At 62.8% G+C, this 57,311-nt stretch carries 46 protein-coding genes, 1 tRNA gene, 1 other RNA gene and 2 pseudogenes (1 of these 50 running past the window's edge); 37 read left to right on the top strand and 13 right to left on the bottom strand.

Translation table 11 applies throughout. The annotated features are described in order from the left end of the window. The 11 genes from nrdR to ACP7D4_RS23475 form a co-directional block, all read left to right on the top strand. On the top strand, nucleotides 1–154 hold the 3' end of the coding sequence (gene nrdR, locus ACP7D4_RS23525) for a transcriptional regulator NrdR (RefSeq protein ID WP_426107896.1). 314 nt of this gene lie to the left of the window's left edge; 154 of the gene's 468 nt are visible here — the last part of the coding sequence; the start codon falls outside the window, past its left edge; its stop codon occupies nucleotides 152–154. Nucleotides 155–314: 160 nt separating this feature from the next. Continuing rightward, complete coding sequence (gene pilV, locus ACP7D4_RS23520) at nucleotides 315–893, top strand: type IV pilus modification protein PilV (protein WP_426211624.1); 579 nt, start codon at nucleotides 315–317, stop codon at nucleotides 891–893. Beyond that, nucleotides 890–1,807 carry a PilW family protein gene (locus ACP7D4_RS23515; protein ID WP_426107898.1) on the top strand — a complete coding sequence of 306 codons (918 nt, stop codon included), beginning with the start codon at nucleotides 890–892 and terminating at the stop codon, nucleotides 1,805–1,807. The genes pilV and ACP7D4_RS23515 overlap by 4 nt, the downstream gene beginning before the upstream one ends. Nucleotides 1,808–1,814: 7 nt before the next feature. Then, the gene (locus tag ACP7D4_RS23510) at nucleotides 1,815–2,465 is read left to right on the top strand and encodes a pilus assembly PilX family protein (RefSeq protein WP_426107899.1); all 651 of its coding nucleotides are present in this window, start codon (nucleotides 1,815–1,817) and stop codon (nucleotides 2,463–2,465) included. Continuing rightward, entirely contained in the window at nucleotides 2,462–4,510 is a 2,049-nt protein-coding gene (locus ACP7D4_RS23505; RefSeq protein ID WP_426107900.1) for a pilus assembly protein, read from the top strand. The genes ACP7D4_RS23510 and ACP7D4_RS23505 overlap by 4 nt, the downstream gene beginning before the upstream one ends. Before the next feature lie 15 nt (nucleotides 4,511–4,525). After that, on the top strand, nucleotides 4,526–4,975 hold the full coding sequence (locus ACP7D4_RS23500) for a type IV pilin protein (protein ID WP_426107901.1): 450 nt from the start codon (nucleotides 4,526–4,528) through the stop codon (nucleotides 4,973–4,975). Beyond that, nucleotides 4,972–5,520 carry a GspH/FimT family pseudopilin gene (locus ACP7D4_RS23495; RefSeq protein WP_426211639.1) on the top strand — a complete coding sequence of 183 codons (549 nt, stop codon included), beginning with the start codon at nucleotides 4,972–4,974 and terminating at the stop codon, nucleotides 5,518–5,520. The genes ACP7D4_RS23500 and ACP7D4_RS23495 overlap by 4 nt, the downstream gene beginning before the upstream one ends. A gap of 124 nt (nucleotides 5,521–5,644) precedes the next feature. Continuing rightward, nucleotides 5,645–6,748, top strand: a complete 1,104-nt coding sequence (ribD, locus tag ACP7D4_RS23490) for a bifunctional diaminohydroxyphosphoribosylaminopyrimidine deaminase/5-amino-6-(5-phosphoribosylamino)uracil reductase RibD (RefSeq protein WP_426211623.1) — start codon at nucleotides 5,645–5,647, stop codon at nucleotides 6,746–6,748. Nucleotides 6,749–6,754: 6 nt separating this feature from the next. Then, a complete protein-coding gene (locus tag ACP7D4_RS23485; protein ID WP_426107904.1) occupies nucleotides 6,755–7,396 on the top strand; it encodes a riboflavin synthase in 642 nt (213 codons plus the stop codon). 172 nt (nucleotides 7,397–7,568) lie between these two features. Further along, nucleotides 7,569–8,228, top strand: coding sequence for a hypothetical protein (locus ACP7D4_RS23480; RefSeq protein ID WP_426107313.1), 660 nt, complete (start codon nucleotides 7,569–7,571; stop codon nucleotides 8,226–8,228). Between the two features lie 1,038 nt (nucleotides 8,229–9,266). Next, nucleotides 9,267–9,950 (top strand): hypothetical protein, encoded by a 684-nt coding sequence (locus ACP7D4_RS23475; RefSeq protein ID WP_426211622.1) that lies wholly within the window; start codon nucleotides 9,267–9,269, stop codon nucleotides 9,948–9,950. Between the two features lie 56 nt (nucleotides 9,951–10,006). Here the strand turns inward: ACP7D4_RS23475 and ACP7D4_RS23470 are convergent, their stop codons facing one another. Both ACP7D4_RS23470 and ACP7D4_RS23465 read right to left on the bottom strand, forming a co-directional pair. After that, nucleotides 10,007–12,829 carry a M16 family metallopeptidase gene (locus tag ACP7D4_RS23470; RefSeq protein ID WP_426211620.1) on the bottom strand — a complete coding sequence of 941 codons (2,823 nt, stop codon included), beginning with the start codon at nucleotides 12,827–12,829 and terminating at the stop codon, nucleotides 10,007–10,009. A 50-nt stretch (nucleotides 12,830–12,879) separates the two neighbouring features. After that, nucleotides 12,880–15,345, bottom strand: coding sequence for a bifunctional diguanylate cyclase/phosphodiesterase (locus ACP7D4_RS23465; RefSeq protein WP_426211618.1), 2,466 nt, complete (start codon nucleotides 15,343–15,345; stop codon nucleotides 12,880–12,882). Between the two features lie 349 nt (nucleotides 15,346–15,694). On the opposite strand from ACP7D4_RS23465, the gene ribBA reads away from it, so the two are divergent. From ribBA to nusB, 3 genes are read left to right on the top strand one after another with little or no spacing between them, the layout of a single operon-like run. Further along, a complete protein-coding gene (gene ribBA, locus ACP7D4_RS23460; protein WP_426107317.1) occupies nucleotides 15,695–16,807 on the top strand; it encodes a bifunctional 3,4-dihydroxy-2-butanone-4-phosphate synthase/GTP cyclohydrolase II in 1,113 nt (370 codons plus the stop codon). Between the two features lie 37 nt (nucleotides 16,808–16,844). Further along, entirely contained in the window at nucleotides 16,845–17,324 is a 480-nt protein-coding gene (ribH, locus tag ACP7D4_RS23455; protein ID WP_426107319.1) for a 6,7-dimethyl-8-ribityllumazine synthase, read from the top strand. Nucleotides 17,325–17,356: 32 nt separating this feature from the next. Further along, entirely contained in the window at nucleotides 17,357–17,827 is a 471-nt protein-coding gene (nusB, locus tag ACP7D4_RS23450) for a transcription antitermination factor NusB (protein WP_426107321.1), read from the top strand. A gap of 193 nt (nucleotides 17,828–18,020) precedes the next feature. On the opposite strand, the gene ACP7D4_RS23445 is transcribed toward nusB, so the two are convergent. After that, on the bottom strand, nucleotides 18,021–18,848 hold the full coding sequence (locus ACP7D4_RS23445; protein ID WP_426211616.1) for a transglycosylase SLT domain-containing protein: 828 nt from the start codon (nucleotides 18,846–18,848) through the stop codon (nucleotides 18,021–18,023). A 576-nt stretch (nucleotides 18,849–19,424) separates the two neighbouring features. Here ACP7D4_RS23445 and ubiD point away from each other — a divergent pair. From ubiD to ACP7D4_RS23400, 9 genes are all read left to right on the top strand, one after another. After that, on the top strand, nucleotides 19,425–20,909 hold the full coding sequence (gene ubiD, locus ACP7D4_RS23440; protein ID WP_426107325.1) for a 4-hydroxy-3-polyprenylbenzoate decarboxylase: 1,485 nt from the start codon (nucleotides 19,425–19,427) through the stop codon (nucleotides 20,907–20,909). A gap of 103 nt (nucleotides 20,910–21,012) precedes the next feature. Then, nucleotides 21,013–21,111: signal recognition particle sRNA small type (ffs, locus tag ACP7D4_RS23435), an RNA gene on the top strand. Between the two features lie 144 nt (nucleotides 21,112–21,255). Further along, nucleotides 21,256–23,463, top strand: coding sequence for a DNA polymerase III subunit gamma/tau (locus ACP7D4_RS23430; RefSeq protein ID WP_426211614.1), 2,208 nt, complete (start codon nucleotides 21,256–21,258; stop codon nucleotides 23,461–23,463). 37 nt (nucleotides 23,464–23,500) lie between these two features. Further along, nucleotides 23,501–23,827, top strand: coding sequence for a YbaB/EbfC family nucleoid-associated protein (locus ACP7D4_RS23425; protein WP_426107328.1), 327 nt, complete (start codon nucleotides 23,501–23,503; stop codon nucleotides 23,825–23,827). A gap of 9 nt (nucleotides 23,828–23,836) precedes the next feature. Beyond that, nucleotides 23,837–24,427 (top strand): recombination mediator RecR, encoded by a 591-nt coding sequence (recR, locus tag ACP7D4_RS23420; protein WP_426107329.1) that lies wholly within the window; start codon nucleotides 23,837–23,839, stop codon nucleotides 24,425–24,427. Further along, complete coding sequence (locus tag ACP7D4_RS23415; protein WP_426107330.1) at nucleotides 24,427–25,644, top strand: CaiB/BaiF CoA transferase family protein; 1,218 nt, start codon at nucleotides 24,427–24,429, stop codon at nucleotides 25,642–25,644. The genes recR and ACP7D4_RS23415 overlap by 1 nt, the downstream gene beginning before the upstream one ends. Nucleotides 25,645–25,758: 114 nt before the next feature. Next, nucleotides 25,759–26,898, top strand: coding sequence for a glycosyltransferase (locus ACP7D4_RS23410; protein WP_426107332.1), 1,140 nt, complete (start codon nucleotides 25,759–25,761; stop codon nucleotides 26,896–26,898). Then, complete coding sequence (locus ACP7D4_RS23405) at nucleotides 26,885–27,889, top strand: DUF2334 domain-containing protein (protein WP_426211612.1); 1,005 nt, start codon at nucleotides 26,885–26,887, stop codon at nucleotides 27,887–27,889. Before ACP7D4_RS23410 ends, ACP7D4_RS23405 begins: the two co-directional genes overlap by 14 nt. Nucleotides 27,890–28,222: 333 nt before the next feature. Further along, nucleotides 28,223–30,625 (top strand): penicillin acylase family protein, encoded by a 2,403-nt coding sequence (locus ACP7D4_RS23400; protein ID WP_426211611.1) that lies wholly within the window; start codon nucleotides 28,223–28,225, stop codon nucleotides 30,623–30,625. Nucleotides 30,626–30,993: 368 nt separating this feature from the next. Here the strand turns inward: ACP7D4_RS23400 and ACP7D4_RS23395 are convergent, their stop codons facing one another. Both ACP7D4_RS23395 and ACP7D4_RS23390 read right to left on the bottom strand, forming a co-directional pair. Continuing rightward, nucleotides 30,994–33,102: a putative bifunctional diguanylate cyclase/phosphodiesterase gene (locus tag ACP7D4_RS23395; protein ID WP_426107338.1), complete on the bottom strand. Its 2,109-nt coding sequence runs from the start codon at nucleotides 33,100–33,102 to the stop codon at nucleotides 30,994–30,996. Between the two features lies 1 nt (nucleotide 33,103). Next, nucleotides 33,104–35,944, bottom strand: coding sequence for a response regulator (locus tag ACP7D4_RS23390; protein ID WP_426211637.1), 2,841 nt, complete (start codon nucleotides 35,942–35,944; stop codon nucleotides 33,104–33,106). A 264-nt stretch (nucleotides 35,945–36,208) separates the two neighbouring features. Between ACP7D4_RS23390 and ACP7D4_RS23385 the strand changes: the two genes are divergently transcribed. Next, nucleotides 36,209–36,778 (top strand): DUF805 domain-containing protein, encoded by a 570-nt coding sequence (locus tag ACP7D4_RS23385; protein ID WP_426211609.1) that lies wholly within the window; start codon nucleotides 36,209–36,211, stop codon nucleotides 36,776–36,778. Between the two features lie 89 nt (nucleotides 36,779–36,867). Next, nucleotides 36,868–37,395, top strand: coding sequence for a DUF805 domain-containing protein (locus tag ACP7D4_RS23380; protein WP_426211608.1), 528 nt, complete (start codon nucleotides 36,868–36,870; stop codon nucleotides 37,393–37,395). A 50-nt stretch (nucleotides 37,396–37,445) separates the two neighbouring features. Here the strand turns inward: ACP7D4_RS23380 and ACP7D4_RS23375 are convergent, their stop codons facing one another. Continuing rightward, nucleotides 37,446–37,646: a YbdD/YjiX family protein gene (locus ACP7D4_RS23375; RefSeq protein WP_426211606.1), complete on the bottom strand. Its 201-nt coding sequence runs from the start codon at nucleotides 37,644–37,646 to the stop codon at nucleotides 37,446–37,448. 2 nt (nucleotides 37,647–37,648) lie between these two features. Then, the gene (locus ACP7D4_RS23370) at nucleotides 37,649–39,712 is read right to left on the bottom strand and encodes a carbon starvation CstA family protein (RefSeq protein WP_426107347.1); all 2,064 of its coding nucleotides are present in this window, start codon (nucleotides 39,710–39,712) and stop codon (nucleotides 37,649–37,651) included. A 266-nt stretch (nucleotides 39,713–39,978) separates the two neighbouring features. On the opposite strand from ACP7D4_RS23370, the gene ACP7D4_RS23365 reads away from it, so the two are divergent. The 6 genes from ACP7D4_RS23365 (at nucleotide 39,979) to ACP7D4_RS23340 (ending at nucleotide 46,631) form a co-directional block, all read left to right on the top strand. Next, nucleotides 39,979–41,154 carry an EAL and HDOD domain-containing protein gene (locus ACP7D4_RS23365; protein ID WP_426211604.1) on the top strand — a complete coding sequence of 392 codons (1,176 nt, stop codon included), beginning with the start codon at nucleotides 39,979–39,981 and terminating at the stop codon, nucleotides 41,152–41,154. 1 nt (nucleotide 41,155) lies between these two features. Further along, a complete protein-coding gene (locus ACP7D4_RS23360; RefSeq protein WP_426107351.1) occupies nucleotides 41,156–43,210 on the top strand; it encodes a putative bifunctional diguanylate cyclase/phosphodiesterase in 2,055 nt (684 codons plus the stop codon). A gap of 200 nt (nucleotides 43,211–43,410) precedes the next feature. Then, a tRNA-Ser gene (locus ACP7D4_RS23355) sits at nucleotides 43,411–43,500 on the top strand. A 195-nt stretch (nucleotides 43,501–43,695) separates the two neighbouring features. Further along, complete coding sequence (locus ACP7D4_RS23350; protein WP_426211602.1) at nucleotides 43,696–44,673, top strand: tyrosine-type recombinase/integrase; 978 nt, start codon at nucleotides 43,696–43,698, stop codon at nucleotides 44,671–44,673. A 282-nt stretch (nucleotides 44,674–44,955) separates the two neighbouring features. Then, entirely contained in the window at nucleotides 44,956–46,122 is a 1,167-nt protein-coding gene (locus ACP7D4_RS23345) for a hypothetical protein (protein ID WP_426211601.1), read from the top strand. 5 nt (nucleotides 46,123–46,127) lie between these two features. Then, nucleotides 46,128–46,631 carry a hypothetical protein gene (locus ACP7D4_RS23340; protein ID WP_426211600.1) on the top strand — a complete coding sequence of 168 codons (504 nt, stop codon included), beginning with the start codon at nucleotides 46,128–46,130 and terminating at the stop codon, nucleotides 46,629–46,631. A gap of 114 nt (nucleotides 46,632–46,745) precedes the next feature. Here ACP7D4_RS23340 and tnpB read toward each other — a convergent pair whose 3' ends face one another. Next, complete coding sequence (gene tnpB / locus ACP7D4_RS23335) at nucleotides 46,746–47,297, bottom strand: IS66 family insertion sequence element accessory protein TnpB (protein ID WP_426211599.1); 552 nt, start codon at nucleotides 47,295–47,297, stop codon at nucleotides 46,746–46,748. Beyond that, a pseudogene (gene tnpA / locus ACP7D4_RS23330) lies at nucleotides 47,297–47,659 on the bottom strand (IS66 family insertion sequence element accessory protein TnpA); the annotation flags it as partial. The gene tnpB and the pseudogene tnpA, both read right to left, overlap by 1 nt. A gap of 226 nt (nucleotides 47,660–47,885) precedes the next feature. Here tnpA and ACP7D4_RS23325 point away from each other — a divergent pair. From ACP7D4_RS23325 to ACP7D4_RS23315, 3 genes are all read left to right on the top strand, one after another. Further along, entirely contained in the window at nucleotides 47,886–48,422 is a 537-nt protein-coding gene (locus ACP7D4_RS23325) for a hypothetical protein (RefSeq protein ID WP_426211597.1), read from the top strand. Then, the gene (locus tag ACP7D4_RS23320) at nucleotides 48,307–49,968 is read left to right on the top strand and encodes a hypothetical protein (protein ID WP_426211595.1); all 1,662 of its coding nucleotides are present in this window, start codon (nucleotides 48,307–48,309) and stop codon (nucleotides 49,966–49,968) included. Before ACP7D4_RS23325 ends, ACP7D4_RS23320 begins: the two co-directional genes overlap by 116 nt. Nucleotides 49,969–50,306: 338 nt before the next feature. Next, nucleotides 50,307–51,734: an alpha/beta fold hydrolase gene (locus tag ACP7D4_RS23315; protein ID WP_426211593.1), complete on the top strand. Its 1,428-nt coding sequence runs from the start codon at nucleotides 50,307–50,309 to the stop codon at nucleotides 51,732–51,734. A gap of 180 nt (nucleotides 51,735–51,914) precedes the next feature. Here the strand turns inward: ACP7D4_RS23315 and ACP7D4_RS23310 are convergent, their stop codons facing one another. From ACP7D4_RS23310 to ACP7D4_RS23300, 3 genes are all read right to left on the bottom strand, one after another. Further along, on the bottom strand, nucleotides 51,915–53,657 hold the full coding sequence (locus tag ACP7D4_RS23310) for a methyltransferase domain-containing protein (RefSeq protein ID WP_426211591.1): 1,743 nt from the start codon (nucleotides 53,655–53,657) through the stop codon (nucleotides 51,915–51,917). 179 nt (nucleotides 53,658–53,836) lie between these two features. Beyond that, nucleotides 53,837–54,037: a hypothetical protein gene (locus tag ACP7D4_RS23305; protein WP_426211589.1), complete on the bottom strand. Its 201-nt coding sequence runs from the start codon at nucleotides 54,035–54,037 to the stop codon at nucleotides 53,837–53,839. A 60-nt stretch (nucleotides 54,038–54,097) separates the two neighbouring features. Continuing rightward, the gene (locus ACP7D4_RS23300) at nucleotides 54,098–54,232 is read right to left on the bottom strand and encodes a hypothetical protein (protein ID WP_426107364.1); all 135 of its coding nucleotides are present in this window, start codon (nucleotides 54,230–54,232) and stop codon (nucleotides 54,098–54,100) included. A 201-nt stretch (nucleotides 54,233–54,433) separates the two neighbouring features. Between ACP7D4_RS23300 and ACP7D4_RS23295 the strand changes: the two genes are divergently transcribed. Beyond that, nucleotides 54,434–54,679, top strand: a complete 246-nt coding sequence (locus tag ACP7D4_RS23295) for a type II toxin-antitoxin system ParD family antitoxin (RefSeq protein WP_426107366.1) — start codon at nucleotides 54,434–54,436, stop codon at nucleotides 54,677–54,679. Next, nucleotides 54,672–54,962: a type II toxin-antitoxin system RelE/ParE family toxin gene (locus ACP7D4_RS23290; RefSeq protein ID WP_426107368.1), complete on the top strand. Its 291-nt coding sequence runs from the start codon at nucleotides 54,672–54,674 to the stop codon at nucleotides 54,960–54,962. The genes ACP7D4_RS23295 and ACP7D4_RS23290 overlap by 8 nt, the downstream gene beginning before the upstream one ends. A 286-nt stretch (nucleotides 54,963–55,248) precedes the next feature. On the opposite strand, the gene ACP7D4_RS23285 is transcribed toward ACP7D4_RS23290, so the two are convergent. After that, nucleotides 55,249–55,695 (bottom strand): hypothetical protein, encoded by a 447-nt coding sequence (locus ACP7D4_RS23285; RefSeq protein WP_426211588.1) that lies wholly within the window; start codon nucleotides 55,693–55,695, stop codon nucleotides 55,249–55,251. A gap of 1,207 nt (nucleotides 55,696–56,902) precedes the next feature. Between ACP7D4_RS23285 and ACP7D4_RS23280 the strand changes: the two are divergent. Continuing rightward, nucleotides 56,903–57,311 (top strand): annotated as a pseudogene (locus ACP7D4_RS23280) (IS3-like element ISAfe17 family transposase); the annotation flags it as partial.

The raw sequence follows: 57,311 nt of genomic DNA, 5'->3' as shown, positions 1-57,311 counted from the left end.
CAATTACGTGGGCGAACTGGTCATGGCCGAACTCAAACGGCTCGATAAGATTGCCTACATCCGTTTTGCCTCCGTCTACAAGAACTTCGAGGACCTGGCCGAATTCCAGGATGCCATTGCCGAAGTCGGGCAAGAGCGCAAACCCCGCAAATAAGTCCCTTCGCACTATTGAGCCATCTCATCGGCGGCTTTGTCACGCCTGATAACTTGGTGCCCAAGCGACCCAGATCAATGCAAGGTAGCGAACTCTGCAGTGTAAATGCAGGGGCCGCACCGTGCTTGGCTGCCGCGCGTTCAACGTTGCGGAGGCTCTGGTGCAAGCAAAACAGGTTGGCGGCTTTACCCTCATCGAAGTGCTGGTGTCCATCCTGGTGCTGGCCATCGGCGTGCTGGGCGCCGCCGGTGCGCAACTCGCCGCGCTGCAAACGCGCCAGGCCACCGCGCTCACGTCGGCAGCGGTGCAACTGGCAGGCTCGCTGGCCGACCGTATGCAGGCCAACGCGCAACAGTCGCGCGGTGGCGACGCGCTCAATGCCTACCTGCAGCTCCATTACGACGCGCTGACCGACGGCGCGCCCGCGCCCCCTGCTGCGCCTTGCTATGCGGGCGCCGACTGCAACAGCGCGCAAATGGCTGCCTTTGACCTGTACGAAATTTCGCAGGCGCTGCACGCCGGCTTTCCCGGCGCTCGCGTCACCGTTTGCCGCGACGCCGCCATCGTGGCCCAAGGGGCCAAAGGGGCCAAAGGGGCCAATACGCTGGCCTGGCCGTGCGCGGGCGGGCTCAATGCGCCCATCGTCATCAAGCTGGGCTGGCGCACGCGCAGTACGGACGCCGGCGCCGAGGCGCAGTTCGCGCCAATGGTGGCCATCGTCGCGGGAGCATCCTCATGAAGCGCGAGCGCGGTTTTACCATCAGCGAGCTGCTGGTGGCCGTGGCCGTCGGCGCCTTCGTCATCCTGATCGCCGCTATGACGCTGGTGTCTGCCAGCGCCAGTTATGTGGCCCAGACCGAGGCCGCCATGGTCGACGACGCCGGGCGCTTTGCGCTGGCCGCCATCGAGCGGGCGGCGCGCCAGGCCGGCTTTGCCGACCTTGACCGCGACGACGCCGCCGGCGAGCCCGACCCAGCCGCACCGCCCTTCATCATGGGGCTGGACGCCGCATCGCTTTCGTCTGACAGCGATGCGCTGACCAATCCGCGGCCGGCCGCCATCAATGGCAGCGACGTGCTGGCGCTGCGCTTTGCCGGTTCGGGCAAGGCCGGCGGCGACGGCAGCGCGCTCACGTGCGCCGGCTTCACGGTCGGCGCCGGGCAGGAGGGCTGGAGCATCTTTTATGTCGGCAGCAGCGCCAAGGGCGAACCTGAATTGCGCTGCAAATACCGCGGCGCGAACAACTGGAGCGCCGAGGCGGTGGTTGGTGGTGTGGATTCGTTCCAGGTCCTGTACGGGGTTGACACCGATGCCGTCGCGGACGGGCAAGCCAACCGCTTCGTTAGCGCCACCGACATTACGGCGCACGATGCCAACCTGGCGCCAGAGGCCGACAGCATGGGAACGATCGTGCCCGACACATGGTGGAAGCGCGTGGCGAGCATCAAGGTGGCGCTGGTGCTGCATGGCGCGCGGCGCAGCAAGGGCGTGGGCAGTGCTGCGGTGTTCGACCTGTTTGGCGCGGCCTACAGCGCTGCCGCCCCCGGCGACCTGGGCGTGCACGTCGAAAAGGCAAACATGGCGCTGCCGCTGCGTGATCGCGAGCGGCGCACATTCTCGTCCACTATCCAATTGCGCAATGTGGCGCACTGAGGGCAGGATGCGTTCTCATCGCCTCCGCACCCATCGTTCACCAGCCGCCGCGCAACAAGGCGCTGCGCTGTTTGTCACGCTGTGCATCGTGGTGGTGCTGATGCTGCTTGCCGCTTCCATGGTGCGCACCGCGCTCAATGCGGAACGCTCGGCGCGCGGCGAGCGTGATCGGCAAATCGCACTGCAAGGGGCCGAGGCGGCATTGCAAGACGCTGAACACGATATCGAAGGCGGCGCCGATCCCGCGTCCAAGCGGGCGGCCATGTTCGCGGACGGCAGCGCCGAAGGGTTCGTTCAGGGCTGCGGGGCGGGGCAGGACAATCCCGAGCTCGGGCTTTGCCTGCGTTCGCTTGAACCTGCGCCGGCGGCGTGGCAGAGCGTGGCGTTGGCGGGCGGAGCCGAAGGGGAAGGCTCGGGCAGCATCAGGACGGTGGAATACGGGCGCTTTACCGGAGCGGCCATGCCGTATGGCCGGGGCGCACTGCCGGCGCGGCTGCCACGCTACATCATCGAACTGATGCCGTATGCGCGCGCGGGCCACGATGCGGGCAGGCGCACCCAAAATTTTTATCGCATCACCGCCATTGGCTTTGGCGCCACTGAATCGACCCGCGTCGTGCTGCAGGCGTTTTACCTAAAGGCGGGGGCGAACGCATGATCGCCGCGCGCGCATGGGCCGTGGCTTGGGCCATCGTTTGCCTGCTCCTCGTTGCCATCGGCGCAGGCGCGGCGCCCCAACTGCTGGTGCCGCCCGGGCGGCTGGGGCAAGCCGACACGGCCGGGCCCTTGGCCGCCTGGCATGGCGAGGACGGCGTGTCATTCCTGATCCAGGCCGGCGGCGATATCGCCTCTGCGTCGGGCACGCTGCAAAGGCGCTCGTTCACCGTCAACGGTGACGGCACGATTCACTATGCGGCCGAGCCGGCGTGGGATGCGGCGGCGCTGCTTTCAAGCGGTGCAGTCAGGGATATTTTTACGGGCGATCCGTCCGGCGCGACGGTCCCCTTCACCTGGGACAAGCTGGCCGCATCCACGCGCCTGCTGCTGGACCGGCCACAACCTGGCGCCGCTGCCGACGGCCTGGGCGAACTGCGCACCGCCTTTGTGCGCGGCGAGCGTGCGCGTGAACTGGGGCAACCGCAAGGCCAGTTCCGCAAGCGCACCGGCGTGCTGGGCGACATCGTCAACAGCATCCCGCTGATCGTCGGCTCGCCACCGGCGGACACGCCCGACAACGCGCATGCAGCGTTTCGCGCGCAGTTCAGGGAGCGCGAGCTGGCGGTGTATGTGGGCGCCAACGACGGCATGCTGCATGCGTTTTCCGCCGTTACCGGGGCCGAGCTGTTCGCCTATGTGCCGGGGGCGCTGGCTTCCCGTCTGGCGGCCTTGAGCAGCCCGGCCTACCAGGGCCGCCCCTACGTGGACGGCAGTCCGGGCGTTGGCGACGCGCGCGTGGGTGGCTCCTGGCGTACGGTGCTCGCTTCTGGCATGGGCATGGGCGCGCGCGGCCTGTTCGCGCTCGACGTCACCGACCCGGCCCGATTCGCCCAGGGCTTGCGCGGCATATGGGAGTTCACCGACGCGGATGATCCGGCGATGGGCCACGTCAGGCAGGCGCCCTTGATCGCGAAAATCAATACCGGCAAGAGCGTGAGCGACGCTTCGCTCCGCTACTACGCGCTTGTCTCCAGTGGCTTGAACAACCTCGCCGCTGACGGCGCCGGCGCCTTGTTCCTGCTGTCGCTGGACAAGCCTGCGTCGCAACCATGGCAGCGAGCCGTCAATTATTTCAGCATCGCCACGGCGGGTGCTGGCGGCGCTCTGCCCAATGCCTTGTCGGCGCCGGCACTGGTGCTGGCCGGCGACGGCAGCGCCAGCCGTGCTTACGCCGGCGACCTGCACGGCAACCTGTGGCGCTTCGACTTCAATGCCATGGCCGCGCATCGCTTGTTTACCGCGCGCGACGACAGTGGCGCGCCGCAGCCGATCGCCCATGCACCCAAGGTGGTGTTCGCCCCCGGCGGTGGCTACCTGATTTTATTCGCCACCGGAAAACTGATCGAGGCGAGCGACTTGCTGCCGCCTTCATTTACGCAGCAGTCCGTGTATGCCATTCTGGACGCTCCGGGGGCGCGCGACGGCGCCGTGGTCCGTTCGCAGCTTGCCCCCCGCACGCTGTCCGCCACTTCCACCGGCTATGCAGTCAAAGGTGGGCGCTTCACCTACTTTGGACCGGATGCCAAAAAAGGCTGGTGCTTCGATTTCCCCAATGCCCGCGCCGAAGGCGAGCGCGCCGCTGGCGCGCCCGTTTCCATCGACGGCGCCATCGTCGTCGCCAGTTCGGCTGCCGCAGCACAAGAAGACGCGGCACCGGTCAGTCGCCTGTACGTGCTCGATGCGCTGACCGGCTTTGCCTATGACGCTGCGAGCGGCGCCCGGCCCGATGCCGCGACCGGCATGCCAGCCCCGTTTGACCCTTCGCTGCCATTGCTCTTCATCAGTTCCGTCTTGTCCAAGGGCGAACGCGCCCCGACCGGCGGCGCCACCGCCACGCACCGCGTCACGCTGGTCGCGCCGCAAGCGGGGACGCGCGCGGCGCCGGTGCCAGCCATCGAGGTGCGCCGGCGGGCAGGGCGCCTGGGCTGGCGCGAAGTGAGCAACTGGCAGGAACTGCATCAAGCGGCAACCGGAAAACAGCGATAACCCAACGAGGACCTGATGAAACAACGCAGCGGCTTTACCTTGATCGAACTCATGATCGTGCTGGCGATCGCGGGCCTGCTGGCAGCGGTCGCCTATCCCAGCTATGCCAGCTACATGACAGGCGCGCGCCGCATGGAAGGGCAGACCGCGCTGCTCGCGGCCTTGCAAAAGCAGGAGCGCTACTATGCCCAGCAAAATACCTATGTCGCTTTTTCGTCGGAGGAAAGCGGACCGGGCGCCGCGCATTTTCACTGGTGGTCGGGCGCGAGCGCTGCACAAAGCGCGTATGAACTGAGCGCCCGCGCATGCCCCGGCGTGCCGCTGCAGCGCTGCGTCGAACTGCGCGCCGTTCCCGGCACGCCCAAGGTCGACCAGAATTTCCGCGACGCCGACTGCCAGACCTTGACCCTGAACAGCGTCGGCCAGACCGGCGCCACCGGCCCCAAGAAGCGGTGCTGGCCATGAGGCATGGCGGCGCCACGCTGGTTGAACTGGTCGTCGTACTGGCGATTATGGCGGTGCTCGCGTCGCTTGCCTTGCCAAGCATGCGCGACATGCTCGATGCGCGCCGGCTCGACACCGCTGCCGTTGACCTGTACGGCGCGATCGACCTGGCGCGCTCGCAGGCGGTGGCGCGCGGCGACCGGGTGCAGCTCGTGCCCCTTGAGCCGAAGGGCGCCAACTGGGCCGAAGGCTGGGTGGTGTTCGTCGACCGCGACGGCGACCGCCGACCGGGGCCGGACGAAGAGATCATTTCCAGCCATGGACCGCTGGCCGGCGGCATCGTGGTCAGCTTTAATTTCACCAGCAACAAGCTGCCTTACTATATTGCGTACAGCGCGTCCGGACGCAGCTGCCGCGACACCAGCAGCCTGGCGGCGCGCTGGGGCACCATTTCGCTGCACCAGGAGGGGCGAATCCGGCGCATCAAGATCAACATGCTGGGACGCGCGCGCATGTGCCGCCCGGAGCAGGACGAGACGTGCGACGGCAAGCAGCCCGGTGGCTGAACGGCGACGGCAAATGCAGCATGGGCGGAGAGTACAGGCGACAGCACAAGCGATCGCACAAGCGACAGCGCAAGCGGCGGCATTGGCGTAAAATTCAGGCCAGTCATCAACGTCCTGGACCTTTGTGCACATACATAACGACTCGGAAGGCATGCAGCTTGCGCTCGAATGGGCAGCCAAGGGCATGTACACGACCGCGCCCAATCCACGCATCGGCTGCGTGATCGTCAGGGATGGCGTCGTCATTGGCGCCGGCCACACTCAACCAGCCGGGCAGGCGCATGCCGAGATCGCGGCCCTGCGCGACGCCGAGTCGCACGGCATGGACGTGCGCGGCGCGACCGCCTACGTCACGCTCGAGCCGTGCAATCATTTCGGGCGCACGCCGCCGTGTTCGGACGCGTTGGTGCACGCGGGCCTGGCTCGCGTGGTTGCGGCCATGGTCGACCCGAATCCGTTGGTGGCCGGGCAGGGACTGGCCAAGCTGAAGGCAGCCGGCATCGACGCCAGCGCCGGCCTGATGGCCGAACAGGCCTATGAACTCAACATCGGATTTTTTTCGCGCATGCGGCGCGGTCGCCCGTGGGTGCGCCTGAAAGCTGCCGCCAGCCTGGATGGCATGACGGCGCTGCACGGCGGCGAAAGCCAGTGGATCACGGGCGCACCGGCGCGTGACGATGGCCATGCCTGGCGCGCGCGCGCCTGCGCGATCCTGACCGGCATCGGCACCGTCAAGGCGGACGACCCGCAACTGAACGTGCGCGCGGTGCAAACGCCGCGCCAGCCGCGCCGCATCGTCGTCGACAGCAAGCTTGACATCTCGCTGGACGCGCGCGTGCTGGCCGGGGGCGGGACCTGGATCGTGGCGGCCGTGCCTGACCTTGAAAAGCAGGCGGCACTTTGCGCGGCGGGGCACGAGGTGATCTTGCTGCCGAACGCCGCCGGCAAGGTCGACCTGCCCGCGCTGATGCGCGAACTGGGCCGGCGCGAGATTAATGAACTGCATGTGGAAGCCGGCGCCAAGCTGAACGGATCGCTGGTGCGCGAAGGGGGCGTTGACGAATTGCTGCTGTACCTCGCGCCATGCCTGATCGGCGACGCGCAGGGCATGTTCGCGCTGCCCGCCTTGCAGCAGCTCGATCACCAATATCGATTGCGTTTTCACGACATCAAACAAATCGGCGAGGACATCCGCGTCCTGGCCCGCTTCACCCAACCCGAGGAATAGAGCAGCATGTTTACTGGAATCGTCGCCGCTGTCGGCAAAATCAGCTCCGTCACACCGCTCGTGGGCGGCACCTTCGCCGGCGTGCGCCTTGAGGTCGATGCCGGCCCCCTGTCGCTGCAGGACGTGGCGCTGGGCGACTCGATCGCCATCAACGGCGCCTGCATGACCGTCATCGAGAAGACGGCAACCGCATTTTGCGTTGACGTTTCGCGCGAAAGTCTCAATTGCACGGCGGGTCTGGACGCGCCCGGTGAAGTCAATCTCGAAAAGGCGCTGACGCTGGCCGAGCGCCTGGGCGGGCACCTGGTGTCGGGTCACGTGGACGGACTGGGGCAAGTGCACAGTTTTGCCGCGATCGGCGAATCGTGGGAGCTGGTCATCGATGCGCCGGGCGCGCTGGCCAAGTTCCTCGCCTTCAAGGGGTCGGTGGTCATCAACGGTGTATCGCTGACGGTCAACCGGGTTGAAGACCTGGACGAGGGCGCCGGTAAGGTGTGCCGTTTTTCCATCAACCTGATTCCGCACACGATCTCGGTCACCACACTCAAGCATTTGAAAGCAGGCAGCAAGGTCAACCTGGAAATTGACTTGATCGCGCGCTATGTCGAGCGTATGTTATCGCTGTCCAATGTTGTTGGGCAATCTTAAAAATATGTAAAAATCAAAGAGTAAGAGCAATGATGCTCCAGCGCAGCGCACCCCATTAGTGGTCAGACAGCGCTCTCTTTAACCGGCAAACAATTGCTTGGGAATGTGCGCCGCCTGCCACGCAGCCACAGGCAGGTAGACCATTGCAATCAACTTTTACGGGACTCATAGGATGGAATACGCTGATGCAATACGCGCGGTTTTTACCGCCAAGGACGATCCCGCTATCACCGGCGACCACGTCAAACTGATTCGCGCCTTTCGGGCAACCTGGGTACCAATCGAAAATGGTGGTCCCGGGATCGATTGCGGATTTCCGTTTGGCCAGGACGTCAATGTGATCGAGCGTGCGCTTGAACTCCTCGGTACGACCGACAGATACCTTGCGGCGCAAACCATTGCCGAAGCCGGTCGTATTCTTCCATCCTACATGGAGCTCTGTGCCAAACTTGCGCCTGGAAGCTATCCAGTGCCGAGCGAGATGGCCGAATGGCGCGGTGTTGCAAGCGACGGCAGGTTCACATTGCGTCCCGAACATGTAACCCTGCTAAAAGGCGCGGCCTGGACTGCCGTCGACGCTGACAACATAGATGCTGTGCTAGAGATGGATACAATCTGGCCGATGCCGTACATCGACGGGAAATACCCGTATGGAGGCTGCAGTTACTTTCAAATCGACATGGCAAATCTGCTCGGCGATCCGTACCAAATCGGCCCGGATCAGTATGCGATTGAAGACGACGAAAAGGATGCCCGGCTCGCGCAACTACACGAGGAAATGCTGCCCGCCTTACAGGTCTACCTGACAAATGCGTCGGCCACGCTGGCGTGAAATGCCGTTCGCTGAGGCATTAAAGTGCCGAATGCCCTGGAAAATCGGCCGAGTAACCGATGAACAGCGGTTTGGCAAATCGCGGGCAAGGCGTGGGTAACCACTTCGGCAAGGTCTGTGATGGCTGGGCGGAAGCGTCGGCGGGTACCCGAAGTTCGGTCAACCTGTGGAAGGCCCTGTCGATCGACGCAAGGAAGAAGACCGTCTCGAAGTCACGGTAGCACCGGCAGCGCAGTAAGGACAGTCCGGGGAGCGCCAAGCTGCGCGAGCCAACATGCAAGACGCTGGGGTGCCTCCCTCCGTGGTTAGGCGCATTCTGTCCGGCACCCGCGCAAAGACGAAGGTGTTGGCCCACCAGAATGACACGGGCCGCCTATGCCAGCCCTACGTTCGCGGCGGCAGGGATTGATTACTTGGTGCGATAGATCCGTTTGAATATTACTCGGTCTGCAAACACCCGGCTGACTCCGTAGCTCCCTGCGATAAACCCTCCTACGCCGACGATCCAGGCAATAAATCCCACACTGTCTGGAAGCCATCTTCCCACTTGATACCCGAGAAATGCGCAAACAACGGCCACGACCAGATAAGCCATTGGCGGTGGCCCATACTCGATTTCTGCGTGGCAGCCTCGGCAAACCGTTGCTCCATGGGGAACGTTCCTACGGCAGTGTGGGCAGATAAGGTCGCTCATGATTTCCTAAAATAATTAGTGTTGACGTGAAGGATCGGTGATTGCCAATCCCTACCTGGGAAAATTAATCATAGTTTAAGATTGCCTTGAATGCAACGTCCCGAGTCGATGTTTTACCGTTTGAATTTGTGGGCGTAATTCAAAGTACCGCCAGCACCTATAAGGGTTGTGATGCGATTCAACATAATCGTGCGCTATGTCGAGCGGATGCTGTCGCGCACGGGGACGCTGGCGCAGAGGTGGTTGCCCGTGGTGGCGCACTGTGCGCGGCTTCTGATAGAATTGATAGTAAGATAACAATTCAATCGGGTTGCAATTCAGCACGCCCGTTTTTTAGCGACCTCATGAATAAAAATACGATCTGTTTGACCGCCAGTCTGTTGGTGCTGTCCCTGCTGCAAGCTTGTTCCGACAAGACGATCAACGCCTCCGCGCCGGCGGCTGTGCAGGCAGCGGCCGACACGGCCGCAGCGGCCGGGCCCGCCATCCCGACGGCGGCTGCGGCCGTCGCCATTGCCGAGAAAACCGCGCCGGGCAAGAAACTCAAGCCGATTCCGAAAGCAGCCACCATGGAATGCGGCGAGCGCAAGATCGTGCTCGAAGCGAGTTGCCTGGACCTGGCCGGCCCGCAACTGCTCCACTGCACCAAACAAAGCCTCGTCATTTCCGAGACGGTCTCGGGCAAAGTGCTGAGCACGCGCAATTACGCGCCAGTCAAGGGCGACGGCGCCGCGCCCGACATCATCGACGAAAAAGTCGCCGAGATGACCTGCGTAAAGACCAAGAGCGGTGGCCAATATATCGTCACCAATATGTTCAACGGTGGCAATTGCCCCACGTGCGAGTGGAATGAAGTCTACGGCTGGGATGGCGTGTTTATCGGCTCCGACCGCGACAAGCAGAAAAAAGTGCCTGCCGTCGACGACGCCGTGGCAGCCATCACCGAAAAAGACGTGGACCGCGTCACGGGCGTGAACGACATGGCGGGCTACTATTCAGAGCCGGTCGCGAAGGAGGCCACAAAATAAGCACACCGGGCGCCCGAACATGATTCATTCCGGGCGCCATTGCTTTAAAAGCCGTATCACTTCTTTTCAGGGTACTGCACCAGCTGCACGTAGTTCTGCAGATTGAAGTAGCGCCGCGCCGCCTGTTTCAGGTCTTCCGGCGTGAGCGCCTGGACCTGCGCTTCGTAGGCCAGCAGCGTGGCCGGGTCGCTCCCTTGCAGCAGTGACGTTTGCAGCCGTCCCAGCCAGTAGCCGTTTTCGCGCAGCGCCTTGCGGTGATCCTGCAGCCAGCCTTGCTTGACCTTGTTCAAGTCCGAGGTCGACGGTCCCTGGGTTTTCATGCGCTCGATTTCAGTAAACGCGGCGGCGATGACTTTCTCGACCTTGTCCGGCCCCGTGGGCAGGTTGACCGCGATGCGGTAGTGCGGCTTGGGCACCTTGCCGATCGCGCCGCTCATGCCGCCACCATAAATGAGTGCCATTTTCTCGCGCAGCACTTCGATGATCCGGATGTTCATCACTTCGAGCAGGGCCGACAGGCGCATCTGCTCTTCTTCCGAATACTGTGCCGCTCCGGTGAAATTGATCGACACCGTGCTTTTCGCTTCGCTGCCGACCCGCACTTCCTTTTTGAGCACGCCGCGCACCGGTTCAATCCCCATGTCGCGATAGAGCGCGACAATCGGGCTCGTTGGCAGGCTGGCGAGGTAGGTTGCGATCAAGGGGCGCAGTTGGGCGATGTCGACACTGCCGACGATCACGAACGTCATGTCGCGCGCGCTGGCAAAGCGCTGCTGGTAAATGGCCAGCGCGCGGTCAAGGTCGATCCTGGCGAAGTCCTCGGGGCGCGGCACGCGCGGCACGCGGGGGTGGTTGTTGTAGAGCGTGGCGGCCAGCGTGTCTTCGAACACTGCCTCGGGCTGGGCCATGGCGTTGCGCGCCGACTCGAGCTGCTTGCCCATTAGCGAGGCAAACAGCGCCGGGTCGCGCCGCACCGGGCCAAATTTCAGGTACACCAGCTGCAGCATGGTCTCGACATCGTTGCCGCCGCTCGCGCCGCGCACACTGTCGGTGTAGCTGCCAAGCGAGGCGCTCGCGTTTGCGCTCTTGCCGGCCAGGATATTGGACAGCTCCAGCGGCGTATGAGCGCCCGCGCCCATGCTCGCGGCGATCGTGCTCGCATAGCGCGCGTTGAGCACATCGGGTTCGCCAAATAGAGATTCGCCGCCAAACCGGGTGGCCGACAGTACCACCTGGTCGTTGCGAAAATCGGTAGGCTTCACAATGACTTTGACGCCGTTCGACAGCGTGAGCGTGGTCAGGCCAAGCCGCTTGTCCTGCGTTTCACTGACGATGCTGCCCGGCGCCGGCTTGGCCGCCATCAGGCTGGTGGCGTAGGCCCGCTCGTCGCGCGGCTTGAGCGCGACCTGTTCGGCGGCGCTGAAGGAGGCCAGCAGCTGTTCGCTGGTGGGCGTGGCAAGGCTGCCGCTGCCGGCCGCACCCATGTACACCACCAGCTTGGGCGCATCCAGGGGAACCGCCTCGCGCGCATAGCGGTTGATCTCGTCAAGCGAAATGCCGGGAATCAGTTCGCGCGCGTACTTCACTTCGTTATCCAGCCCCGGTATGCTTTCCTGGTTCAGGAAATTGCGGATGTATTCACCCACCAGGGCGGCCGAGTCGGTCTTCTCGCGCTCGTTGTAGGCGCGCTCGTAGCTGCGCAAGATGTTCTTTTTTGCGCGCTCCAGTTCCGCGGCGCTGAAGCCGAATTTGCTGGCGCGCGCATTTTCCTGCACCAGCGCGCCGATGGCCGGCGCGGCGCCGCCCGCGCCCAGCGTGGCCGAGGCACTGTAGGCTTCGTAGCGCGCCGTCAGGCGACTGACGGCGCTGCCGGCGCTCATGAAAGGCGCGTCGGCCAGTTGCGTCAGTTCGCCCAGCCGCTCATTGAGCATGGTGGTAAACAGCGACTGCACCAGGTCGTCGCGGTAGCCGCCGATGGTGGCGCTCTCCTTGGCGGGGCGCACCGGGTAGCGCACCAGCAGCGAGTTGCCGCTCGCTTCCTTGTCGGTGATGACGACCGCTTCGGTCGCGCCGCGCGGCGAAATTTCCGCTTCAAGTCGCGCGCGCTCGGGTACGGGATTTTTCAAGCTCCCGAAATGCAGCTTGACGAGCCGTTCCGCTTCGCGCGTATCGAGGTCGCCCACCACCACCACGGCCATCAGGTCCGGCCGGTACCAATCCTTGTAGAAGCGCCGCAGCGCCTCGTGCGAGCCTTTGGTGATGATCGCTTCCTGACCGATCGGCAGGCGCTGCGCATAGCGCGAGCCATTGAAAATCTTGGGCATCAAAACTTTGTCCATGCGGTCGCGCGCGCCTTTCCCAAGGCGCAGTTCTTCCAGCACCACCGAACGCTCCTGGTCAATGTCGCTGCCGTTCATCGTCACGCCTTGCGCCCAGTCGCGCAGCACGCGAAAGCCCTGGTTGACGTTGCCCGGCTTGGCGGTCGGTATCGGCAGGATGTAGACCGTTTCGTCGAAGCTGGTGTAGGCATTCAGGTCGGCGCCAAAGCGCACCCCGATCGATTCGAGGTAGGACACCAGCTCGTGCTTTTTGAAGTTGGCGGTGCCGTTAAATGCCATGTGCTCGACCATGTGGGCCATGCCTTGCTGGTCGTCGTCTTCCAGGATCGAACCGGCCTTGACGACCAGGCGCAGTTCGAGCTTGTTTTGCGGCTTGCCGTTCTTGCGCAGGTAGTAGGTCAGGCCGTTGGGGAGCTTGCCGACCACCACCTGCGTCGACACCGGCAACGCCTCGCCCAGGTTGACCGCGGCCTGTACGCCCAAGACGCAGCTAAACAGCAAAATGGCGGAGACTGCGGAGCGGGCAAAGTGCTTGGACATCGGCGTGGTCTGGTCAAAAGAGGAGAGCCGAATTCTACTCCTGTCTTGCTTTATGCTGCGGGAAGGCGCAACAGCGGCGTTGCGCCGCTCATCAGGCGCCCCATTTCGTCGGCCGGGACCGGGCGGCTGAACAGGTAGCCTTGCACTTCGTCGCAGCCGATCGCCTTCAGGAAGGCAAGCTGGCCTTCGGTCTCGACGCCTTCGGCAATCACCACTAGCGACAGGCCGTGCGCCAGCGCGATGGTGGCCTGGGCGATGGCCGCGCTGCGCGGTTCGGTCGTGATGTTGCGGACAAAAGTCTGGTCGATCTTGAGCTTGTCGAGCATGAAGCGCGACAGGTAGCCGAGCGAGGAATAGCCGGTGCCGAAGTCGTCCAGCGAAATCGACACGCCCATCTCGGTCAGCTCGGTGAGCTGCGCGGCGGTCGCTTCGGTGTCGTGCATCATCACGCTTTCGGTCAGCTCCACTTCCAGGTAGCGCGCTTCCAGGCCGCTTTCGCTCAGCGCTTCGCGCACCACCTGCGGCACCGTGCCAACCATGAACTGGTGGGCCGAGACATTGACCGCCACGCGCAGGCGCGTCAAGCCTGCGTCTTGCCAGGCCTTGTTCTGGATGCAGGCCTGGCGGATCACCCAGTTCCCGATCGGCAGGATCATGCCGGTGTCTTCGGCCAGCGCGATAAAGTCGTTCGGGGCGACCTGGCCCAGCTCGGGACTGCGCCAGCGCAGCAGCGCTTCCATGCTGCAGATCTTGCCATCGGCCATAGAGACCTGCGGCTGGTAGTTGAGCGACAGTTCGCCGCGCTCGATGGCGCGCCGCAAATGCGTCTCGAGCGACATCCAGCGCAGCGCCTGCGCGTTCATTTCGCCCTTGAAGAAGCGAAAGCCGTTGCGGCCCGTGTCCTTCATGTGCGACAGCGCCACGTCGGCCGCTTTTAACAGTTCGCTCGGGTTGGCGCCGTCGCGTGGATAGATGCTGATGCCTACGCTGGTGGTGACGATCAGGTCGTGCCCGCCCACGTCGAAAGGCCGGGCCACCGCTTCGATCAGGGCGCCGGCGTGTTCGACGATGTCGTCCGAATCGAGGCACTGGGTCAGCAGCAGCACGAATTCGTCGCCGCCCAGGTGGGCCAGCACGTCGTGCGGGCCGGCCAGGACGCCGGCGCGGCGCGCCACTTCGCGCAGCATGGAGTCGCCCGTTTCGTGGCCCAGGCTGTCGTTGATGCGCTGCAGGCGGTCCAGGTTAAACAGCAGCAGCGCGATCTGACGTTCGCCGTCGCGCGCGGCGGCAATCGAGGTGCGCAGGCGCTCGATGAGCACCGCACGGTTGGGCAGCAGCGTGAGTGGATTATGGTTCGACAAGAAGTCGACCTGGTGGTGCGCTTCCTTGAGCGCGCTGACGTCGCTCGAGACCGAGACGTAGGCGCTGATCTGGCCATCGTCGCCGCGCACGGTGTCGATGGCGATCCGCACGGGGTAGATTTCGCCGTTCTTGCGCTTGTTCCAGATCTCGCCGCGCCATTGGCCGTGGTTTTGCAGCGCGCTCCAGATGGCGCGGTAAAAGGCGCTGTCGTGGCGGCCCGACATCAACAGGCGCGGATTGCGTCCCTTGACTTCCTGTTCCGTGTAGCCGGTACTCAGTTCAAAAGCGGCGTTGACGGCGATGATGTCGGCGTTCGCGTCCGTCATCATGATGCTTTCCTGGGTACTTTCGAAAATCCGCGCGGCCAGGCGCAGCCGCTGTTCGCTTTCGCGCAGCGCCAGGTCGGACTGTTGGCGCGCGGCCGCTTCGAGCTGCAGTTGCGCCGCGTGGCGCTGCACCGACTGGTACAGCGTCAGGTTTTCGTAGGCGACGGCGAGCTGCGCGGCCAGCGTTGCGGCGAAGCGCTCGTCCTCGCTGTCGAACGGGGCGGCGAGCGGCGCGCGCGTAAAGTAGAGCCAGCCGTGCAGGCGGTTGTGTTCGAGCACCGGCAGGCCGAGGAAGGTGCCGGCCGGCGGGTGCTTGTCGGGCAAGCCCTTGATGCCGGTCGCATCCAGGCTGTGCATGAGCACGGCGTTGGCCGCGTTCAGGAGCGAGCCGGGCAAGCGCTCGCGGGTGTTCGCGTGCGGGGCCAGGATTTCCGGGTCGAAGCCGTGCGCGCTCAAGTGGCACGTCTGGTGCGACTTGGCGTCGAGCAGGCAGACGGCCAGGTGGTCGGCTTTCATGATGCGGGTGGCCGATTCCAGGAACCGGGCGATCATTTGCTCGGAATCGCGCTCGCCGATCAAACGCAGGCCCAGGTCTTCCACCGTGGCCAGGCGCGCGGCAATGTCGCGCAGGCCGGCCATGCGCTCGGCCACCAGGGCGCGGATGGCGCCGGCCAGCGCCGGTGCCACCGTCTGGGCCACCAGCAGCGCGCCGATGTCGTGCTCGGCCGCGCCCAGCGCATAGCTGATGGGGCTGTGCGCGGCCGCCTCCAGCCCGAGCGGGGTCAGCCCGCACAGGATGGTCTGGAAGCCGGACAGGTCGTCGGACATCAGGCGTGCTCCGCGCGTGCGGGACAGGGATTCGCGGGGCGGGGACGGCGGGTCAGGGCGGGCAAGGCAACAAGCATTAGGCACTCCAGGAAGCGCGCACGGCGGATACCGCGGCGACGTCGTCACCCGATCATAAAGCAGGCAATCACTATGTTGCATTGGAATTCGAAAAAGTTCACAATTTTCCTACTGTATGACAATATCGTTGTCCTGATGCAACGAATTTTTCATTCAGGCAGTTGCTGAAGCGGCGTCGCGGCATCCTCTGTATCTTAGCTCAGTTGAACTCTGGTAAATCCTTTAAAATAGCGGATTGCGCAAATGCAGCCCGTACCGAAGGAAATACCGCATGTCTATCTCTAGCACCCAAGAAATTGTTGCCGAACTGCGCGCCGGGCGCATGGTCATCCTTGTTGACGAGGAAGACCGCGAAAACGAAGGCGACCTGGTGCTGGCGGCCGATTTCGTCACGCCCGAAGCGATCAATTTCATGGTGAAATTCGCGCGCGGCCTGGTGTGCCTGACGCTGACCGAAGAGCGCTGCAAGCTGCTCAAGCTGCCGATGATGACGACCAGCAATGGCACCTCGTTCGGCACCAATTTTACTGTCTCGATCGAAGCGGCCGAAGGCGTGACCACCGGCATTTCGGCGGCCGACCGGGCCAAGACCATCCAGGTAGCGGTGGCCAAGAACGCCACGGCCAGCGACATCGTCCAGCCTGGCCATATATTCCCGCTCAAGGCCCAGCGCGGTGGCGTGCTGATGCGTGCCGGGCACACCGAAGCCGGTTGCGACCTGACCGAGATGGCCGGTTTGACGCCGGCCTCGGTCATTTGCGAGATCATGAAGGATGACGGCAGCATGGCGCGCCTGCCGGACTTGCTCGAATTTGCGGCCGAACACAAATTGAAGATCGGTACTATTGCCGACCTGATCCACTACCGCAGCGAGCACGAGTGCCTGGTGGAACGCGTGGCCGAGCGTCCGATGAGTACCGTGTTTGGCGAATTTCGCCTGATTGCCTTCCGCGACAAGCCGAGCGGCTCGGCCCACCTTGCCATGGTGCACGGCGAACTCGCGCCCAACCTGGAGTCGCTGGTGCGCGTGCACCAGCCGGTGTCGATCCTGGACCTGCTGGAAAACAAGGCCACCACCCATTCGTGGACCATGGCGTCGGCGATGCAGGCGATCAAGGAGTCCGAGCGCGGCGTGTTGGTGCTGCTCAATTGCGGCGAATCGGCCGACCAGATGTTTGCCCAGTTTTCAGCGCTCGACGCGCCGGAAACCCGGCCCCAGGCGCGCGCGGCCAGCATGGACCTGCGCACCTACGGCATTGGCGCGCAAATCCTGAAGGACCTGGGCGTTGGCAAGATGCAATTGCTGGCCAGCCCGCGCAAGATGCCATCGATGACCGGTTTCGACCTCGAGGTCACCGGATACCTGGCCAAGCCGGCCGCCTGAAGTACACTACCCGTAACCCATACAAAAGAGAGACGCCATGACCGTTGGAACCTATGAAAGCAACCTGACAGGCGCCGGCCTGCGCATTGGCATCGTGCAGGCGCGCTTTAACGCCGACGTCGGGCACGGCCTGCTGTCGTCGTGCCTGGCCGAGCTCAAGCACCTTGGCGTGTCGGACGAAGACGTGTTGCACGTGACCGTGCCGGGCGCGCTGGAAATCCCGCTGGCGCTGCAAAAAATGTGCGAGACCGAGCAGTTTGACGCCTTGATTGCGCTGGGCGCGGTGATTCGCGGCGAGACCTACCATTTTGAGCTGGTCTCGAACGAGTCGGGCGCCGGCATCACGCGCGTGGGCCTGGACTACGGCATGGCGATCGCCAACGCAGTCTTGACCACCGAGAACGACGAGCAGGCTGAAGTGCGCATGGCAGAGAAGGGCGCCGACGCAGCGCGTGTGGCTGTGGAAATGGCCAACCTGCTGATCGCGCTCGAAGAACTGCAAGCTGAAGAAGACTAAGTCCCCGTATTACAGAAGAACAGGCACGTACCATGACAGATAAAAGTTTGCACGCCAACCCGAGCAAGAACCGCACGCCGCGCCACCGCGCGCGCGAGTTTGCCTTGCAGGGCTTGTACCAATGGCTGCTCAACAACGAAGACGCGACCACGGTCGTCAACAATATTCGCGCCGCGCACGGGTTTGAAAAAGCCGACGCCGACCATTTTGCGGTGCTGCTGTACGGCGCGATCAAAAGTTCGGTGGCGCTGCGCGAAGCGTTTGCGCCACTGATCGACCGCACCGTGGCCGAGCTCTCGCCAATCGAGCACGCGGTGCTGCTGATTGGCGCCTACGAGTTGAAGAACAACCTCGATATTCCCTACCGGGTGGTGATCAATGAAGCGGTCGAGCTGACCAAATCGTTCGGCGGCATTGACGGGCACAAGTATGTGAACGGCGTGCTCGACAAGCTCGCGCCGATCCTGCGCGCTGATGAAGTGGCGGGCGACACGCGTCGTTGACCGATTCGCCAGCTAACTATAAAGGAGCCGCCCGCCCCAAGCCGCGCGGCTTTTTTTTGCCCTTCGCCACCACAACACGCCCGCCAAGCACAATCTCCCCCGGGGGAGGTGGCGGAAATAGTTGAGCAAATAAAAAGGCCGGTTTGCACGATGCGTGCAAAACGGCCTTGATGCTTTTGCGACTGGGTTTTGCTTACTGCAGTACCGCGAGCTGTTCGCCTTCGATGACGGCAGGGGCGTTTTCCGCTTTTGGCGTTACTGCGGGGGCTGCCTTGTCGGCCACGACCGCTGCAGGGGCAGCAATCGAAGGCGCGGTGAAGGTCGGTACTTGCTTGCCGCCGGCAACCAGCTTCAGGCGCTTGTATTCGGCCAGCACTTTGGAGCCGTAGCCCTGGTCGGTGTCGAACGCTGCGGCGCCGACGTAAGTCTTGAGGCCGGCTTCAACGGAACCACCGCGGCTGACATATTCCTTCAGGATCTGGGCGCCAACACGGATATTGGCAACCGGATTGAGGGCAGTCTGGATGCCGCCCATCTTCTGGAACCGGGCGTGGTGGATCTTGGACATGACTTGCATTAAGCCTTGCGCACCGACCGGGCTTTCCGCAAAGGGATTCAGACCAGACTCGATGGCCATCACCGCAAGGATCAGCAGTGGGTCGATTTTCACTTCGTTAGCGGTCGTGTAAGCAGTCGATACCAGCATGTTGGTGGCGTCGCCGGCAACCCGATAGCGCTTCGACAGCCAGCTGGTGACCATTTTCTGCTGCTTGCTGTTGGCCGGTGCAGCCTGCACGCCGGCCTCTGCCCGTGCGCCGGCTGTTGCTTCGGCGGGTACGGTGGTTTCGGCTTGCATGATGCCGGACGCTGCTTCTGGTGCGTCTGGTGCGTCTGCTTGGGCAACCAGCACTTGCGCAGGCGCCAGGAACTGCGACATCTGGTGCGCCATATCGGGGCGGGCATACAGGACGCCAACCACCGCCAGGGCGGAAAGACCAACGACGGTCAAGGTGTGTTGCATGGTGGTCGCAAAACCACGTGCCGTTTTGGCGACGGAAGTCCACGTCACTGGCCGGGCGGCCATTGTCTGGGCGAACTTAGCTGTCGCCCCGTTGAAACGATGTATCATCGAATTCCCCTTTGTCGCGACAAAAGTTGTCCCATTACCGCGGGTAAGCGCAGCGGGCTTTCTATTGCCGTGCATCAGAAATATCGTTTGTCGCCGCTGCTGCGGTCAACGAAACGCCGTCATTGCTTGCTACAGCTGGTCGTTCCCTGTGGTATTGGACCAGTGGCAAAACAACTGTTTTCGGGGACTAGGCTGACGCCTATTGAAAACACTCCATTAAATGTCGTTGGGGCCCCGACCCCGTGAAAGGTTGAGAACAGCTAAAATCAAGTCCTTGGACCGCGCTGTCTCATCAACTAGGGCGAATTGTAGGAGGTCGCATATATCAAGTCAATACTAACACGATTGATCTTTATTACTTTTAGATCTGACTTATTTTGGTGCAACGCAGCAAAGCCCTGTTAAATCAATCACTTGGCATGGCTATTTCAACAACCATGTGTCCCAGAAAAAAACATAAATAAACCGATGAAATATTCAGATTTGCGAGATTTTGTTACTCAGCTGCAAGAAATGGGCGAGTTGAAGCGGATTTCCTTGCCAGTTTCACCCTATTTGGAGATGACGGAGGTCTGCGACCGCACTTTGCGCGCCGGCGGGCCGGCTATTCTGTTCGAAAAACCGACCGGACACACGATCCCGGTGCTGGGAAACCTGTTCGGAACACCACGCCGCGTGGCGCTGGGGATGGGGGCGGACGATGTGGGTGAACTGCGCAAGATCGGGCACGTACTGGCGCGCTTGAAGGAGCCGGAGCCGCCCAAAGGGTTCAAGGATTTGATGGGACTCGGTTCGCTGGTCAAGGCGGTGTGGGACATGTCGCCCAAGGAAACGCGTGGCGCGCCCTGCCAGGAAATCGTGTGGGAAGGCAATGACGTCGATTTGTCGCGCCTGCCGATCCAGCATTGCTGGCCGGGCGACGTGGCGCCCCTGATTACCTGGGGGCTGGTGATTACCAAGGGTCCCCACAAAAAGCGCCAGAACCTGGGCATTTACCGCCAGCAGGTACTGGGGCCAAACAAGGTCATCATGCGCTGGCTGGCGCACCGCGGCGGTGCGCTCGACTTCAGGGAGCATGGGATTGCGACCAAGGGGCAGCCGTATCCCGTGTGCGTGGCGCTGGGCGCCGATCCGGCCACCATTTTGGGCGCGGTGACGCCGGTGCCGGACAGCTTGTCGGAATACCAGTTCGCCGGTTTGCTGCGCGGCAGCCGCACGGTGCTGACCAAAGCCATCGGCAGCGAACTGCGGGTGCCGGCATCGGCCGAGATCGTGCTGGAAGGGCACATCTATGCCGATCCAAATCATCCGACCGGCTATGAGCACGCGCTGGAAGGCCCGTTTGGCGACCATACGGGTTATTACAATGAGCAGGACAGTTTTCCGGTGTTCACGATCGACCGCATCACCATGCGGCGCGATCCGATTTATCACTCTACGTATACAGGCAAGCCGCCGGACGAGCCGGCGGTGCTTGGAGTGGCGCTGAACGAGGTTTTCATTCCACTGCTGCAAAAGCAGTTCAGCGAGATCACGGATTTTTATTTGCCGCCGGAAGGATGCAGTTACCGGATGGCCGTGGTGCAGATGAAAAAGCAGTACGCCGGCCATGCCAAGCGGGTGATGTTCGGCGTGTGGAGTTTCTTGCGGCAGTTTATGTATACGAAGTTTATTGTCGTGGTCGATGAAGACGTCAATATCCGCGACTGGAAAGAGGTGATCTGGGCGATCACCACCAGGGTCGATCCGATGCGCGATACGCTGCTGGTCGATAACACGCCGATCGATTACCTGGATTTTGCGTCGCCGGTCAGCGGCCTGGGGAGCAAGATGGGGATTGATGCGACTAACAAGTGGCCGGGGGAGACGACGAGGGAGTGGGGGACGACCATTGCGATGACGCCTGAGGTGAAAAGCAAGGTCGATCAGATCTGGCAGGAGTTGGGGCTTTAAAACATATGCGGGCTCACTGCTCAGGTTAACGAAGCGTCGAGCCCAACGACACCCGCTGCGCAGTGTTCCCCACAAACCGCCACGGTCGGTTATAATCACAGCTGGCGGGCCCCTGCGCATTGTGGCATGGCTAACCTGGTCAGGTCGGGAACGAAGCAGCCACGGCCGTTAACCATAAGTGCCGCAGATCAGGCTCGCCTCTTTCGATCTTTCAGTCCTTGTCATTCCCGCGTCGCTTCCGGCGGCCGCATCCGCATTACCCCAACCCGTTTCCCCGCTTCGGCATAGCTTGTTACAATGGCTCTTTTCGCCCCGTCCGGTGCGTCACATACGGTAAAATCCACGCATGTCCTATCAAGTCCTCGCCCGCAAATACCGTCCCAAGAATTTCGACACGCTCGTCGGCCAGGAACACGTCGTGCGCGCGCTCACGCACGCCTTGCAAACGGGTCGCCTGCACCACGCCTACCTGTTTACGGGCACGCGCGGCGTGGGCAAGACGACGCTCTCGCGCATTTTGGCCAAGTCGCTCAACTGCATCGGCCCGGACGGCAGCGGCGGCATCACCGCCAACCCGTGCGGCGTGTGCGAAGCGTGCACCGCGATCGACGCCGGCCGCTTTGTCGACTATATAGAGATGGACGCGGCATCGAACCGCGGCGTCGATGAAATGGCCCAGCTGCTCGAACAGGCCGTGTACGCGCCGTCGAACGCGCGCTTCAAGGTCTACATGATCGACGAAGTGCACATGCTGACCAACCACGCCTTCAACTCGATGCTCAAGACGCTCGAAGAGCCGCCCGAGCACGTCAAGTTCATCCTGGCCACGACCGACCCGCAAAAAATTCCCGTGACCGTGCTCTCGCGCTGCCTCCAGTTCAACCTGAAGCAAATGCCGCCCGGGCACATCATCAGCCACCTCGACAACATCCTCGGCCAGGAAGGCATCAGCTTCGAGCAGCCGGCGCTGCGGCTGCTGGCGCAAGGCGCGCATGGGTCGATGCGCGACGCGCTGTCGCTGACCGACCAGGCCATCGCCTACGCCGCCGGGCAAGTCACGCTCGACGCGGTGCAGGGCATGCTCGGCGCGCTCGACCAGTCCTACCTGATCCGCCTGCTCGACGCGCTGGTCAACCAGGACGGCGCCGACCTGATGGCGGTGGCCGACGAAATGGCCAGCCGCAGCCTGTCGTACAACGGCGCGCTGCAAGACCTGGGCACGCTGCTGCACCGGATCGCGCTCGCGCAAAGCGTGCCGACGGCGGTTCCGCAAGACTTGCCCGAGCTGGCCGACATCCATCGCCTGGCCGCCGCGTTCGATGCGCAAGAAGTGCAGCTGTATTACCAGATCGTCGTTCATGGCCGTAACGAGATTGGCCTGGCGCCCGACGAATACGCGGGCTTTACAATGACGCTGCTGCGCATGCTCGCTTTCCGCCCGGGTAATGGGGGCGCCGAAGGCGTGGCCTCCGGTCCGGCAGCGGCGCGCCCCGTTGCGCCGGCGCGTCCCGCCGCGCCACCGCCGGCACGCGCCGCCGCTGCGGCTGTCGCCAGCCATGCGGCCGTCTTGCCGTCGCCGTCGCCGCCACCACCGCGTCCGGCGCCACCGCCGCCTGCGCCTGTGCATCAGGCGGCGAGCGTGCAGCAGGCGGCGAGCGTGCATCAGGCGGCGAGCGTGCAGCAAGCTGCGCCGGCGGCGCCCGGCGCCCCCGCGTCCAGCCCGGCGCGCGCCGCCATCAACGCCGCGCTCGAAGCTGCGCGCGCGGCCAGCGGCGGTCGGCATGCCGCGCCGCGCCGTTCCACCGCACAGACCAACCAGGCCGATGCCGCCGCGGCATTGACCGCGCCGCCGGTGCCGGTGCCGGAAACTCCCTCTGCGCCGGCTGCAAAAGCCCCGCCGCCGTGGGAGGCGGCCGCGCCCGTGCAGAGCGCACCGGAACAACGTTCGCCTGTACAATTCCAGGATGACGGGCCGAACGATGCCCAGAACGACGACGCCCAAAACGAGCCGCCATCATGGGCAACCGATTTTTCCGATGACAGCGCCGTGGCGCAGGACATGCCGCCCGCAGCGCCGGCGGCGCCAGCCGCGCCACGCGCAGCGGCCCGCGCGCGGCCCCCATACGTGATCACGCCGGTCCCCGAGCTTGCGTGGGACGGCAACTGGCCGGCACTGGCCGCACTGCTGCCGCTGCGCGGCGTGTCGCAGCAGCTGGCGTTCCAGACCGAGCTGGCGTCGTGCACGGTGGACGATCTGGTGACCACGTTCCGCTTGCGCGTGCCGATCGATACGCTGCGCGCCAGCGGCAACACCGAAAAACTGCAGGCCGCATTGCAGGACCATTTTGCCGGCACCAAGGTGCAGGTCGAAATCGACATCGGGCCGGTCTGGTACACCGCCAGCGCCGAAGCGATTTCGCTGCGCGCCGAGTGCCAGCGCGTGGCCGAAGAGACGGTCATGAACGATGACTTCGTCAAGGATGTGATGCGCGACCTTGGCGCGTTCATCGTGCCCGGCTCGGTGCGTCCCGCGCCCGGCGCTCCCGCACCCTGACTATTTATTCCCTTATTAACCATCCCGGAGAACTATCATGATGAAGAACCAGCTCGCAGGCTTGATGAAACAAGCGCAATCCATGCAGGACAACATGAAGAAGGCCCAGGAAGCGCTGGCGCTGGTTGAAGTCGAAGGCCAGTCCGGCGCCGGCATGGTCAAGGTGGTCATGACGTGCAAGAACGACGTCAAGCGCGTGACGATCGATCCGTCGCTGCTGGCCGACGACAAGGACATGCTCGAAGACCTGGTGGCCGCCGCCTTCAACGACGCGGTGCGCAAGGCCGAAGCGGTATCGGCTGAAAAAATGGGTGGTCTGTCGGCCGGCATGCAGCTGCCGCCTGGCTTCAAGATGCCTTTTTAAAGACGATCGATGTCCAAGTCGCTCGACTTCCTGACCGAAGCGTTGCGCCGGCTTCCGGGCGTGGGCCCCAAGTCGGCGCAGCGCATGGCGTTTCATTTGCTGCAGCACGACCGCGAGGGTGCAGCCATGCTCTCGCGCGCGCTGTACCAGGCGGTCGACTCGGTGCACCACTGCGCCTTGTGCAATACGTTTGCTGAAACCGACATCTGCGACATGTGCAGCGACGACGCGCGCGACACGGCCTTGCTGTGCGTCGTCGAAACGCCGGCCGACCAGCTGATGATCGAGCAGACCCTGACCTACAAGGGCCGCTACTTTGTGCTGATGGGGCGCTTGTCGCCGCTGGACGGCATCGGCCCGAAGGATATCCATCTCGACAAGCTGATCGAGCGCGCCGCCGACGGCGTGGTAAGCGAGGTGGTGTTGGCCACCAACTTCACCAACGAAGGCGAAGCAACGGCGCACTACATCAGCGAAATGCTCAAGGCGCGCGGACTGAAAGTGAGCCGCCTGGCGCGCGGGGTGCCGGTGGGCGGCGAACTTGAATACGTGGACGCGGGCACCATCGCGCGCGCCATGCTCGACCGGCGCGCCACCTGATGACGTCCACGCTGCGCCCGGGCGCGCTGGCGGGCATCAAGGTGCTGGAACTGGGCACGCTGATCGCCGGCCCGTTTTGCGCGCGCATGCTGGGCGAATTTGGCGCCGACGTGATCAAGGTCGAAGCGCCCGATGGGGGCGACCCGATCCGCCAGTGGCGCATCCTGAAGGATGGCACGTCGCTGTGGTGGTCGGTCCAGTCGCGCAACAAGAAGAGCATCACGCTCAACCTCAAGGATGAACGCGGCCGCGCGATCGCCAGGCAGCTGGCGCTTGAGGCGGACATCATCGTTGAAAATTACCGTCCCGGCGTGCTCGAAAAATGGGGCATCGGCTACGAGCAGCTCAAACGCGAGAACCCCGCAGTCATCATGGTGCGCCTGTCCGGCTTTGGCCAGACCGGACCGATGAAAGACCAGCCGGGCTTTGGCGCGATCGGCGAATCGATGGGTGGTCTGCGCTACGTGTCGGGCCATCCGGACCGTCCGCCGGTGCGGGTGGGCGTGTCGATCGGCGACTCGGTGGCGGCGCTGCACGGCGTGATCGGCGCGCTGGTTGCGCTGCGCCACCGCGACGCGACCGGCGGGCGCGCGGCAGGCGAAGGCCAGATGGTGGACGTGGCCTTGTACGAATCGGTGTTCAACCTGATGGAGTCGCTGGTGCCCGAGTTCGACGTGGCCGGCGTGGTGCGCGAACGCACCGGCGGCGCGCTGCCGGGCATCGTGCCATCGAATACCTACACCACGGGCGACGGTGAAAACATCGTCATCGCCGGCAATGGCGACGCCATCTTCAAGCGCCTGATGCTGGCGATGGGCCGCATCGACCTGGCGGGCGACCCCCAACTGGCGCGCAACGATGGCCGGGTGCCGCGCAGCGCCGAGATCGATGCAGCCATCGGGCAATGGTGCGCCACGCACACCATCGATAGTGCCCTGGCCACCCTGCAGGCGGCCGATGTACCGGCAGGCAAAATCTATTCAGTACGCGACATGATGAGCGACCCGCAATACCTGGCGCGCGGCATGTTCGAGCAGCACCAGTTTGCCGACGGCACGCCGGTCAAGATGCCGGCGGTGTCGCCCAAGCTGTCGGCCACGCCGGGCGGTACGCGTTGGCTGGGCCCGGCGCTGGGCGAGCATACCGATGGCGTGCTGCGCGAGCTCGGTTATTCCAATGCCGATATTGCGGCCATGCGCAAGGACGGCGTGCTGTAAGTGGCCCCGCGCCGTTTGCGTGTGCGCAAACGCGGTCAGGACTCGGCTGGTATCGTTGGCTCACTTATCGGCGCCACGGCGCCACGGCGCCACGCGGGCGCGGGAGCCATACGGATGCACCTGGTCGACATCACCATGTTCTATGCCGCCGAAGGGGGCGGCGTGAGCACCTACCTGAACGCTAAAGGACGCTGGCTGGCGCAGCGCGACCGCGTGCGGCACAGCATTCTCAGCCCCAACGTTGCCAGCGTCGGACAAGCGCCGGCGCTAGTGGGTGTGCCGGGCCTGCGCCTGCCGGGCATGCACGGCTACCGCTGGCCGCTGTCGGTGGGCGGCACGGCGCGCATCATCGCGCGCCTGCAGCCGGACCTGATCGAGGCGGGCGACGCCGGGCCGGGCGCCTGGGCGGCGCTGCGCGCCAAGCGCCGGCTCGGGGTGCCCGCCGTCGCGTATTACCATTCCGACCTGCACCAACTGATGTACCGCCGCTTCGGGCGGGCCGGCATGGGTGTGGCGCGGCGCTATCTCATTGAACTCTACAGCCAGTTCGACATGGTGCTCGCGCCCAGCCGGCTGATGGTGCAGCAGCTCGGCAGCATGGGCGTGGCGGGCGCCATTCACCAGCCGCTGGGCATTGACGTGGGCACGTTTTCGCCGCGCCGGCGCGTGGGCACACTGCGCCAGCACTTGCGCCTGGCGCCCGACGCCCGCCTGCTGGTCTACGCGGGCCGCTTCACGCACGAGAAAAAACTCGGCCTGTTGATCGATGCGGTGCGCAAACTGGGACGGCCGTATCACCTGCTGCTGGTGGGCGGCGGCTGCATTACCTTGCCGCACTATCCGCAAACGAGCTTCATTCCGTTCAAGCGCGACCAGCGCTCGCTGGCGCGCCTGCTGGCAAGCTGCGATGTCATGGTGCATCCGGGCGACTGCGAAACGTTCGGCCTGATCGTCCTTGAGGCCATGGCCTGCGGTTTGCCGGTGGTCGCCACCACCAGTGGCGGCATTGCCGAGCTGGTCGACGAGCACACCGGCATCCTGGTGCCGCCCAATAGCGTGGCGGGGCTGTGCGCGGGCATCGAGGCGATTTATCAGTGCGACCTGGAACAATTGTCGCTCGCGGCCGCCGCCAGGGCGCATGACCATTACGACTGGAATGCCATCATGCCGCAGCTTATGAGCCGCTACGCCGGCTTGCTGGCCTCGCGCGAGCGGGCCGATCTTCAAACGGAGGGGTTCTGTGTTCCTGAATGACAGTGAAAACGGCGCGCTGTGCGTGTCGATCCACGACGTAGCGCCATCCACCTGGGCCGAATGCCTGCACTTGCTGCGCGCGGTGCGCGAGGTGGCCGACATTCCCCTGACATGGCTGGTGGTGCCCAATTATCACGCCAGCGCGCTGCGCTCGCGCTCGTATGAGCTGATGCTTGAAGCATTGCTGGCGCAGGGGCATGAGCTGGCGCTGCATGGCTATACGCATCGCGACGACGCGCCGCTGAGCGGGCGCTTGCCGCGGCGCCTGTTGCGCACCGTGTATACGGAGCGCGAGGGAGAGTTCGCCGACATCGACAGCGCCGACGCGCGCCGCCGCATCGAGCTGGGGCTGGCGTGGTTCGCGCAGCGCGGCTGGCCGGTGGACGGGTTCGTGGCGCCGGCCTGGCTGCTGGGCGAGCAGGCGTGGGCGGCAGTGGCCGAGTACCGGTTCACTTACACCACCACCTACACGCATTTCCATGTGCTGCACCCCGCGCGCAAGCTGCTCGCCCCGGCGCTGGTGTATGCCGCACGCAATCGCGCGGGAAGGGCGCTGTCGCCCCCGCTCGTCAGCCTGGCCGAACGCACCCAGCGCAAGGCGCCGCTGGTGCGGCTGGCGCTGCACCCGCGCGACGCGTATCACCCGGCGCTGGTGGCGCACGCCCAGCGCCTGATCGAGCGCTTGCTGGTGTCGCGCCAAGCCGTGACCAAGGGCGCTTTTGCACGCGCCTGGGCCGGCTTGCCTGACCTTAACACCAATAGTACGACTGCCAGTACGACTGCCAGTACGACTACCAGTGCGACTGCAAGCACGACTACAAGCACGACTGCCGGCACGACTACCGGTACGACTACCAGTACGAACCCCAGCGCCCGCTCAGGCCCCAGTGGCCCCGGCCGTAAGCAGCCGAGTAGCTGGGATAGCCAGTGCGCTCAATTTCCTCTTTTGTACTCAGCTGCAAAACGCAATTGCGCCATTGGTCCGAGTTAGCGGGGTAGCCCAGCTGCGCGCAGGCAGGCCCATACACCACCATCATCTCGTTCATTTCGGCCTGCATGTTGGCCGCCCTTTGCTGCGGCGTGGTGCACCCGGCCAGCAACAGGGCGCCCAGGCCCGCCATGATGAGTTTTCGCATTGCAATCTCCTTGTTCCGTAGTCAAGCGCCAGCAAGGGGCCAGCCATGGTCTAGCTTAGAAGCTGGGTGATGTTCATTTCTGATCTGGCTCAATCTGGTTCGGCGAACTTTTTGCGGGGGCGTTTTTGATATTTTCGTGGCAAGATGCAGGCTCGTTCAATTGCAGGAAACGTGATGCATAAGCGAGGATGCACATGCGTTCGATGATGCGCTGGCCCCTGCGCATCGCCGGCATGCTGGCCGTGCTGTTAGCCGTGGCGCTGATGGCGGCCTGGCTGTATCTGCGCGCCAGCCTGCCGTTGCTCGACGGCGCCGTGCACGCGAGCGGCCTCGCCGCGCCCGTCAGCGTGGCGCGCGACGACTATGGCGTGCCGCTTATCAGCGGCGCCGATCGCATTGACGTTGCTTACGCCACCGGTTTCGTGCACGCGCAGGAGCGCTACTTCCAGATGGATTTGCTGCGGCGCGTGGGCGCCGGCGAGCTGGCCGAGCTGTTCGGCGCCAGGGCCATCAAGGTTGACCGGGCACACCGGCTGCATCGCTTTCGCGCCCGTGCCGAGCTGGCGCTGGCGGCCATGAACGCCCACGACCGGCGCTTCCTGGACCGCTATGTGGCCGGCGTGAATGACGGCCTGGCCAGGCTGGCCGCCCATCCTTTCGAGTACCGGCTCATTGGCGTTCAGCCGCGCGCGTGGCAGGCGGCCGACTCGCTGCTGGTGGTATGTGCCATGTATTTTGACTTGCAAGGCAACCTGGAGCCGCGCGAACTGGCGCGCGGCTGGGTGGCGCAGCACAGCAGCGCCGCGCAGCGCGCGTTCCTGCTGCCGGAATCGAGCGCCTGGGACGCGCTGCTCGATGGCGACGGCAGTGCCGCCCCCATCGTGCCCATTCCTCCCACTGCGCCCGCGTGGTGGGGCAAACCGAAGCAGCCCGGCGTGGCGACCATCGCGGCAGCCGAGGCGATCGACGCGGTCGGCAGCAACAACTGGGCGATCGCCGGCGCGCGCAGCAAAGATGGCGCGGCCATCGTTGCCGACGACATGCACCTTGGCCTGCAGCTGCCCAACATCTGGTACCGGCTCGCTTTGCGGTTCCCGGATGCGCAGGGCAAGGCGCGGCGCGTGGTGGGCGTGACGCTGCCTGGTGCGCCGCCGGTCGTGGTGGTGGGCAGCAATGGGCGCGTGGCGTGGGGCTTTTCGAACAGTTATGGCGACTACCTCGACCTGGTCGAACTGGGCGTCGATGGCACCCGGCCGGGTCAGGTGCGAACGCCAGGCGGATGGGAAACGCCGGCCGTGCATGCCGAGACCATCCTCGTCAAGGGCGCGGCAAGCGAGAAGATGGCCGTGCGCGACAGCTCCCTGGGACCGATTCGCGTGGTGGGCGACAAGACGTATGCGGTGCACTGGATGGCCCATGGCGCCGGTGCACTGAACCTCAAGCCCCGGCAACTGGAGACGGTCGATACCGTGGGCGACGCGCTGGCGATTGCCAACACGCTGGGCATCCCGGCGCAAAATTTTATCGCCGGGGACGACCGCGGCAATATCGGCTGGACCATCGCCGGCGTGCTGGCGCTCCGCGCACAACCTGGCGTGGCGGCCACATTTCCGCTTGCGCTTAATGGTGCGCAGGCGTCGTTTGACGGCGCGCTGGCGCCGCACGCCTATCCGCGCCTGGTCAACCCGGCGGCGGGCCAACTGTCAAGCGCGAACAGCCGCCAGCTGCAGGGCGACGGTGCACGGCTGATCGGCGACGGCGGCTTCGACCTCGGCGCGCGGCATCGGCAAGTGCGCGAGGGCTTGCTGGCGCTGGGTGCGCAGGTCGACGTGGCCGCGGCATATGGCGTGGCGCTCGACGACCGCGCGCTGTTCATCGCGCAGTGGCGGGAGCGCGCGCTCGGGGTGCTCGATGCGCCCGCCATTAAAGGCAAGCCGCAGCGCGCGCAATTTTTGGCGCTGCTGCAGCGCGGCTGGACGGGGCACGCGAGCGCCGATTCGGCCGGATACCTGCTGGCGCGCCAGTTCATGTTCTCGCTCCATGACCTGCTGTATGGGCGCGCCGACAGTGAGGTGGCCAGGCTCGACGACAAGGCGACGATGGCGCTGGCCAGTTCGCGCTGGCCGGTGGTGGTGGCGCGCCTGCTCGACGAGCAGCCCGCAGCCTGGCTGCCGCCCGGGTATGCGAACTGGCGCGCGTTGCAGCTGGCGGCGGTGGACAGGGCAATCGAGGAGGTGACGCGCGACGGGACGGCGCTGGCCGACGCCACCTGGGGCAGGCGCAACAAGGCCGCGATCGCGCATCCGATCAGCGCTGCGGCGCCCTGGTTGAGATTTTGGCTGGCCGCGCCGCAGGACCGGCTGCCGGGCGACGCCAACATGCCGCGCGTGGCGGGGAACAGGCTGGGGCAGTCCGAGCGAATGACGGTCACGCCGGGGAAGGAAGAGCAGGGGGTGTTCAACATGCCGGGAGGGCAGAGCGGGCATCCGCTGTCGCCGTATTTTCTGGCGGGGCACCAGGCTTGGGTGCAGGGGAAGATGTTGCCGCTGTTGCCGGGGGCGGCGCAGCATACGCTGCTGTTTTCGCGGTAGGTCGGCGACGGTGCCTTCGCGAAAATTTTTTGAAAGTTGCTATCGTCTTCTTGCCGAGGTGCCACTCGGTGGGAACTTTTAGCCCCGATGGCGCTCCTCCAAGGTGCCGCGCTGTTTATTGACCAGTATCTGAATCAACATCGTCCTCGCGTACGCCGGGACCGATAGAACGGTTCAACTGAGCAATTGTTCCATGGGTCCCCGCGTGCGCGAGGACGATGTAACTCTGTTGCACCGTTGCCTCTTTTGCGACAGCCATATGCCCGAGGACCACGGGGTGGAAGGGCGCTGTCCGCAGCTGGAAACCGTTACGATCATGAAAATTCGCAAGGACGATGCCGGATTGATTGTCGGCTCGGCTGCAGCGCTCACTTGCAGTTCGCCAGCGCTTGCGCGCACGCTTTTTGTAGCATCAGCGTGATCGATTCTTGGGGCGATGGATGCCCCAGGTAGAAGCCCTGCACCATGTCGCAGCCATATTCTTCGAGCAGCACCAGCTGTTCATCGGTCTCCACGCCTTCGGCCACGACCACCATCTTCAAGCCGTGCGCCATGGCGATGATGGCGCGCGTGATGGCCGCGTTTTCGGTGTCCTGGGGCAGGCCGCAAATGAAGCTCTTGTCGATCTTCAGCGCGCGCACATCGAAGCGCTTGAGGTAGTTCATCGACGAGTAGCCGGTGCCGAAATCGTCGATCGACAGGTACACGCCGATCGCGCGCAACTGCTCCAGGGTCGACATGGTGGCGCGCGCGTCGTCCATCAGCGTGCCTTCGGTCAGTTCCAGCTCCAGGTAGCGCGGGTCGAGCCCGGTGTCGTGCAGCGCCGAGAGCACGATCTGGGTCAGGTTCTCGTCCTTGAACTGCTTGGCCGACAAATTGACTGCCATGCGCAGCGAGCGCTGGGTCGCTTTTTGCCACTGGCGCGCCTGGATGCAGGCGGTGCGCAGCACCCATTCGCCAATCGGCACGATCAGCCCCGTCTCTTCGGCCAGCGGAATGAATTCGGTGGGAGAGATGATGCCGCGTTCCGGATGGCGCCAGCGCACCAGCGCTTCAACGCCGACGATTTCGGAGGTGCGCACGTCGATCTGCGGCTGGTACAGCAGGTACAGTTCGTCGTTCTTGAGCGCCTTGCGCAGGCCCACTTCAAGTTTGACGTGGCTCATGATCTGCATCGTCAGCGATGAGCTGTACAGCTTGGCGTTGTTTTTGCCGCAGTTTTTGGCGTGGTACATGGCGGTGTCGGCGTACTTGAGCAGCGAGTCGCAGTCGTCGCCGTCTTCCGGGAACAGCGAAATGCCGATGCTGGCGGTGACGAAAATCTCGTGGCCGTCGATCAGGAACGGCCGGCGCATCGCATCTTTTACCCGGTGCGCGACATTGAGCGCATTTTCCACCCGCTCCAAATCCGGGATCAGGATCGTGAACTCGTCGCCGCCCAGGCGCGCCAGGTTGTGCGACTGGTCGCCGCGCGAGACCAGGTCGCTCGGGCGGATCGTTTCGCGCAGGCGCTCCGAGACGATCTTGAGCAGATGGTCGCCCACGTTGTGGCCAAGCGTGTCGTTGATGCGCTTGAAGGCGTCCAGGTCCATGAACAGCACCGCAAACTTCTTGCTGCCCACTTTCGAACGGTGCAGTTCGCGCTCCAGCGTTTCCAGAAATGCCTGGCGGTTGGGAATGCCGGTCAGGCTGTCGCAGTAGGCCAGGCGGCGGATCTGGTCTTCGGTGCGTTTGCGCTCGCTAATGTCGCGCACCAGGCCGAGCACTTCGTCGGGACCCGTGGCCACCAGGCGCGCTTCGTAATGCTCGATGGCGCCAAAGCGAATCAGTTCGTAGTCCACCGAGCGAATCTGCTGCGTTTCAAGCACCACGTGCATTTGTTCGAGCAGGCGGTCGGCGATTTCCTGGGGCAGCACTTCGGCGATGTGCTTGCCGACGCATTTGTCGACCGGCAGCGCGGCCGTGGCGTCGTGGCCTTGCTCGTAGTCGAGGTAGTAGCCTTCCTTGCTGAGCCTGAAAAAGGTGTCGGGGATGGCGGCCAGCACGGCGCGGTTGTGGGCGTCGGCGATGCGCAGGCGGACAATGGCGTCGCTGGCGCGCAGCACGTACAGCACGCGGTGGCCCAGGATCGGCCAGTTGATCGGCTTGGAGACAAAGTCGGTCGCGCCCACTTCGTAGGCGTTGGTGACGGCCTCGATGTCGTCGCCGCCGGTGACCATGATGATCGGCACCGCGGCGCCGGTTTCGAGGCGCCGGATTTCGCGGCAGGCCGAAAAACCGTCCATGTTGGGCATGTCCACGTCCATCAGGATCAGGTCCGGCGCCATGCTCTGAAAGCAGGCCAGCGCCTGGCGCCCGTCTTCGGCCTCGATGCCGTCCAGGCCCACCTGGCCGAGCATTTCGATCATCAAGAGGCGCATCACAGGATCGTCGTCGGCCACCAGGACGGTACCGCGTTTGTTGGTCAGTGCTGGCATGTCAGATTTCCTTCTCTAGAATGGCACTGAGCGAATGCCGGACGGCCTGGAATTCCTGCTCCATGTTGATGAGGATGACGGCTGCGCCTTCGGTGGTGTCGGCCCGTCCCAGTGTTTCCATTTCCTTGCACATCTGCGCCAGCGTTTCGGCGCCGACGTTGGCGCTGCTCGATTTCAGGCTGTGCGCGACCTTGCGCACGCTGCCGGCGTCCTGGCCGGCGATCGCGCGGCGCAGTGTCTGCAGATGGGCCGGCGTGTCGTCGACATAGGCGGCGATGACCTTTTGCACCAGCGCGTCGCCACGCTCGCGGCTCAAGGCCCGGATGTTGGCCAGCGCATGGCGGTTGATCACGTCGCGCTGGATCACTGCGCGCACCTCCGGCGGCAGCACCGGCATTTCGTCGTCGTGGTGCACGCTGGCGGCGATCGGCATGCCGATCCAGCGCCCGATGACGGCGGCCAGCTGCTGCTGCGAGAACGGTTTGCTCAGGTAGTCGTCCATGCCGGCGGCCAGGCACGCTTCGCGGTCGCCCTGCAGCGCGTTGGCCGTGATGGCGATGATCGGCAGCGTGCGAGCGCGCCCGGCCGCCTGCTCGTGGCGGCGGATTTCGGCGGTGGCGGCAAAGCCGTCCATGACCGGCATCTGGCAATCCATCAGCACGATGTCGTAGCCGCCGGCGCGCGCCGCCTGCAGCGCTTCTTCGCCGTTGCGGGCGCAGTGCACGGCCAGGCCCAGGCTGTCGAGCATGGCCTTGGCCACTTCGACATTGACCGGATTGTCTTCGGCCAGCAGCACGCGGCGCACGCGCGCCGGTTTCAAGCCGGACCCCGCGTCCGGCGCATTGTGGCGCGGTGCGGCCCCGCTGTCGACGGCCACCGGCGCTTCCAGGCGCTTGCCGCGCGGGCGCGTCATGATGCATTCGAACAGGTCGCCCGCGCGCGCCGGCTTGATCAGCTGGTAGGCCACGCCCGCTTCGCGCCGCTGCACCGGATCGGCCGCCAGGCGGTTGTCGCTCACCAGCAGGATGCGGGTGGCGCTGGTGACGGGCAAGCCCTTGATGACCGAGGCGAGCGACAGGCCGCTGGTGCGCTGCAAGTCCATGTCGATGATGGCCACGTCGTAAGGCTTGCCGGCGGTGGCGGCGGCCACCAGGCGCTCGACCGCGTCCAGCGCCGACAAGGCGCTGTCGCTGGCCACTTGCCAGCCAGTTAGTTGCTTTTCGAGCACTTCACGGCTGTCTTGCTGTTCGTCGACGATTAACACACGCAATCCTTCGATGGCCTTGAGGGACGTCCCGGGTTCGTCCGATTCCACCCGGCGCTTGTCGAAACTTACCGTGAACCAAAAGATGGAACCTTGCGTTGGAGCATTATCCACACCAATAGTGCCGCCCATCAACTCGACCAACTGGCGCGAAATGGCCAAACCCAGGCCGGTGCCGCCGTATTTGCGGGTGGTCGAATCGTCGGCTTGGGAAAAGGCATCAAAGATGCGGGTGCGGGCGTCGCGCGAGACCCCAATGCCCGTGTCGTGCACTTCGAAGCGCAGCCCCACGCTGGGGCCGTCTTCGCTGGTGACTTGGACCTTGGCCAGGATCTGGCCGTGATCGGTGAACTTGATGGCGTTGCCAAGCAGGTTGGCGATGATCTGGCGCACGCGGTTCGGGTCGCCGCAGACGGCAATCGGGATATCGTTGGCGATGTCGAAGTCGAGCGCGATGCCTTTGGCGTGCGCTTGCGGGGTATAAATATTGTTGATGTCGTCGAGCAAGTCCCACAGGTTGAAATTGATGTACTCGATCGACAGCTTGCCGGCCTCGATCTTGGAAAAGTCGAGGATGTCGTTAATGATCACCAATAAATGTTCGCCGGAACGCTTGACCAGCTTGGTGAAGTTGCGCTGGGTATCGGTCAGCGCCGTGCCAAGCAGCATTTCGGTCATGCCGAGCACGCCGTTCATGGGGGTGCGGATTTCATGGCTCATCGTAGCCAGGAAGGCACTCTTGGCGCGGCTGGCCGCTTCGGCCGCGTTCTTGGCTTTTTCAAGCTGCTCGGTGCGCACGCCGACCTGGCGCTCGAGTTCGTCGCGGTGGTGGGTGAGGGCGGCGCCGCGGCCTTCGATCTGGGCCAGCATGACGTTGAAGCTGTCGATCAGCGTGCCCAGTTCGTCGGTGCGTTCGTGGGCAATGCGCAGGTTGTAGTTCTGGCTGGCCGACACTTTTTGGGCCGCGTTGATGAGCTTGGTGACCGGGTCGGCAATGCTGCCCTTGAAGCGGCTGGCCAGGATCAGCGCAACAATCAGCGAGCCGCCCATGGCGGCGGCGATCACGCCCAGGCTTTTGAGGATATCGAGCCACATATTGGTCAGATCGGCTTCGATCATCACGATCCCGATCTGGTAATTGTTGCCCGTGACGGGCCGGTACAGGCGCATGCGGGTCGACCAAAAGGTGCTGCCCTGGCGGTTGGCGGCGGCCAGCGCGTCTTCGTCCAGGCTGACGGCGGGCACGCTCGGTTCGGCTTCGGTGCGGCCCGGTGAGACATACTGGGCAAAGGGCTTGCCGGTGCGGTCGAACAGTACCGCGATCGAAATTTCATCCTTGGCCTTCAAGGCCGACAGCGTGTTCTGGGCCTGGGTGCGGTCGTTGAACATCAGCGCGTCGACGCTGTTGGTGCCGATCACGCCGGCGAAGGAGGACAGTTGCATGCCTTCATCCTTGCGGTGGTTGAGCACCGACGTGACGGTAAAGGCGACGAACACGAAGAGCAGGGCGGTGCCAGTGGAAAGGAAGGAAATGATGGTCAACTTCTTGTTGAGGCTGGAGCGCTCGAAGTTCAACATGGCAGGCATCTTTGTGTGGGTGTGGAAATTCGGTTCTTCCAGGAAAAATATACGTGTAAAGTTTCCTGACAGTTTTGATGAGGCACAACGTTGCCCCGAAGCGACATGTGAAGCCGCTGCGTGCGCGCTGCGGCGCGTGTTGCCGATGAAGTTGTGGGATTGGCGCGTCGGTAAACATCGGGCTGGTATTTTTTTCACACAGGCCGCTTTGTTGCTTGTATGATCGGTCGTTGTCAATTTCGCAAACTTCCACTGGAGCCACTCTTGAACAATCCTTATAACGCGCCGGCCGCCGACATGTCGGTACAAGGCAACAATGTCGATACCTATCAGCCGCAGGTGTTTGCGATGAAGGGCCGGATCGGCCGCGTGCGCTATATCGCCTATTCCGTGGGTGTATCGATGGCGATTTATTTTGCCGCCGCGATTTTCGGCGGCATCCTGATGGCACTGACGGGTGGAAAACAGGGCGCACTCATTGCGCTCGGCTTCTTGGTGATTATTCCCCTCATCGCCGTGTCATTCATCATGGCGATCCGCCGCGTCAACGATATGGGACAGTCGGGCTGGATGTCGCTGATCATCGTGGTCCCGCTGCTCAACTTGTGGCTGCTGTTCGCCCCTGGCACGCCGGGCACCAATGAATACGGTCCGGCGCCCGTCAAAAACAGCACGGGCGTGATCCTCGCTGCTTTTTCGCCATTCCTGTTTGCCGTTGTGATCGGCATTCTGGCCGCCATCGCCATTCCGGCCTACCAGGCCTACACGAACAAGGCCAGGGCGGCACTGGAGCAGTCCGCCGCGCCGGCGGAAACCCAGGCTGTACCGGAATAATTGCTTCGTTCGATTTAATTCGATTCGATTGCAGGCTTGAAAACGGACGCCGAGGCGTCCGTTTTCGTTGAAAGACAGAGGCAGACGCTGTGCATAATCCTTACCACGCACCGAGTGCGGATTTGTCGCAAGCGCAGGCCATTGGCGCACCGTACGTTCCCGCGTTTTTCGCGGTGCACGGGCGACTGGGCCGCTTGCGCTATGTTGCTTATATGACCGGCAGCATGCTATTGGCTTCGCTCGCCACGGGCGTGGTCGTCACCGCCGTGGCGAGCATGTTAGCGCGCGATTCTCCTCTCCTCCCTTTTTTGACCTTGCCGAGCACCGTGTCCATGGTGGCCGCGTGGGCGGTTGTCGCGGTGCGGCGCCTGAACGACATGAACCGGAGCGGCTGGATGTTGCTGCTGGGGCTTGTTCCCATCGTCAATCTCGGCCTGGGATTGTGGCTGCTGTTTGGCCCCGGCGACGGCAATGCGAATAACTACGGACGGCCGCCGTGCAAAAACAGCACGGGCGTGATCGTTGCCTGCGTGGCCTGCGTGCTATCGATGGTCGCTGTTATCGGCTTTTCCGCATTGGCGTTCTATGCCGTGACGAGAATAGCGGGGGGGCATTAGGGTTCAGCGCCGGTTTCACTGGTACAAGCACCGTGAAAGGTGCCTTGGCGTCAGCAGCAACCGCCCTGCTTGCCGGCCCCGCCGTAGCGCGCCTGCTGGCGTTCGCGGAAAAATTGTTCGTAAGTCATCACCGGCTGCTCCGGGTGCGTGGCCTGCATGTGCGCCACGTAGTTGCCGTATTTGGGCAGCCCCACCATCAGGCGCATGCTTTGCCCGAGGTAGCGGCCCGCCTGTTTGAGTTCGCCAAACATGGTCAAGCCTGCGGCACCGGCATGGCGACAAAGGGCGACTCTTGCGCGCTTGGCGTACCGCTGTTGCGCGCCGCCAGCACTGTACGCACGCCGTACACCAGCACGGCCAGCACCACCAGCATGAAAAACCCCGCCAGCGCCGCGTCGACATAATCATTAAAGACAATGCGCCCCATTTGCCCCATGCTCTTGGCCGGCGCCAGCACCAAGCCCTGGTCCATGGCAGCCTGGAATTTGCGCGCGTGCGAGACGAAGCCAATGCGCACGTCTTCGTGGAACATTTTTTGCCAGCCGGCGGTAAGCGTGCACACCAGCAGCCAGACCGTGGGCGCGATCGTGACCCACGCATAGCGGGCGCGCTTCATCTTGAACAGCACGCAGGTGGCGAGGATCAGCGCGATACCGGCAAGCATCTGGTTGGCGATGCCAAACAGCGGCCACAGCGTATTGATGCCACCCAGCGGATCGACCACGCCCTGGTACAGGAAGTAGCCCCAGGCCGCCACGCACAGCGAGGTGGCGATCAGGTTGGCCGGCAGCGATTCGGTGCGCTTGAGCGAAGGCGACACCACACCCAACAGGTCTTGCAGCATGAAGCGCCCCGAGCGGGTGCCCGCATCGACGGCGGTGAGGATGAACAGCGCCTCGAACAGGATCGCAAAGTGGTACCAGAACGCCATCAGCGCCTTGCCGCCCAGCGCGCTGGACAAAATATTGGCCATGCCCACGGCCAGCGTGGGGGCGCCGCCCGCGCGCGAAATGATGGTGGTCTCGCCGACATCGGCAGCCGTTTGCGTGAGCATCTCGGGCGTGATGACAAAGCCCAGCTGGCCGACTGCCGCCGCGGCCGACTGCGCGGTGCTGCCGAGCAAGGCGCCCGGGCTGTTCATGGCAAAGTAAATGCCGGGCTCGATGGTGGAAGCGGCTACCAGCGCCATGATCGCGACGAACGATTCCATCAGCATGGCGCCGTAGCCGATGAAGCGCGCATGCTGCTCGTTCTCGAGCATCTTGGGCGTGGTGCCGGACGCAATGAGCGCGTGGAAACCGGATACCGATCCGCACGCGATGGTGATGAACAGGAAGGGGAACAGGCTGCCCGACCAGACCGGGCCGGAGCCGTCGATAAACCTGGTCACGGCCGGCATTTTGAGTTCGGGCGCGACGAACACGATGCCCACGGCCAGCGCCAGGATGGTGCCGATTTTGAGGAACGTTGACAGGTAGTCGCGCGGCGCCAGCAGCAGCCACACGGGAATGACGGACGCAATGAAGCCGTAACCGACCAGCATCCACGTCAGTTCGACGCCGGTGAAGGTGAACATGGGGCCGAGCACGGGATGCGCCTGCACCATCTGGCCGCCCAGAATGGCGAGCATCAGCAGCACGAAGCCGATCAGGGAAATTTCGCCCACCCTCCCGACGCGCAAAAAACGCGCATACACGCCCATGAACAGCGCGATGGGAATGGTGGCCATGACGGTAAAGCTGCCCCAGGGCGAACCGGTCAGCGCCTTGACGACGATGAGCGCGAGCACTGCCAAAATGATGACCATGATCATGAAGGTGCCGAGCAGCGCGATGACGCCCGGAATGGGGCCCAGTTCAGATTTGATCAGTTCGCCGAGCGAGCGCCCGTCGCGGCGGGTGGAAATGAACAGGATCATGAAGTCTTGCACGGCGCCGGCGAAGACGACGCCCGCCAAAATCCACATCATGCCGGGCAGATAGCCCATTTGCGCGGCCAGCACGGGACCGACCAGGGGCCCGGCGCCGGCGATGGCGGCGAAATGGTGGCCGAACAGCACATAGCGGTTGGTGGGGACGTAGTCGAGAGCGTCGTTGAACTTGTAGGCGGGCGTCTGGCGCGTTGCGTCGAGCGAGAGCACCTTGCTGGCGATGAACTTGCTGTAGAAACGGTAGGCGATCAGATAGACGCACACCGCGGCGGCCACTACCCAGATCGCGTTGATCGCTTCGCCGCGCTTGAGGGCGATGTAAGCGAGCGCAAAGGCGCCGCCCAGCGAGAGCGCCGCCCAGCCGGCCTGGCTTGTGAGACGTTTCATGGTTAACCCTCCTGTGGCTTTTCGGTTGGACCGAAAAACGCGCCGAGGATTCCGCGCCAGCGTCGCATACCTTGGGCTGGCGCAAAGCGGTAGTCAAAAGTGCTGATGTTAGTGATGGTCAAACTGATACGCTTTTTCGACAAATTTACCCAGGATGTAACATATTGAATAGAAAAATTTTAACAAATATCCGCACGGCAACTTTATGGATTGCATTTGGTTAATATCTCTACTACCATGGCGGTATCACTGATTGCGGAAACCCGATGGCTTCGAACGATTCCCTGTTGTTTCCACTGGTAAATATGGACGCGGTGGCGAACATGCAAAATGCATGGGTCGCCCTCTGCCTGCGCGTGCAAGCTGCCGATGGCGACACCGGCGCCGCGCTGCACAGCTTGTTTGGCGAGCCCGACTTGCTAGCTGCCATCGCGCCGCTCAATTGCATCCTGATGCTCGCCTCGCCCGCCGTGCTCGACGCGGCGCTGCTGGCCCGCATGCCCGTCGCGCGCGTCTCGTTCGCCTTTGAAGCTGGCGCGCTGCAGGACGATGACGGGCGCAAGCGCGTCGCCGCGCTGCACGAAAGCGGCTACCGCATCCTGGTCGACGGAGCGCTGGCGCCGGGCGTGAGCGCGCCGGTCGGCGTGACTGCAGTGGCCTGCGACTTTACCGACAGCGAACCGCAAAGCCGGGTGCTGCCGCTGGTGTTCGGGCCGCACCTGGCGCATGGCGTCGACAGCGCCGCGCGCCACGCGCAATGCGCGCGCGTGGGCTACGAATGGTTTAGCGGCGCCTATGCGCTGCACCCGGCGCCCAACCCGGCGCCGCACGACGGCAGCTCGCGCAAGCGCCTGATGACGCTTTTGGGCCTGCTCGCCCGCGACGCCGAAACGCGCGAGCTCGAAGCGCTGCTCAAGCAGGATCCGGCGCTCTCGTACCACTTGCTCAAGCTGGCCAATTCGGCCGCCTTTGCACACAGCACCGCCATCACCAGCTTTGGCCAGGCCATCAGCGTGCTGGGACGGCGCCAGCTGCAGCGCTGGCTGCAACTGCTGCTGTACGCGCGCCAGCAGGCCGACGGCCTGCCCAACCCGCTGCTGCCGATCGCCGCCCTGCGCGCCGCGCATCTGGAAGCGCTGTGCAAACTGAACGGCGGCGGGCGCGACGAACAAGACCTGGCTTTCATGACCGGCGTGTTCTCGCTGCTCGATCTGCTGCTCGGCATGCCGATGGCGGAGATCGTCGGCGAGCTCAATTTGCCGCCCAACGCGGCAAACGCGCTGCTGGCGCGCAGCGGGCCACTGGGTGAACTGCTGGCCATGACCGAAGCGCGCCAGGTCAGCGCGGCCATGCTCGAACACGCCGCGCTCACGCCACGCCAATGGCTGGGCAGCCAACTGCACGCCTACCATTGGGCGATTCAAGTGAGCCGGAATCTATAAGATGTTCCTGCGCCCCGCATCCGACATCTTGAGCAGCAGCGCCGCGCTATGCGAGGCGGTGATGCACATGCGCGGCGACATGCTGGCCGACGAAATGGGCCGCATCGCGGGCGCCTTGCTGGGCAGCCCGTGCGGCGTGTTCGCGCCGTGCGAGCAGGCGGGCGAAGACGCTGATGATGGCGCCCTGTTCCCGCACACCATGCAGGGCCTGGTGCAGGAGATCGCGTGCAACGGGCGCCGTTTCGGGCGTTTTGCCGTGTGGGGCCGCGCCATGTACGACGAAGGCGACCGCCAGCACCTGGCCAGCCTGGCCAAACTGACCGCCAACCTCTTGCAGTTGCACTCGCTGGCGCTGCGTTCGACCCACGCCTACGCCGAAATCGAACGCCAGCTGTCGCAGCAAAGCCAGATCCTGGACCGCATCAACGAGTCGGTGCTGACGATGGACCAGACTGGCTACATCACCAGCTGGAACAAGGGCGCCGAACGGCTGTTCGGCTACAGCGCGCTGGAAGCGGTGGGGCGCAATATCCTGTTTTTGTACGTGTCCGAGGAGGTCGGCTTTCACGACGCCTTTGTGGAGCAGGGCGGCAAGGTGATGGAAGTGCGGCGCCGGAAAAAATCGGGTGAAGTTTTCTGGGCCAGCATGTCGCTCTCGCCGCTCAAGGACATGGGCGGCAATCCGGCCGGCCTGATCGCCTACCTGAGCGACATCACCGAGCGCAAGCGCACCGAAGAGCGGCTGCACCAGCTGGCCTACCACGACGCGCTGACCAAGCTGCCCAACCGCACCCTGATGACCAAGCTGCTCGACCAGGCAATCGCCGTGGCGCTGCGCAACGGCTCGAGCGGCTGCGTGCTGTACATCGACCTGAACCGCTTCAAGGCGATCAACAACGCGCTCGGGCGGCGCATCGGCGACGCGCTGCTGCGCGAAGTGGGACAGCGCTTTCGCACCGCGCTGCGCGACCAGGACGTAGTGGCGCGTCTGTCGGGCGACGAATTTGCGGTGGGCCTGTTCGATCTGCGCCAGCACTTTGAGGCGACCACGGTGGCGCGCAAGCTGCAAACGGCGCTGCTGGAACCGTTTTTGATCGAAGGGCACGACCTGCGCGTGGGCGCGAGTATCGGCATCAGCGTCTATCCGCAGGACGGAGGCGACGCCGAATCGCTGCTGCGCCACGCCGACATCGCGATGGCGCGCGCCAAGCAGGGCGGGCACGGCGACGATGAAAGCGTGGCCTTCTACTGCCACGAAATGAACCTGGGCATGCAGGAGCGCATGCGCCTTGAAAGCGACTTGCGCCATGCGCTGTTGCACGACGAACTGCTGCTGCACTACCAGCCCAAGTTCGAGATCGGCAGCGGGCGCATTGTCGGCGCCGAAGCGCTGGTGCGCTGGCTGCATCCGGTGCGCGGCATGGTCCCGCCGGCCGACTTCATTCCCCTGGCCGAGACCACCGGCCTGATTTTGCAGGTCGGCGAATGGGTGTTGGAAGCGGCATGCGCGCAGGCCGCGCTGTGGCGCGAAGCGGGCATTGCGCCCTTCCGGCTGGCCGTGAATGTGTCGGCGCGCGAATTCATCGCCAGCCTGCCGGCGCGCGTGGCGGCCACGCTGGCGCGCCACGGCCTGGAGCCGCACTGGCTGGAGCTGGAGATCACCGAGAGCACGCTGATGCACGACATCGAGCGGGTGATCGACATCATGGACCAGATTACGGCGCTGGGCGTGTCGCTGTCGCTGGACGATTTTGGGACCGGGTATTCAAGCCTGTCGTATCTGAAGCGCTTTCCGATCGATACCTTGAAGATTGACCAGTCGTTTACGATGGGCATTCCGCTGGACGCCAGCGACTGCGCCATTGCCAGCACCATCATCAGCATCGGGCAGCAGTTGGGGCACCGGGTGATCGCGGAAGGCGTGGAGAGCACGGCGCAGCTGGAGTTTTTGCTGGGGGCCGGCTGCGACGAAGTGCAGGGGTATTATTTTTCAAGACCGCTGGCGGCGCGGGCGTTCGAGCAGGCGCTGCGCGATGATTGGCCAAGCGTGCCGTGAGCGGACAGATCTTGAGACGGCCAGCTGGCACTGTTTGAACCGGACGGGAGCTTGAAGAGTGGTTCGGTGGAAAAGGCTGAAGGCGGCGTTCCGCCATCAGGCGCCAATGTCGGATGACGCTGGATTGGTAGGGAAGGTGGCTGTCGCCTGTCAACCACTCCCGCCATGTACCAGCGACTTATGTATAATGCGGGTACGCAGGAAGCGTGGCCGAGTGGTTGAAGGCACCAGTCTTGAAAACTGGCGACGGGTTACACTGTTCGTGAGTTCGAATCTCACCGCTTCCGCCAGAGCAACGTTTGTCGATGTTTCGGTCTGTTCTAAAATCTCCATGTACACACGCTTTCCCCTATGAGGGAATGCTCAACACTGTTCGGGATCGTTCGTTGCGAGCCCGGCGAATTGTTGGTATAACTGTTGGTGCGACTTCCATACCAACATCATCGTATACCAACACTTCGGTTTCGGCCAATCCCATACCAGCAATGCCTCTCACAGACATCAAATGCAAGCAGTCCAAGCCTGGTGAAAAGCTGCTGAAGCTTTCCGACGCCGGCGGCCTGCCGTTGCACGTATTCCCGAATGGTTCCAAACTGTGGCGCGGCGCGTACCGGTACGACGGCAAACAGAAAACTTACTCGATGGGCGCCTATCCTGAAATGGGCCTGCTCGACACGCGCGACGCGTGGAAAAAGGCGAAGGCGACGCTGACTGCCGGCGTCGATCCGACCACCGCGCGCCGCGTGGACAAGCTGCGCGCGGTCAGCGCCGGCGGAAAGACCTTCGAGCAGGTGGCCACGGAGTGGCGCGAGAAAAAGTATCCAGTTGGATCTCAGACGGGTGACGACGCATTACACCGGCTCACGATGAATATTTTTCCCGACCTGGGGCCACTGCCGATCGCGGCGATTGATCCCCCGATGGTGCTCACGTCGCTTCGCCGCATCGAGGCGCGGGGATCCCTAGACATGACGAAGCGCGTCCAGCGGCTCACCGTTCGCGTCTTCAATTACGCCATTGCGTGCGGCCTGCGCTTGGATAATCCGGCGGCGCCAGTCAAGGAGGCGCTGAAGTCGCACAAAGCCGGTAATTTTGTCACTATCGAAGTTGAGGAATTGCCGAGATTCCTGGCTGACCTGGCCTTGGCCGAGGCGGATCTCGAGATCAAGACCAGGATCGCGACCCGACTCATGATGCACACCTTCGTTCGGACCGAGGAGATAGTGGGGGCGCCGTGGAGCGAGATCGATCTCGAGCGCGCGCTCTGGATCATCCCGGCCGAGCGCATGAAGATGACACGCGATCACGTTGTGCCGCCGTCGCACCAGGTGGTAAGTCTGTTCCGGCTGATGGAACCGATTACCGGCGGTCGCCACTTCGTATTCCCGCACCGGTCCAAGGGCAAGCTGCATATGGACAACAACAGGTGTTATGGGCGTGACATTCTTCCCGCCGCCGAGTGATGGCCAGCGCATTGCGGACACTATCCTGGGTGTCCTGATCGCTTCGGTGATTGGCGTCATGTTCGCGTATTTTTACGGAAGCAACCGCGCCTCGAAGACGAAGGACGACACTATAAACAAGCTTTCCAGCGGGGAGCCTGGCCGCTAAGTTGAGGGCAGGCGCAACGGGCCTCACTCCACTAAAAATGCCAGCAGATAGCTTGCGTGCAAACAAAGTGCCAAGTTGTCAATTTCCTTAGTCTGAGTCGTCCGTTCACCCGAGCGGAATACTTGGAGCAAGTGATGAAAAGAATTTTAGCGGCTGCGGTCGCTTTTTTGTTCGCGGGTTCTGCGTTCGCCGGGCATTTCAAAGGAAGTGCGGTACTCGTTGCGCCATTGATCACTAGCGACGCGCAGGCCACCCCAAAGCCGATTAACATCATTCGGCTTCCGGTCCAGGCAGGCAAGGCCAATTTGGTGACGACGACCAACCTCGTAATAGGCAGCGCAAGTTGGCTCGTCAAAGGCGACAAGTACTACAGCTTATGCATGCCGAATCGTCGCATGGTCGCATGTGCGCCGATCGTGGCAACGTCCATCATGCAAGATATCGACGTAAGCGCGTACGCTGGGCCAAAAGGTGAGCCCCGGGTCACGTTCCGCATCGAGCCGACGACCAAGTTGACGCCTGATCGACTCGCGGCATCGATCAACTACTTCGTTGCTCGCACGAACAAGCAGGTAGCGCACTTCAACCGGATGGTCATGATCTACGCACCTCCAAAGACAAAAGCTTCGCCGTTAAAAGCTGGCATTTCCTCTGCCTTGATCGCTGCCGGCGACGGTGGCAGTTGCAGCTACGACGACTTTGGGGACTACGACTGCAGTGGTGGCGACAGCGGCTACGACGGCGGTGGGTACGACGGCGGTAGTTATGACTGGTCTGGCGAATCCGACAACGGCGGCGGCGCGGAAGGCCCAGGCTCGCCATCCGTCCCCACATTTCCGAGCGGGAACGACAATGGCGACTCTGACCCGTGCATCGACGCCAGCGGCACCAACACCTGCCAGATAGTCGTCATCATCGGACAACTTCCCGATGCACCGGACCTCATGGCTATGGAGCCGTGCTTAATAACGCCCATCGGCGGGATCTGCCCGAGGATGCCCCCGGTGGTCGGCGTCGATCCGGTGGAGCAACTGCCACGAGGAGAAAGGCCATTGTGGCCGCAAGGCGCGTGCGACGCGTTGCCGATCCTTTGTTCGTCAGGGCAAATACCAACTGAGCCACCGCCACCGCTGACCGTTGAGGAGAAGTACCAGAACAGGCTTCGCCAGTGCTACAAAGCTGCAAACGATGCGTACGGCAGATGCAACGGAATGCGGTCGTATATGGGCGAGGAATGGTATAAAACTTGCGTTGACGGTGCGGAGAAGCAGGCGTTTGAATGCTCCACGATGCTCAGGTAGGCCACATGCCCTACTACAGCACATTTCGCGTCAGCGAAGCAGCGCCCACCGTTTTGGCGCTGCAATCCTTCACGCCGGAGCGGTGCATTATGACATGCGCTTTTCCGGTGTCTGCAATGGCCGAATGGGACGCGGGAGACGTGGCCAGTTTCATGGGCGTTGTCGTCATGGTGGCACTGGCGGATTCTGCGCCGGAAGGTGAGCCGGATTCGCCCATCAATCACTATCCGGCATTGCTTAAGCCGAATACGAAGCGAGTACTGGACAACGTATCGAACGTTTGCCCTCTCACTAGGCCCGAGTACTTGCACATTAGCGCAGTCCCAGGCCCAAATCGGTTACTGATCAAGCGTTGCATGAGTGAGGTCATCGGCGAGACGGTCGCTTCACTGTCGCTGCCCCGGCTCGCGCTTGCGGGTAATGCCGTGGCCGGGGCCGCTCTGGTTCGCGCGATGGTGGAGTTGCATCCCGATGTATTTGCGCCAATGGATCTGGTAGCATGGATGTGAGTTCGGATCTAGTCTAACCAGCACCAACTATTGTTGGTATCGATGTTGGTACGATTTCAATTTGACTAGCAAAAATCCAATATAAATCAATGGCTTGTCTGCTGTAATCGGATGTCACCGCTTCCGCCAGAATTTTGAAAATAAGCCCCACGCGTTGGGGCTTTTTCCGTTCGCTCCCAAAACCGTGGGGATGGAGGAAGACTTTCTAACGCGGGACGAGCAGGACGCGCGCTCGGCAGACGCGCCGCGGAGCGACGCATAGAATGGCAAAATTAGCAGAAGCTTGCGCGTGTTTGGACTGACTACAAGCGAAACAGTACACCCCCACAGTCGCCACGGCGCTGGCGCCGGTGCCGACAGGCGTTGCCAGTCCACGCCGGCGACCAGCCATTGCCATTGCTCGGCGCTCATCTGCCAGCAGGCATCGTCAAGCTGCGGCCGGACGAACTGGCCATGGTGCGGGCGGCGCAGGCACATCCACAGGCCAGTGCCATCCCAGCAAAGCATCTTCAGGCGCGTACAACGGCGCTTGGCAAACACGTACGCCGTGCCATCGCAAGGTGACCGCCCCAACGCCTGCTGCACATGCAACGACAGCCCGTCAATTCCGTTGCGCATATCCACCGCCGCCGTTGCCAGCCAGATTGCATCGGCCGACAGCTGCATCAGAGCGCCCGCATCAACTCGGCCAGCCAGCTGGCCGCTACATCGCCATGCAGCGTCAGGGTCCAGCCGCGCTCGCTGCGCAGGCGGTTCGCCGCTACCGGCGCAGCGGCTGGCGCTACGCGCACCGGCAGCAGCGCCGGCGTAGCGTGCGCGCCGGTCAATCGCCGCACCGAATAGCCGGCTTGGCGTACCGTAAAACCCTGCCCGACCGCATACGCGCGCTGAGACAGGCCGCTTGCTTGCCAATGTGCTGCCATCGCCTGATTAACCTCGTGCACGCTGCCGAACTGCCGATGTCGCAGCCGCGCCATGATCGAGCGCTCGACGATCTGCGTAGGCGATTCAGCCTTGGCCTTGTCCTTCGAAAGCGGTCAGTAAAACAAAAATATTTACAGATGAAAAATGTTACTCATTTGATATATACTCCGGGCGATTCGAAAGTTCATGCGGCAATTCTTTTAAAGCGAACAGCGATTCCCATGCGCATCTCGTCTCTTGATCGGGGTGAAGTTGAGGCGCCCATTTAACGGCCACCGTGTGGCAGGTCGATCAGCCCATCGATTGGCTCCTCAACATAAAGAACTCGCGATGAATGTCGGCAAGGCCACCGGATGTCAAAAATCTGGTCTGCGCGCCGTGGTATTCATCCCCAGCCAGCGGATTGGCTTCGTCAAAATCGGCCAGCGTGTACGGATCAGCTACGACGCTTTTCAGCAGCATCGGTTCGGCAAGCACTCCGGCACGATCCGCGCCCTGAGCCTGACGCCGATGGACCCGGCCCTGCTACCCCAGGGGCGCAAGGCCGGCCTGTACGCCGGCATGTCTGCCGAGGAGCCGCTGTACCGCGCGGACATCGACCTCGATGCGCAAGTGATCAGCATCGACCATGAAGCGCGTCCGCTCATTCCCGGCATGAGTCTGACGGTCGATCTTGTGCTCGAGCGCCGCTCAATCTTTGAAGCCATCTTCGAACCAATTCTTCGCCTTCACCGGCGCATGGGGTATTGCCATGAATGCTGTTCACCTGTTCGTCATCTGTGCCGCTCTGACCGGGGCACCTTGCGCCTGGGCCGCCGACAGCCGGTCCTGTCAGTCTCCAGTCCCGCATGCCAGCGTCGAGATTGACAAGGCGGCTGGCGGCGCCATCCTCAGCTATCGCTTTCCGGGAAAAATCTCCTGCTTTCGGCTGTCCGATGCGGGCAAAGTAAGGGCGCTCACCTGGACAATGCTGACGGCCGGCGCAACGCTGCTTGATGACGGCAACACTGTCGTGCTGGCAACGCCGGCCAGGCGATTCGACGTGAGCATTGTGCCGTTCGCGCGCGATGGACAGATCGACCGCGTTTACTCACCCGTCATTGCGTTCGGTGACCGCCGTGCGATGGCCGTGTACAGCCGCTACCTGGCAGCGAGCGAAGCAACAAAGCTGGTGGTCAAATTCAAAGGCTATCTGCCGCTGGGCTCGTCGGCGCGCGTGGGCCGGCACGCCTTTACCGATCGTGGCGACGATACCTATCTGATCGTGGGCGAGCCCGAAGTGACACAGCGTGGACAATCGTCGCTGGTGCTTGACCGGGCCACGCCGCCGTGGCTGATCGCGCACGCCGTCGACAGTGTCGTTCGCGGGACGTCGGCCCTGGCCAAGGATTTCTCGCTGCCGCGCCGATTGACCTACCTGGTCACGTACACCGAAGCTGAAGCCGACATCGCGCAGTGGCGCGGCGACACGTCGGCGCAACTGGTGCGCTTGAATTTCATGGGCGCGCGCTGGCAGTCGTCCGATCCGACCCGGCTGGCGGACCTGACCGGCTTCATCCTGCATGAGCTATTTCACACGGTGAATCATGTGCTGGCGCCCTCGGTGGCGGGCGATGGCGGCTTGTCGTTGCTTGAAGGTAGTGCCGAAGCGGCCGCCAGCAGCCTGCGCAACAGCCTGGGCGTGCTCGATGAACGCGCCTTCGCCGGCGTCAAAGACGCCGCGCTGCTGCGCTGCCAATCGATACCCGGCAACACGCTGGCCGACAAGGAGCGCAATAACACGCGCGCCGCACCGTACGCTTGTGGCGCTGCCATCCAGTACATGGGGGCAGCGTTACTGACGGGCGATGCGGACGGGCCTGACGCGACGTTGCGCGTGTGGCGACAGATGTTGCTCGATGAAACAGGCCCGTATGACTGGGCCCACTATTTCGCCGCCCTGCGCGTTCTGGCAGGTCCACAGGGGCGAGCGCAGGTGGACCTGCTGGAAAAGCTGGTCAGCGGCGCTGAACCGTTGTCGTCCGTGCTAGCCGGCCTGGAACGCCAGCACCTCATCAGGAGGCAGACCGACCACGAACAGCAGGGGCCGGCGCAGTCCGCTTTTTTTGCGCAACTGACGCTTGACCAGATTCTGGACAGTCATTGCACCGGCATGCGCGGCACGTATTTTCTCGATGGCATTTACACGCTCGACGCGCCGGCAGCGTCATGCGCTGGATTGCCGGACAAGTTTCCGGTCGCGTCGATTAACGGCTATGCGCTGGCGCAGCAGGGACGCGATGCCTATTCCGAGCACCAGCGCCGCTGCGCAGCGCGCGGTCAGGCCACGCTGCACGACGCCAAGGGCGCCGTTCTTTCCATCGCGTGCAGCGAGCCGCGGCAGAACGTCGAGCTTTACAGTTTTCTGCATTGATCCGCCCATTAGGACTTGGAATGACGTAACTATCGCCCATCCGTTTGATCAGAAAGCCCCAATTGCCGCGCCTTGATCTGGTGGAGGAGATTGTGCCGACATGGAAGCTGCCCGGATATAACGCCGCTGGCTTACCGCTTACCGTTGCCCAGCCCGACCTTGAGCACCACTGCCCCACGTTCAGAGCGTATCGACCTTTCGGCGCTGACCATGGCCATCACTCACACCGCCCATACAACCATCTATCCATGCCCAAGGCAATCTGTCGCAAAATCACAAGGGATGTTGTGCGTTAACGGAATACTGGGGATTCACACCAATCTTGCGTTGAGGTCTCCATGATGATCTGCACGAAACTGTTTTCCGCGCTCGCCATTTTGCTGATCGCCAGCCTAGCCCGCGCTGCAACTTATGCGCCTTGCCCTGATAGCGATGCACTCCCTATTTTGAAGGGCAGTGTTTGCACCACCGTCATCATGCCGCTCTCATACGCGGACCTCGCAATGGCCCCGGCCACGGAAATACGTCTGTTTGTTCGGCAGTTCCCCGCGAAAGGCCCGTCGAAGGGGACGGTGTGGCTCGTCGCTGGCGGTCCCGGCGAGTCCGGCGCGTCGCTCTACCCGATGCTCGACGTGTTGCGCAGCAGTTTTCCTGACTTCGATTTGATGATTCCGGATCATCGTGGCACCGGTTACTCCAGCCGCCTGTGCCCGCGGGAAGAATCCGTCGACAGCCCTGGCGGCGCGGCGCTTGCGGGAGCGGAATGGGGGAGCTGCCCCGCGCACCTCGCGGAACATCCTGAACGGGCCGGGAACTTTTCCATGACTACTGCCGCCTATGATCTGAAAAATCTGATCTCGACATCCAATCTTGATAAGCCGGTGTACGTTTATGGCGTCTCGTATGGAACCCAATTGGTCCTGCGTACCTTGCAGCTCGGGAAAACACCAATCACCGGTGTCATCCTCGATTCTCTCGTGCCCCTGCAAACGGCAGCGCAGTGGGACTTGAGCCACCGCTCCCACGCCGTCGATGACGTCGGTCGCACAGTGCTGGCTGGGTGCGACAAAGACACGGTGTGCCATCGCATGATGGGGCAAAAAGCGGAAACGGTGTACCGACGCGTGCTGGCGATGATGCGCGAGCAGCCGATATTGCTCGCCAAGATACCCGGCAAGGACTTGAAGCGATTCCTTGGTAGCATGCTCGACGTCCCCGAAGCCCGCAGTCGCATTCCCTATTTGATCAAGGACCTGCAATTAGCGCGCGGTCAAGAACTGGAGACGGTACTTCAGACGCTGCAGGACGCTGGCAAGCAGTTTGGAGAATTTCCCCAATCGCCGCCGTCAATTCCACTGGTTAGCATCATCAGCGCCTCAGAAAATAATCTACGCCCAAACTTGACGGCAGACGATCTCAAAAAAGAGGACGAAACTTTGCTGTTTGCGAGCCGATTGCCCGAGCTGCTGGTCCAGCCACTGTTCCCGTCGTATCCCCGCGATGAGTATTTTGGCAAAGTGCCCACGCAATTTCCTCCAGTGCTGGTGTTTGCCGGCATGCTCGATCCGAAGACGCCTTATGACGGCGCTCTGAGCCACATCGCGGCGCTTAAAAAATTCAGCAAGGTTGGCTTGGTCAGCTTGCCAAGCGCGCCGCACTTCATTTTGTGGTCGGCGCCAGCATGTTTTACCCGTTACGCGCGCAACTTTGTGCAAGGTGGCACGCTTGCAGACCACCACTGCGGGGTGTCGAAGCGACGGCCTTAGTCGTGCGGCCGTTCCCTGTTCGCGCAGTCCCGAAAGCGGTGCCGGATGCCGTTATTGTCGCAGGTCTTGCACTCGACCGGAACGGGTTCGGAGGGACTCAATACTTTCTGGAGACGCGCATGTCCGAATGTTGTTTGCTCGTGGTCTGAAGTATCGACATTAGGTCAAATGCGGCATGGCTTATACCGAAGGTACTGCCAGACCCCGCTCAGAACGACTCGTGGAAAGTACCGGCTCCCAAGGGCGCAATCCCTGGTCCTTCTCCAACCGAATGCGATGCATCTTCATGGCCTCGATGATGTCATCGGGCGACGGGTGCTCGACAAAAATCGGAAGCGTCTGCCTGGCCTCTAGAAAAAACTGGCGTCTTGAATTGTCCCCGATATTCAAGAATGCATCGCTCCACCAGCTGGTAATGTAATCGCTCGATTTCTCCAGGGTCGCTTGTGTAACCAGGCGATTCGATTTGTTGTTGTTGATCCGCCTCGACGCCGGCATCAAGTTCCATGCATCGCCACACGGCCAGGCGGCGAAGGGGAAACAGTGATCCACATCGTATTCATCGTGCAATCGCTGGCCCGACCAGACGCAGTAGACTGGCTTGCCCTCAGCGCGAATGCGAGTAACAGCTGCGCGGGCCAGCCGCGTATCACGCTCGGGGTCTGCCCACACGAGCAGCGCCTGCGCCAGCTGGCGAGCATTGGCGATGCGGTTTCCTGCGTAGCCTTCTATCAGGCGAATCCATTCTGTCACCAGGACCGGTTCAACCCATACGTTATAGCGCGTAAGCGCGTGCCAGATCGGCGCGGGAATATGTAATTCTCCGAAGCTCCACAAGAATGGCTCATCGACTTGAAGTTGTGAGGGAGCCGCCATTCGTCGAAGCAGATGGACGTCGAAAATTCGCTGCTCACTGGCAGGCCAACGCAGGTACTTTGCCGGCATGTCGCGAATCAGGCGGGCAATCTCCGAAAGGCTTCGGTGCAAATGCCTGGCCGTCTCACCTTCAAAGACTGCGCCCACCCGCAGTTCAACCGGGGTGACGAGGCGGAGCGCGTTGAAGCTGTCAGTCACGAAACCAGGTTTGACGCCAAGGCGTGAGTGGGGCATTTGCGGCAGGCCGTTTTCGATCAAGGGCTTGTACATGCGCATCCAGAAAAGTGCTACGAGGCCCATGGGGACAACGACGTGGTCGGATTCATGCCGCGCGGCGCCGGCTGCCGCATCTGCGATTCGCGCCAAGATTCGCAGCAGCGCGATTTTGTACGTCGACGACTTTTCGTCATTGAGGACGAGGTGACGGAGGAGCGGGAGCGAGGCGATTGCGTCGTCCGGCAGACCAAACACTGCCGTGGTCCATGAAACGCTGGCCCGTCCCAGCTTGTCCGGGCTGTCTGTCGCGCTCATCAGCCGCAGTCCAAATTGCTGCGCAAGGGCAGACAATTCGTGCAGCGTCACCGCGTACATCGCGCGCTCAGGGTCCGGATCGCCGATGCGCAAACTGATGGCAATGCGCCCGTTCGGAGCGAGCAGCATGGCCATTTTTCTTAACGCGCGCTCCCGGGAAGCTGGGGGGATGTGCATCCATACCGCCGATAACAGGATCAGATCGAACGACAGGCCAAGTCGGCGAACCTGCGCGAGGTCGGGGAGACTATCGGCAATCCAGTTAATCCTGGTTGACGGATGCAGGTTACGAGCATGCGCGCGCATTGCATCGGACGGCTCGACGGCGACCACGTCATATCCGCGCGATGCAAACCAGGCGGCGTCGCGCCCGGAGCCGGCGCCTACATCAAGAATCGTTGTTCCCGTCTGTGGGAGGAGGTCAAGCAAGCCAGCATGGACAACTTCAAACGCCAATGATTCGTACTGATCTACAAGTTGCCGCGCGTTCTTTTCATAATGAGGAATGGTCGGCATGAGGGAATCTGGGTTTGCATAGTGCGATTTGTACATTGTAGTTCGGAATTGCCGACGCCAAGTTAATGCCCCTGAAAGCGAGTGTCACGTAGCGCCAACGACAGCGAACCTAACGCCGGCTGCCGAGCGCGGCCTCGAGGAGATCTGGATTGATACAGTACAGCGGTGGGGTAGCGCTGTCAGCCAACAATGAAACTGACGTCCAGCTCCGCACATGTGTGGCACAGATGCACAATCGCCAAGGCTTTTGCAGCGTCTGGCGCCGCCATATAGCGGCCGACGGCGCCTGCGATGGTGTCCAGACCAGTGGCGCGCAAAAACTGGTGCGCCGCCATCAGCTCCTTCTTTTCACCTCCCAGCAAATGCAGCCGCCCTGTCATTGCCTTGTTTTCAAGTAGATTGAGCAGGGCCTTAAGATGGACAAGATACAATGGGCCGGGTCACCAGGCAGTCGCGACATCCTTCGATTTGAGCATACGGCCCATACGGCCGAGGAAAGTCGGCGCCATTGTCGCCGTGGGTGCCGTATAGTCGAGCGCTATCGCGCGCAGCATTCCCTTGTCCTCGATCATCATCGAGGCCGCCGGTGGGAGTGGTACGGTCGGCGAGCTGTTCCTTGCCGGCACTAACCCTGCGCCGTTCACTTGCTTTCGTCGGCGCCAACTCGTGCGTATACTGGGCGCGTCCGGTTCTCGTGCGCAGTTCTGGCAGCTTGTGTCGGTTCGTGTGATGATGCACCAATAGTATGAATTTCGATGCGTAGCTCAGGGGGAATTATGGGAACGGTGCGGAAGACGATTACGCTGACCGACCAGCAGGACAGCTGGATTAAAGCTCAGATTGAAGCTGGGCACTACACCAACGACAGCGAATACATTCGCGACCTGATCCGGCGCGAACAGGAGCGCAACGCTGAGATTGACGCTATCCGCGCTGCATTAATTGAGGGCGAGGGCAGCGGGGAGCCGACATCGTTCGATGTCGCCGCATTCAAGCGGAGAATGCTGGCTAAACATGGCTGAATATCGCCTTACGCCAGCCGCCGTGCGCGACTTGGAGGCGATCTGGATTCATACCTTGCAGCAATGGGGCCTAGAGCAGGCTGATCGTTACATCGACATCCTGATGGCGACCTTCACTGAGCTGGCCCAATCACCCAAGACAGCGCCGGCTTGCGACCACATACGGCCAGGCTACCGCCGTCGAAGTGTTGAGCGCCACATCATCTATTTTCGTATCACGACATACGGTATCGCAGTCGTTCGTGTACTGCACGACCGCATGGATGCACTGCGCCACCTGTGATTACACCAACTACCAGGGCAGACTTCAGCGCGAAATTTGCGCGCGCGGCATGGGCGGCGTGCCGACAAACGGCCACGCCCTGATAGCTACCGAAACTGCAGATCAGCCTGTGTACGAATGTCGGCTTTGACCCCTGCCTTTGGGGGCGCGCGATCCATGTCCCCTTGTCGGCACTGACCCTGCGCCGTTGCTTACCCTCTCTAACGCCCCGGTGGCAAGGCGAGGCGACCGCAGGACGGAGCGAAACGTCTCGGAAGGCGGTGGGGCCGAAAAAATCGTTAGACGTTCATTGAAGTCCTTCAACCGCATCTGGCATCGACGACGAAAGTCCACTTTCGTTGATCTCGCATTTCAAGGGGGAGCCGCTCGCTTTCAGCAAGCACATCGCAAACTGCATTTCCTCGCCCCATTGCGTTTCGCGGCATGTGACGGCCATCGCACTAGCGATATCGTAGCACTGCTGTATTGCATGCACGCGGCGCCATTCGTCCGGGATTGGTGGCGGAGGCTTGGTCGGCACCAGCCCACCTGAGCAGAATATTAAAGAAAGATCACACATGCTCTGCGGTTCTCCAAGCGGCGGGTTCCATGTGCTAAACGCCGCCGGGCAGATGGTATTACCGTCCGAGTCGATACAAGGATCACCGTCGCCGCTTTCTTGCCCGGATGGGAAGCTGCAATTGCTGTCGCAGTCATCACGCAACAGCTTATCCATCTGATCTGGGTCGCGCACGGAGTAATTCCGAACGCCACGTCCAGCGCCCCCATCGGCACTAGCGCTGCCATAGGCACCAGCGCCACCATAGACGCCAGCGTCACCGCCAGTGCAATCATATGAACCGGCCTCTGTGTAGTTGCACCCGTCGCCCTGGCTGCCCTCGGCGATCGAGGCGCTTGCCCTGCCGCTGCCTGAGGAAATCGCACTCCCCACTGCTGCGTATGGCGCCGCCCTCCGGTCGAAGTGCGTTGCTTGACTGTAAAGGCGGCTCATGAAGTAATCAATTGCATAAACAGTCCGCTTCTGCGTCTGCTTGGCGCCAGGAACCAACTGAAATGTGATTCTGACCTTCCCGGCCTAGGGCGGCAGCATGACGACTGCCATCGGTCGCGGGCGCGTGGCCTTGTTCATCCCAATTAACGACGGAACCAGTACGATGCTGCCTTTTGAATGCGGAGCGGCAAGGGCAGCTGCAGACCAACTGGCGGCCAGCGCAAGTAGCGCTGTGAGCGCGAGGAGAGATTTATTCAGGGAGGAATCCTTTGCGGATGACAGAAGAGGAACGAGCTTATCTTTGCCTCGTACTGTCCACTTGCGTGGGATCTCCCGTGCGCGTGATCCGGGCGTTGAACTCTGATATCGATCAAGCTCACACGGCCGCCGGCCGCCGTATTGCGATATGTGTGACGTGCTCGGCTTCTCTGAAGAGGTGTCATACCATGCGAGGCACCTCCGCTGGCAGAGAACGTGTCCGATTGTCGGCACAGACCCTGTGGGGTTCCCCTGTGCCGTTCCCGGCGCTTGTGCCGTATCGACCTCGCCAATGCAAAGGAAACAAGCGGTTATTCGAGGTGCCCGTTTAGTATGACATCCCGGTTATCAACCACCACGACCAGCATGGCGCAAGTAAGCGGCGTGTAAGTCGGCCCAATGCGGCAAGATTGCCGCGCAATGGTCTTCGTTCGCCCTTTGTATTAGACATCAACACGCCGCGCAACCGCCGCGCGACCTAAACATCACTCGGTAATCGGCACCAACGCCGTCACCTTGCCGCTCTCGTCAAGCGCAAACCCAATCAGCAGCTCTTCGTTCTTCGCGCACACAATATAGCGCGCCATCACCACCCCGCCGACGATGCCTTGGTCAACGTACCCAACCTCTATAGTGGATCCTGAAATCAAGACAATGGTTTAAGCTGTTGCCGGAAAATGGAGAACTGGCAATGAGCGATGTGAAGAAACGAAAAGTTCCAAGCCCTGATTTGAAGGCAAAGATCGGCCTGGAGGCCATCCGGGGTCTGAAGACGCTGAATGAAATTGCTCAAGAATATGGCGTGCACCCAGTGCAGGTTGGGCAATACAAGAAGCAAATCCTGACGCAGGCTGGTGAGCTCTTTGAAGGCAAGCGCGGCCCGAAGCCGGTGAATGAACATGCCGAACCAGAGCGGTTGTATAGCGAGATCGGCAAGCTGAAGATGGAACTGGATTGGCTCAAAAAAAAGTCTGGTGTGAGCCAGTGATGACGCGGATGGCGTGGGTGAGCCCTGAAAAGGACATGGCGGTGAGCCAGCAATGTGAGCTGGGGGGCGTGTCCAGGGCCACTGTTTATGCTCAGCGCAAGCCGCAGGAGGT

Source organism: Massilia sp. TWP1-3-3 (genome assembly GCF_049897805.1).
GTDB lineage: Bacteria > Pseudomonadota > Gammaproteobacteria > Burkholderiales > Burkholderiaceae_D > Telluria_A.
This window is presented reverse-complemented; position numbering and strand designations above follow the sequence as displayed.

Bases quoted from the DNA above. Each gene is read 5' to 3' on its own strand.
- ACP7D4_RS23445 (WP_426211616.1), bottom strand. From the start codon at position 18,848: ATGCAACACACCTTGACCGTCGTTGGTCTTTCCGCCCTGGCGGTGGTT.
- ACP7D4_RS23290 (WP_426107368.1), top strand. From the start codon at position 54,672: ATGGCTGAATATCGCCTTACGCCAGCCGCCGTGCGCGACTTGGAGGCG.
- ACP7D4_RS23315 (WP_426211593.1), top strand. From the start codon at position 50,307: ATGATGATCTGCACGAAACTGTTTTCCGCGCTCGCCATTTTGCTGATC.
- ACP7D4_RS23295 (WP_426107366.1), top strand. From the start codon at position 54,434: ATGGGAACGGTGCGGAAGACGATTACGCTGACCGACCAGCAGGACAGC.
- ACP7D4_RS23300 (WP_426107364.1), bottom strand. From the start codon at position 54,232: ATGATGATCGAGGACAAGGGAATGCTGCGCGCGATAGCGCTCGACTAT.
- ACP7D4_RS23365 (WP_426211604.1), top strand. From the start codon at position 39,979: ATGGCTTCGAACGATTCCCTGTTGTTTCCACTGGTAAATATGGACGCG.
- ribBA (WP_426107317.1), top strand. From the start codon at position 15,695: ATGTCTATCTCTAGCACCCAAGAAATTGTTGCCGAACTGCGCGCCGGG.
- ACP7D4_RS23400 (WP_426211611.1), top strand. From the start codon at position 28,223: ATGCACATGCGTTCGATGATGCGCTGGCCCCTGCGCATCGCCGGCATG.
- ACP7D4_RS23425 (WP_426107328.1), top strand. From the start codon at position 23,501: ATGATGAAGAACCAGCTCGCAGGCTTGATGAAACAAGCGCAATCCATG.
- ACP7D4_RS23360 (WP_426107351.1), top strand. From the start codon at position 41,156: ATGTTCCTGCGCCCCGCATCCGACATCTTGAGCAGCAGCGCCGCGCTA.
- ACP7D4_RS23515 (WP_426107898.1), top strand. From the start codon at position 890: ATGAAGCGCGAGCGCGGTTTTACCATCAGCGAGCTGCTGGTGGCCGTG.
- ACP7D4_RS23345 (WP_426211601.1), top strand. From the start codon at position 44,956: ATGAAAAGAATTTTAGCGGCTGCGGTCGCTTTTTTGTTCGCGGGTTCT.
- ACP7D4_RS23430 (WP_426211614.1), top strand. From the start codon at position 21,256: ATGTCCTATCAAGTCCTCGCCCGCAAATACCGTCCCAAGAATTTCGAC.
- ACP7D4_RS23370 (WP_426107347.1), bottom strand. From the start codon at position 39,712: ATGAAACGTCTCACAAGCCAGGCCGGCTGGGCGGCGCTCTCGCTGGGC.
- tnpB (WP_426211599.1), bottom strand. From the start codon at position 47,297: ATGCAGCTGTCGGCCGATGCAATCTGGCTGGCAACGGCGGCGGTGGAT.
- ACP7D4_RS23340 (WP_426211600.1), top strand. From the start codon at position 46,128: ATGCCCTACTACAGCACATTTCGCGTCAGCGAAGCAGCGCCCACCGTT.
- ACP7D4_RS23350 (WP_426211602.1), top strand. From the start codon at position 43,696: ATGCCTCTCACAGACATCAAATGCAAGCAGTCCAAGCCTGGTGAAAAG.
- ACP7D4_RS23325 (WP_426211597.1), top strand. From the start codon at position 47,886: ATGAATGTCGGCAAGGCCACCGGATGTCAAAAATCTGGTCTGCGCGCC.
- ACP7D4_RS23495 (WP_426211639.1), top strand. From the start codon at position 4,972: ATGAGGCATGGCGGCGCCACGCTGGTTGAACTGGTCGTCGTACTGGCG.
- ACP7D4_RS23390 (WP_426211637.1), bottom strand. From the start codon at position 35,944: ATGTTGAACTTCGAGCGCTCCAGCCTCAACAAGAAGTTGACCATCATT.
- recR (WP_426107329.1), top strand. From the start codon at position 23,837: ATGTCCAAGTCGCTCGACTTCCTGACCGAAGCGTTGCGCCGGCTTCCG.
- nusB (WP_426107321.1), top strand. From the start codon at position 17,357: ATGACAGATAAAAGTTTGCACGCCAACCCGAGCAAGAACCGCACGCCG.
- ACP7D4_RS23505 (WP_426107900.1), top strand. From the start codon at position 2,462: ATGATCGCCGCGCGCGCATGGGCCGTGGCTTGGGCCATCGTTTGCCTG.
- ACP7D4_RS23305 (WP_426211589.1), bottom strand. From the start codon at position 54,037: ATGACAGGGCGGCTGCATTTGCTGGGAGGTGAAAAGAAGGAGCTGATG.
- ACP7D4_RS23500 (WP_426107901.1), top strand. From the start codon at position 4,526: ATGAAACAACGCAGCGGCTTTACCTTGATCGAACTCATGATCGTGCTG.
- ubiD (WP_426107325.1), top strand. From the start codon at position 19,425: ATGAAATATTCAGATTTGCGAGATTTTGTTACTCAGCTGCAAGAAATG.
- ACP7D4_RS23470 (WP_426211620.1), bottom strand. From the start codon at position 12,829: ATGTCCAAGCACTTTGCCCGCTCCGCAGTCTCCGCCATTTTGCTGTTT.
- ACP7D4_RS23465 (WP_426211618.1), bottom strand. From the start codon at position 15,345: ATGTCCGACGACCTGTCCGGCTTCCAGACCATCCTGTGCGGGCTGACC.
- ACP7D4_RS23480 (WP_426107313.1), top strand. From the start codon at position 7,569: ATGGAATACGCTGATGCAATACGCGCGGTTTTTACCGCCAAGGACGAT.
- ACP7D4_RS23395 (WP_426107338.1), bottom strand. From the start codon at position 33,102: ATGCCAGCACTGACCAACAAACGCGGTACCGTCCTGGTGGCCGACGAC.
- ACP7D4_RS23475 (WP_426211622.1), top strand. From the start codon at position 9,267: ATGAATAAAAATACGATCTGTTTGACCGCCAGTCTGTTGGTGCTGTCC.
- ACP7D4_RS23410 (WP_426107332.1), top strand. From the start codon at position 25,759: ATGCACCTGGTCGACATCACCATGTTCTATGCCGCCGAAGGGGGCGGC.
- ACP7D4_RS23310 (WP_426211591.1), bottom strand. From the start codon at position 53,657: ATGCCGACCATTCCTCATTATGAAAAGAACGCGCGGCAACTTGTAGAT.
- ACP7D4_RS23375 (WP_426211606.1), bottom strand. From the start codon at position 37,646: ATGTTTGGCGAACTCAAACAGGCGGGCCGCTACCTCGGGCAAAGCATG.
- ACP7D4_RS23485 (WP_426107904.1), top strand. From the start codon at position 6,755: ATGTTTACTGGAATCGTCGCCGCTGTCGGCAAAATCAGCTCCGTCACA.
- ACP7D4_RS23510 (WP_426107899.1), top strand. From the start codon at position 1,815: ATGCGTTCTCATCGCCTCCGCACCCATCGTTCACCAGCCGCCGCGCAA.
- ribH (WP_426107319.1), top strand. From the start codon at position 16,845: ATGACCGTTGGAACCTATGAAAGCAACCTGACAGGCGCCGGCCTGCGC.
- ACP7D4_RS23320 (WP_426211595.1), top strand. From the start codon at position 48,307: ATGAATGCTGTTCACCTGTTCGTCATCTGTGCCGCTCTGACCGGGGCA.
- ACP7D4_RS23415 (WP_426107330.1), top strand. From the start codon at position 24,427: ATGACGTCCACGCTGCGCCCGGGCGCGCTGGCGGGCATCAAGGTGCTG.